The organism is Flavobacterium undicola (assembly GCF_009909155.2).
In the GTDB taxonomy this organism is placed as follows: Bacteria; Bacteroidota; Bacteroidia; order Flavobacteriales; family Flavobacteriaceae; genus Flavobacterium; species Flavobacterium undicola.
In genome coordinates this window covers 1-57671 of the sequence record NZ_JAAAPM020000018.1, presented here as the reverse complement: position 1 = coordinate 57671, position 57671 = coordinate 1, and the positions used below count along the sequence as shown (strand labels likewise).

Below are 57671 nucleotides of genomic sequence, written 5' to 3'. Positions count from 1 at the left end.
TGAAAAAGTAGTTCGTGATGATATCTTTACTTCAATCCACGTAGACGATTACTCATTAGAGGTAAGAGATACTAAATTAGGTAACGAAGAATTAACGAATGATATTCCTAACGTTTCTGAAGAGGCTACTAAAGACTTAGATGAAAACGGTATGATTAGAATTGGTGCCGAGGTTAAACCTGGTGATATTTTAATTGGAAAAATTACACCAAAAGGAGAATCTGATCCAACTCCGGAAGAGAAATTGCTTCGTGCAATCTTCGGGGATAAAGCTGGTGATGTGAAAGATGCTTCATTAAAAGCTTCTCCATCTTTACACGGTGTTGTTTTAGATAAAAAATTATTTGCAAGAGCTGTAAAAGACAAACGCAAACGTACTCAGGACAAAGATGCTTTAGGAGCACTAGAAATGGAGTTTGAAGTTAAATTTACAGAGTTAAAAGACAAGTTAATTGAAAAACTTTTCTTGATTGTAAACGGAAAAACATCACAAGGTGTAATGAATGATTTGGGTGAAGAAGTTTTACCAAAAGGTAAAAAATACACTCAAAAAATGCTTTACGCTGTTGAAGATTTTGCTCATTTAAGCAAAGGTCAATGGGTAGCTGATGATGCAACTAATAAAATGGTGAATGATTTGATTCATAACTATAAAATTAAGTTGAACGATTTACAAGGAGCGTTAAGAAGAGAGAAATTCACAATTACTGTTGGAGATGAATTGCCATCAGGAATTTTGAAATTAGCTAAAGTTTATATCGCTAAGAAACGTAAGTTGAAAGTAGGGGATAAGATGGCTGGACGTCACGGTAACAAAGGTATTGTTGCAAGAATCGTTCGTCATGAAGATATGCCTTTCCTTGAAGACGGAACACCAGTTGATATCGTGTTGAACCCACTTGGGGTACCTTCTCGTATGAACATTGGTCAAATTTATGAAACTGTTCTTGGATGGGCTGGACAAAAATTAGGTAGAAAATATGCTACTCCAATTTTTGATGGTGCTTCACTTGACCAAATTAATGAATTGACTGACGAAGCTGGAATTCCACGTTTTGGACATACACATCTTTATGATGGTGGTACAGGAGAGCGTTTCCATCAAGCAGCAACTGTGGGTGTAATTTACATGTTGAAATTAGGACACATGGTTGATGATAAGATGCACGCACGTTCTATCGGACCATACTCGTTGATTACTCAACAACCATTGGGAGGTAAAGCTCAATTTGGAGGTCAACGTTTTGGAGAGATGGAGGTTTGGGCACTTGAGGCTTATGGAGCTTCTAGTACACTTCGTGAAATCTTAACAGTTAAATCTGATGACGTAATTGGTAGAGCTAAAACTTACGAAGCTATCGTAAAAGGTGAAACTATGCCAGAACCAGGATTACCGGAATCATTCAATGTATTAATGCATGAATTGAAAGGTCTTGGATTAGACATTAGATTAGAAGAATAATAAGTATTAGGAAGTTTTCAGTCCCGATTTTTATCGGGGCTGATTACTCATTTTAAGTTTTTAGGATTTATACCCGTAAACCGTTCCGATTTTTTAAAAAATTAAATTTTAATTTTTTAACTAGCACTTCAAATAGTCGTTTGAAGTTTAGAGAAGTAACCCGAGGTAATAGGTGATGCAAAAAGCAGCATCTAAAATCAATTTTTAATTGCAAATAAATCAATAGTAAAAACTATGATGAATAATAGAAATAATAATAAAGAGAAAAGCCAGGTAAAAAGGTTTGACAAAATTTCGATAGGACTAGCTTCTCCTGAATCTATTTTGAAAGAATCAAGAGGTGAAGTTTTAAAGCCAGAAACTATCAACTATAGAACACACAAACCAGAACGTGATGGTCTTTTCTGCGAAAGAATCTTCGGACCAGTAAAAGATTTTGAATGTGCTTGTGGTAAATACAAAAGAATCCGTTACAAAGGAATCATTTGTGACCGTTGCGGTGTTGAAGTTACTGAGAAAAAAGTACGTAGAGATAGAGTTGGTCATATCAACCTTGTTGTGCCTATTGCTCATATTTGGTATTTCCGTTCTCTTCCTAACAAAATTGGTTATATCCTTGGTCTTCCATCTAAGAAATTAGATATGATCATTTACTACGAAAGATACGTAGTAATCCAAGCTGGTATTGCTAAAAATGCAGAAGGAGAATCATTACAAAGATTAGATTTCTTAACTGAAGAAGAATATTTAAATATTTTAGATACACTTCCTCAGGATAACCAATATTTAGACGATTTTGATCCTAATAAATTTGTTGCCAAAATGGGAGCAGAATGTATTATGGATTTATTAGCTCGTATTGATTTAGATCAGTTGTCTTACCAATTAAGACACTCAGCTAATAACGAAACGTCTAAACAACGTAAAACAGAAGCATTAAAAAGATTACAGGTTGTTGAATCTTTCCGTGAGTCTAACTTGAACCGTGAAAACCGTCCAGAATGGATGATTATGAAAGTAGTTCCAGTTATTCCACCAGAATTACGTCCGCTTGTGCCACTTGATGGAGGTCGTTTTGCAACTTCAGATTTGAATGACTTATACCGTCGTGTTATCATCCGTAATAACCGTTTGAAAAGATTAATGGAGATTAAAGCTCCTGAAGTGATCTTGAGAAACGAAAAACGTATGTTGCAAGAATCGGTAGATTCATTATTTGATAACACTCGTAAAGCTTCTGCTGTTAAAACAGAATCAAACAGACCATTAAAATCATTATCTGATTCCTTAAAAGGTAAGCAAGGACGTTTCCGTCAAAACTTACTTGGAAAACGTGTGGATTATTCTGCTCGTTCGGTAATTGTTGTTGGACCTGAATTGAAATTATTCGAATGTGGATTGCCAAAAGATATGGCAGCTGAATTATACAAACCTTTCGTTATCCGTAAATTGATAGAAAGAGGAATTGTGAAAACAGTTAAATCTGCTAAGAAAATTATAGATAAAAAAGAACCTGTAGTTTGGGATATTCTTGAAAACGTAATTAAAGGACACCCAGTATTACTGAACCGTGCTCCTACGTTACACAGATTGGGTATTCAAGCTTTCCAACCAAAATTAATTGAAGGAAAAGCAATCCAATTACACCCATTAGTATGTACGGCTTTCAACGCGGATTTTGACGGGGATCAGATGGCAGTTCACTTGCCATTAGGACCAGAAGCAATCCTTGAAGCACAATTATTAATGTTAGCTTCTCACAATATCTTGAACCCTGCAAATGGTGCTCCTATTACGGTACCTTCTCAGGACATGGTTTTGGGTTTATATTATATGACCAAAGAGCGTTTGTCTACTCCAGAAAAGAAAATTTTAGGAGAAGGGCTTACTTTTTACTCTGCTGAGGAAACAAATATTGCATTAAACGAAGGAAGATTAGAATTGAATGCTCGTGTGAAAATTAGAGCAAAAGATTTTAATGAAGCTGGAGAATTGGTTTACCAAATTATCCAAACAACTGCAGGTCGTGTATTATTTAACGAAGTAGTACCGGAAGCTGCAGGATATATCAATGATGTATTGACTAAGAAAAACCTTAGAGACATTATCGGTCACGTATTAAATTCAACAAGTGTACCTGAAACGGCTGCCTTCTTGGATAACATGAAAGATATGGGGTATAAATTCGCATTCCGCGGAGGATTATCATTCTCATTAGGTGATATTAGAATTCCTGAGCAAAAAACACAATTGATCGCTGACGCAAGAGAGCAAGTAGAAGGAATTTCTGCTAACTATAACATGGGTCTTATTACAAATAACGAACGTTACAACCAAGTTATTGACGTATGGACTTCTGCGAATGCACAATTGACAGAATTAGCAATGAAAAACATTAGAGAAGACCAACAAGGTTTCAACTCAGTGTATATGATGCTTGACTCTGGAGCTCGTGGATCTAAAGAACAGATTCGTCAGTTAACTGGTATGCGTGGTTTGATGGCTAAGCCTAAAAAATCGACTGCTGGTGGTGGTGAGATTATTGAAAACCCGATTCTTTCTAACTTTAAGGAAGGTCTTTCGATTCTTGAGTACTTTATCTCTACTCACGGTGCTCGTAAAGGTCTTGCGGATACGGCTCTTAAAACGGCGGATGCTGGATACTTGACTCGTAGATTACATGACGTTTCTCAAGACGTTATTGTTAACATCGAAGATTGTGGAACATTAAGAGGTGTTGAAGTTTCAGCATTGAAAAAGAATGAAGAAATCGTTGAATCATTAGGAGAAAGAATTTTAGGACGTGTTGCATTACAAGACGTAATTAATCCTTTGACTAATGAAGTATTAGTAGCATCAGGTCAACAAATTACCGAAGCGATCATGAAAACAATCGAGGCTTCTCCACTTGAAAAAGTTGAAGTACGTTCTCCATTGACTTGTGAAGCCTTGAAAGGTATTTGTGCTAAATGTTACGGACGTAACCTAGCAACTGGAAAAATGACTCAAAGAGGTGAGGCGGTAGGAGTAATTGCTGCTCAATCTATTGGAGAGCCAGGTACACAGTTAACACTTCGTACATTCCACGTTGGAGGGGTTGCAGGAGGTATTTCTGAAGAATCTAGTATTATTGCTAAATTCCCAGGAAAACTTGAAATTGAAGATTTAAAAACTGTAAAAGGTGACGATAATGAAGGAAACGAAGTTGATATCGTTGTTTCACGTTCTACAGAATTAAAATTAGTTGACGAAAAAACAGGTATTGTTTTAAATACACATAATATTCCTTACGGTTCTAGTATTTTTGTAAAAGACGGTCAGTCTATTGGAAAAGGAGAAGTAATTTGTAAATGGGATCCATATAATGGAGTTATCGTTTCTGAGTTTACTGGTAAAATCGCTTACGAAGATTTAGAGCAAGGACAATCGTTCATGGTTGAAATCGATGAGCAAACTGGTTTCCAGGAAAAAGTAATTTCTGAATCTAGAAACAAAAAATTAATTCCTACTTTATTAGTTTATGGTAAAGATGGTGAATTGATTCGTTCTTACAACTTACCAGTTGGAGCTCACTTGATGGTTGAAGATGGAGAGAAAATTAAAGCAGGTAAAGTATTGGTTAAAATTCCACGTCGTTCTTCTAAATCAGGAGATATTACGGGAGGTTTACCAAGAATTACTGAGCTTTTAGAAGCTCGTAATCCTTCTAACCCAGCTGTAGTTTCTGAAATTGATGGTGTAGTTTCTTTTGGAAAAATCAAAAGAGGTAACCGTGAGATTGTAATTGAATCTAAATTTGGAGAGGTTAAGAAATACTTAGTGAAATTATCTAGTCAAATTCTTGTTCAAGAGAATGACTTCGTAAGAGCAGGTATTCCTTTGTCTGACGGAGCAATTACTCCAGACGATATCTTGAGAATTCAAGGTCCAGCTGCTGTTCAACAGTATTTGGTTAACGAAATTCAAGAGGTATACCGTTTACAAGGGGTAAAAATCAACGACAAACACTTTGAGGTAGTTATTCGTCAAATGATGCGTAAAGTAAGAGTTCAGGATCCAGGAGATACTTTATTCTTAGAAGATCAATTAATTCACACTAAAGACTTTATCGTTGAAAATGATAAATTATACGGTATGAAAGTGGTTGAGGATGCAGGAGATTCTTCTAACTTAAAAGAAGGTCAAATTGTTACTCCACGTCAATTGAGAGATGAGAATTCATTGTTGAAACGTTCTGATAAAAACCTAGTTGTTGCTCGTGATGTAGTTACTGCAACTGCAACTCCGGTATTACAAGGTATTACAAGAGCTTCGCTTCAAACGAAATCGTTTATTTCTGCTGCTTCTTTCCAAGAAACAACTAAAGTATTAAACGAAGCTGCTGTAGCAGGTAAGGTAGATTACTTAGAAGGATTGAAAGAAAATGTAATTGTAGGACACAGAATCCCTGCTGGTACAGGTATGAGAGAATACGATAATGCTATTGTAGGTTCTAAAGAAGATTACAATGATATGATGGCAAACAAAGAAGAATATATTTATTAATAAATAATATGTTTTTAAATTAAAAAAAATAGAAAGATTACCTCGTGTAGTCTTTCTATTTTTAATTTTAAACAGTTTGGTTTTAAAACTTTTGATATGAAAGAACAACAAGAACAAATCAATATTGAATTAGATGAAAAAACTGCCGAAGGGATTTATTCTAATTTAGCTATAATCAATCATTCTTCTTCGGAGTTTGTTTTGGATTTTGTAAGCATCATGCCAGGTGTTCCTAAGGCTAAGGTGAAGTCAAGAATTGTTTTGACTCCACAACACGCTAAGAGATTGTTAAAGGCTATTGGTGAAAATATTCATCGTTTTGAAGTAGCTCATGGCGAAATCAAAGATACAGAACAAGCACCTATTCCGCTTAATTTTGGTCCTGCTGGACAAGCATAAAATTACAAAGGCTTTCATTATTGAGAGCTTTTTTTTATTTTTTTAGAGATGTGATTTGCTTTTTTTAGTAGCTAAACGAGTTTTAGGGTAGTTTATCGGAAATGTTTTTTACTGTTTTTATATTACAATAGCTTTGGTTCATAATAAGATTATAACCGAAGAAATAAAGCCATGAACAACTTAAAAACAAATATCACGAATTCTAAATTGACACAGTCAATATTTGTGTTAGTGCTATTTTTTATGTTTTCTTTTTCAGCTTTTAGCCAGTCTCAATCAGCTTCCAATGTTGATTTTAATGAAAAAGTAGAGCCAACTAACGTGAAATTAGAAACTTCAAGAGCTACTTCTAATATGGAATTTGCACTTTGGTTTATGGGGACAAAACAAGATCCTAATTCTACATTATCTGTAGAAGGTACAAATGCTAAGAAATTAATTATTACTTCAGGAATGGCACCTAATCGTTTGTTGATTAAAGCTTTTTTGAAAAAAGTGGTGAATTACGAAAGTTCATTATCATAAATATATAAAACATAAAAAAAACGGTCTCATTAACAATGAGACCGTTTTTTTATGGAATTAAGTGTCGTTTTTTTTAATCTAATTCAGAGGTGAAAAACAATTTAACACTTGGGTATTTATTCTGTGTCATTTGGATTGTAAAGTCCGAATCAGCCAGGAAAACCAATTGATCGTATTTGTCTTTAGCAAGGAATTTTTGTTTGATTCGTTTGAATTCTTTGAATTCCTCATTTTTAGCATCGTCCGGTTTTACCCAACACGCTTTGTGAACCGGGAAATTTTCATAGGTACATTTTGCACCATATTCGTGCTCTAAACGGTATTGAATTACTTCGTATTGAAGTGCTCCAACAGTACCAATCACTTTTCGGTTGTTCATTTCTAAAGTAAACAACTGCGCAACACCTTCATCCATTAATTGGTCAACCCCTTTGTCCAGCTGTTTTGCCTTCATAGGGTCAGCATTATTAATGTATCTAAAATGTTCCGGAGAGAAGCTTGGAATTCCTTTGAAATTCATGATTTCACCTTCTGTTAAAGTATCACCAATTTTGAAATTTCCAGTATCGTGAAGCCCCACAATATCTCCAGGATAAGAGATGTCTACAATTTCTTTTTTCTCAGCAAAAAAGGCATTCGGACTAGAGAATTTTAAATTTTTCTTTTGACGAACGTGATAATACGGTTTGTTTCTTTCGAAAGTTCCAGAAACAATTTTTATAAAGGCCAAACGGTCACGGTGTTTTGGATCCATATTAGCGTGGATTTTAAATACAAATCCGGATAGTTTTTCTTCTTTTGGATCAACTAATCTGGTTTCTGATTCCTTAGCTCTTGGCGAAGGAGCAATAGAAACAAAACAGTCTAATAACTCTCTAACACCAAAGTTGTTCAAAGCAGAACCAAAAAATACAGGTTGTAGTTTTCCGTCTAAATAATCCTGTTGATTGAATTTTGGATAAACTTCATCAATCAACTCTAGTTCTTCACGTAAACGATCGGCTGGTTTTTGACCAATTATCTTTTCTAATTCAGGACTTTGTACGTCTGAAAAAGCGATAGTTTCTTCAATATTTTTACGGCTGTCTCCACTAAACAAGTTGATGTTTTGTTCCCAAAGGTTATAAATCCCTTGAAAGTCATAACCCATTCCGATAGGGAAACTCAATGGAGTAACGGTAAGACCTAATTTTTGTTCTACTTCGTCCATCAAATCAAAGGCATCATGTCCTTCACGATCTAATTTGTTGATGAAAACAATAATTGGAATTTTTCGCATTCTACAAACCGCAACTAATTTTTCAGTTTGTTCCTCAACTCCTTTTGCTACGTCAATTACCACAATAACACTGTCAACAGCGGTTAAGGTTCTAAAAGTATCCTCGGCAAAATCCTTGTGTCCGGGTGTGTCCAGGATGTTGATTTTTATGTCTTTATAGTTGAATGCTAAAACAGAAGTAGATACAGAGATTCCCCTTTGACGTTCAATTTCCATGAAGTCACTGGTAGCTCCTTTTTTTATTTTGTTGTTTTTTACAGCTCCTGCTTCTTGGATTGCTCCCCCAAAAAGAAGGAGTTTTTCAGTAAGAGTTGTTTTTCCGGCATCGGGATGCGAGATAATTCCAAAGGTTCTTCTACGTTGTATTTCTTTTAAAAAGCTCATGTGTAAATATAAATAGTTTGCAAAAGTACTATTTATATATGCGATTTGAAATAAATGCGGAATTCTTTTATTCTCAATTTATAAAGCTTGTATTTAGGAGCAGAATGATTAGTTGTTTTAAGAAAGTTTCGTCCTGCTCTTCGCTGTATCTCTAGCTCTGAACTCCAGAGCTAGAGGATGTCGCTACGATCAGGGCTACGAAGGTAGTTTTGATTTATTAGGATGTTTTTTTTTGCATTAAATAAAAAGATAGAAAAATTGTACTATATTTCCTTGGAATTTATTTTAGAACTGTCCCAACCTTTTTAATAGAATATGTGTCTATATATTTAAAGTAGAATAGGTATTCTTTAACTGTTTCTAAATTATTATCTATTATGAGTTTTTTATTAATGAATTTCAAAAAACAAGATTATGAAAATTTCTTTCTGCCCATTTTTAAATAAACTAGTTATTTTGTTATTGGTAGTTTTTTATCAAAGTGCAAATGCACAAAAAGTTAATGGTTTTGTTTATAATGAACATAAAAAAAGACTTGCTGATGTAGAAGTACTTAATTTAACTAACAATTTTGTTACAATCTCTAATTCAGATGGAGGTTTTTCTGTAAAAGGGAAAAAGAATGATATATTACAATTTAAATATCCTGGAATCAATCCCCAAAAGATTACAATAAGCAGTCTGAATAATTTTAAATTTTATTTTGAAGATTCTCAAAAAAAACAAAAAGAGGAGCTGAAGATTAAAGAAAGAAAAGCAAAGAAACTTGAAAAACGCAAGAAGGAAGTAGCAAAAATAAATGTATTTATTAAGGATCATGAATTGCATGGAAATCCGTTAAAAGGTGCTGTTGTTGGATTAGTGTATGATGCAAATGATGGAATGCCACTTCCTTTTGTAAATATTATTGTTAAAGGAACTACAAAAAAAACAATGACCAATGTGGACGGATACTATAGCATTGATGCTAAAATTGGTGATATTCTAATAATAACTTTTTTGGGAATGCAAACGAAAGAAGTAAGAGTAGATCATAAAATACTTAATGTAAATTTATTTAGTGATACTCATGAACTTTCAGAAGTTGTTGTTGTGGGCTATAGTTCTGTAAAAAAAACAAGTTTAGTGGGATCGGTTACTGCAATAGAATCTAAAGCTGCTGGAGTTGCTGTTTTAGAAAAGGAAAGTAAAAGTGATATAACTAAAAGGAATTCAGGTGTAAAAGCAGGGCAATTAACAGCTGGAGAAGTTAACGATTTTAGTCATTATGAGTATTGGAAAGGCTTAACTGATACAGAATTAAATCAATGGAAAAATCACTGGAAAATTAATCCGAAATTTAGGTATTCTATAATTTTAAAAAACCAAAAAGGTTTTGCTGTTATCAACAGGCTCGTGCATTTAAAAAACGAATATGGAATCATATGGACAGCAAGAACTGATAATTCTGGAAGAGCTGAATTATGGTATAATACTAATGAGCTAACTTTAGATAAAGTTGTCGGAAAACTTCAAATTATAGATGGTAAAGAAAAAGTTTTAGTAGATAACGCAAAGGAATTTCATGAAGGAATTAATGTTTATACCTATCCGGAAAATTGCATTACTCTAAATAAAATCAATATAGCTTTTATGATTGATGCAACCGGTTCAATGGGAGATGAAATTAGCTATTTACAAGCTGAATTGTATGATGTAATAGAACATACAAAAAAGCAATTTCCGCATGATGAATTAAAAATGGGAAGTGTTTTTTATAGAGATACAAATGATGAGTATTTACTGAAAAACTTTGATTTCACAGCTTCAATACCAAGTGTTATTTCATTCATTAAAAAACAAAATGCTAATGGAGGAGGTGATTATCCGGAAGCTGTAATTGAAGGTTTGGAGGGTTCTGTTGAAAATATGAATTGGGATGATGATGCCCGCGCAAAATTATTATTTGTTTTGTTAGATGCTCCACCGCATTATTCGGAAGAGAATGTAGTGAAACTGCAAAATTTAGCAAAAAAAGCCGCCCAAAAAGGTATTAGGATTATACCTGTAGCTGCAAGTGGCATTGATAAAAGCACAGAGTATTTAATGCGTTCATTGGCATTAGAAACTAATGGAACCTATCTTTTTATAACCAATCATAGCGGAATTGGGAATGACCACATAGAACCTTCGACAGAAAATTATAAGGTAGAAATGCTTAATGAGCTTATTTTAAGGGTCATTCTTCAGTATTCATCTGTTAATAATTGTCAATCTGAGGAGTTAGATTATGCAAAGAATTCTAAAATTGAAGAACAGCTAGGTGAAATAAAATCAATAAATTTTAAGTATTTTCCAAATCCTGTATCTGATATAGTTACAGTAACAATAGACAAAGAGGCAACTGAATTGTATTTGTTTGATACTACAGGAAAATTAATTATTTATAAAACTCAAAAAGCAAATGAATATAAAATAGATGTATCTCAATTGCCAAATGCCATATATTATTTGAAGGTTATAGTGGAAGGGAAAGAATTAATAGGGAAGATTATAAAATTAAATAGCGTGTAAAGTAATTCTAATGGTGTGAACTTATAAATCAGTGTTTGTGAATTAAAAAACAAAATGTAGTCTTAAAAATAGATGGTTTGTAATTGGATTTTTCGATTTTCTTTTTCTGCTAGTATTGTGAATCGGTTATGTCAGTTCATATTTTTTTAATCTTTGTATTTTCAAATGAGTCTTCTAGATAATTTTTTGTTAATAGTCAGGAGGAAACTTGTATAATGTAATTGAATTGTTATTTTTGTTCGTTTTTACTATAACAAATTATATATAATGTGCTTTAAAGTTGTTATTTTGCCAATCTATAATTTTTATAACAAATTACCTTTTAGATAATATCTGAAAATTTAAAATTCCAAAAGTAAATGCCTTTAAAATCCTTAAGAATGAAATTCATAAATATTAAAAACGTACTTCTGTTTTTTGTCATGTTGTTTTTAAACACTGTAACTAATGCTCAAGAAATAATAAAAGATAGTACTGTTGTTGTAGAGAAAAAAACAACTACAAATCAAAGGCAAAAAGTAGATGGTGTTATTGCTACTGTGGGAGATTATATTATTTTGGATTCTGATATTGATAAGGCTTATTTAGAGATTTCGAGCCAGGGAGGTTCGGTGAAAGATATTTCCAGATGTCAAATGCTAGGGAAGTTATTGGAAGATAAATTGTATGCGCATCAGGCGGTTCAGGATAGTGTTAAGGTTACGGATGCTGAAGTAAAATCGATGATGGATGAGCGTTTGAATTATATGATTCAGCAAATTGGTTCGATGGAAAAAGTAGTTAAGTATTACAAGAAAGATTCTGAAGAAGAATTTAGAACTTATTTCTTTGATATTTTGAAAGAGAATAAGTTGACATCTGAAATGCAAAAAAAGATAGTTGATGGTGTTGAGATTACTCCGGAAGAAGTTCGTAATTTTTTCAAAAAACTACCTAAAGATGAATTACCTGTTTTTGGTGCAGAAATGGAAGTGGCGCAAATTCTTGTTGAGCCTAAGATAACTGCAGTTGAAAAACAAAAAGTAATTGATCGATTGAATGGTTTTAAAAAGGATATTCAGGAAGGTTCTAGTTTTGCTACAAAAGCAGTTTTGTATTCGCAGGATCCAGGGTCTCGATCTAGTGGTGGTTTTTATAAAATGACAAGAAAAACACCATTTGTAAAAGAGTTTAAAGATGTTGCTTTTGGTCTTAGTGAAGGTGAGATATCAGCTCCGTTTGAAACAGAATATGGGTATCATATTATTTACTTGGAAAAAATTAAAGGTCAGGAATTAGAATTGCGCCATATTTTGTTGAGTCCTACAGTAACTAAAGAAGCCTTGGATGAAGCTAAAGAAAAAGCAACGTTGATTAGAAAACGTATCATGGATAAAGAAATTTCTTTTGCTGATGCAGCCAGAACAATGTCAGACCAAAAAGAAACAAGGGCTAATGGTGGAGTTTTAATCAATCCAAATACTCAGGATACTCGTTTTGAATTGACAAAAATGGATACTAATTTATATTCTCAGATTTCAAATTTAAAAGATAATGAGATTTCGGCACCTATTTTAGACGAAACTCCATCAGGGAAAAAACAATACAAATTGATTACTGTTACTAATCGAATTAATGAGCATACAGCTGATTATGCTAAAGATTATGTTAAGATTAAAGAATTGGCATTAAAAGAAAAGCAAATCAAAGCAATTGCGAAGTGGTTTGATGAAAAAATTAAAGAGACTTATATTAAAATTATTGGAGAATACAGAGATTGTAATTTTACAAATAACTGGTTGAAAAAATAATTTGGTCAAAATAACTAAAAAGAGTTAGCTTTATGAATTCATAGAGTTAGCTCTTTTTTTAATTTAAAATAGTTTTAAAATGTCTGATGTAGCGGCAATACATAATTTAGTTCAGAAACGAGCTGAGTTAAAAAAAGAAATAGCAAAAATCATTGTAGGTCAGGAAGTAGTAATAGATCAAATATTGTTGTGCGTTTTTTCAGGAGGGCACGCGCTTTTAGTTGGTGTCCCTGGTTTAGCCAAAACATTGATGGTAAATACTATTTCGGAAGCATTAGGGCTTCATTTTAAAAGAATTCAGTTTACGCCTGATTTAATGCCTTCGGATATTTTAGGAAGTGAAATTCTGGATGAAAATCGTCAATTTAAATTTGTAAAAGGACCTGTTTTTTCGAATATTATTTTGGCAGATGAAATTAATAGAACGCCGCCTAAAACCCAGGCAGCTTTACTGGAAGCTATGCAGGAGCGTTCGGTGACAATTGCAGGAATAAATCATAAATTAGATTTGCCTTATTTTGTTTTGGCAACTCAAAATCCAATTGAGCAAGAAGGAACTTATCCTTTGCCAGAAGCGCAGTTGGATCGTTTTATGTTTGCTGTTAAGCTCGAATATCCTTCTTTTGAAGAAGAAGTTCAGGTGGTGAAAAGAACAACTTCAGATGTGGTTCATCAAATTAATCCCTTATTTACAGCGCAAGAAATTATAGATTTTCAGCATTTAATTCGAAGAATTCCTGTTGCCGATAATGTGGTGGAGTATGCGGTAACTTTAGTGAGTAAAACGCGTCCCGATAGTAATTTTGCAACTGATTATGTTAAGAATTATTTAGATTGGGGAGCAGGGCCCAGAGCTTCGCAAAATTTGATTTTAGCCGCTAAGGCACATGCTGCTTTTAATGGAAAATTTTCTCCGGATATTGAGGATGTGGTAGCTGTGGCTAATTCGGTATTAAGACATCGAATTATAAAAAATTACAAAGCTGATGCCGAAGGGATTACCGAAGAGATGATAATTGCTAAATTACTTTAGTTTCTTGGGTGTTGCCATAGAAAAATACCCCTTTCAATGTAACAACATTTTTTAAGTTTGTTAGAAATTAGTTTGTGTATTTATTGATTGTTTATAAAATAAGGAAAAAATTGCTTTTATCTCTTAATTTGTGGGCTTTAAGGGTGGTTTTTTCAATAATAAATCTTTTGTGAATGGAGGGAGATTAAATTTTTTTTAAATCTCAGCTTAAATAACTAAATTTGCATCACAAATAAAAAAAATCTAAAATTTTGGCATTTGATTTTGAATAGTTCAAGGGAATTTGCCATTAACTTTGAAAATACTCTATTATGAATACTTATAAGGATTATATCCAAGAGATTGAAGAGCGAAAAGGTCAGGGTCTTCACCCAAAACCTATTGATGGTGCTGAATTATTAAGCGAAATCATTACGCAAATTAAAGATTTAAATAACGAGTATAGAGCAGATTCTCTTAACTTCTTTATTTACAATGTTGTTCCTGGAACTACTCCTGCTGCTACTGTAAAAGCTAATTTTTTAAAAGAAATTGTTCTAGGTCAATCAGTAGTTGCTGAAATTACGCCTGCTTTTGCTTTAGAGTTATTATCACACATGAAGGGTGGAACTTCTATAAAAGTATTACTTGATTTGGCTTTAGGAAATGATGTTGCTATTGCAAAAGATGCTGCGGAAGTTTTAAAAACACAAGTTTTTCTTTATGAGGCTGATACAGATCGTTTAGAAGCAGCTTTCAAAAGTGGTAACGGAATAGCAAAAGAAATTCTAGAGAGCTATGCTAAGGCTGAGTTCTTTACTAAATTACCTGAAATAGCAGAAGAAATTAAGGTAGTTACTTTTATTGCTGGTGAAGGAGACATTTCAACTGATTTACTTTCTCCAGGAAACCAAGCGCACTCTCGTTCAGATCGTGAATTGCATGGGAAATGTTTAATTTCTCCTGAAGCACAGGCTGAAATCAAAGCATTAGCAGAAGCGAATCCTGATAAGAGCGTGATGTTAATTGCTGAAAAAGGGACTATGGGTGTTGGTTCTTCAAGAATGTCAGGTGTAAACAACGTGGCGCTTTGGAGTGGTAAACAAGCAAGTCCATATGTTCCATTTATTAATATTGCTCCAATTGTTGCAGGAACAAACGGTATTTCTCCAATTTTCCTAACAACTGTTGATGTTACTGGTGGTATTGGTCTTGATCTTAAAAACTGGGTAAAAAAATTAGATGAAAATGGTAACCCTGTTCGTAATGAAAGCGGTGACCCTATTCTAGAGGAAGTTTACTCTGTTGCTACTGGTACTGTTCTTACTATCAATACCAAAACAAAGAAACTTTACAACGGTGATAAAGAATTAATTGATATTTCTAAGGCATTCACTCCTCAAAAAATTGAATTTATAAAAGCTGGTGGATCTTACGCTATTGTATTTGGAAAAAAATTGCAAACATTTGCTTCAAAGACTCTTGGTATTGATATTGTTCCTGTATATGCTCCGTCAAAAGAGGTTTCTGTTGAAGGACAAGGGCTTACAGCTGTAGAGAAAATATTTAATAAAAATGCGGTTGGAACAACACCAGGTAAAGTTTTACATGCTGGTTCAGATGTTCGTGTTACCGTAAATATTGTTGGTTCGCAAGATACAACTGGTTTGATGACTTCTCAGGAATTAGAGTCTATGGCTGCTACTGTGATTTCACCAATTGTTGACGGTGCTTACCAATCAGGTTGTCATACAGCTTCAGTTTGGGATAATAAATCTAAGGCAAATATTCCTAGATTGATGAAATTCATGAACGACTTCGGATTGATCACAGCTCGTGACCCGAAAGGCGTTTATCACTCAATGACTGATGTAATTCACAAAGTGCTTAATGATATTACTGTAAACGAGTGGGCTATCATCATCGGTGGTGACTCTCATACAAGAATGTCAAAAGGTGTTGCTTTTGGTGCTGACTCAGGAACTGTTGCTCTAGCATTAGCTACTGGTGAGGCTTCAATGCCGATTCCGGAATCTGTGAAGGTAACTTTCAAAGGAGACATGAAAGGGTATATGGATTTCCGTGATGTGGTTCACGCTACACAAGCTCAGATGCTTAAAACATTTGGTGGAGAGAATGTATTCCAAGGAAGAATTATTGAGGTTCACTTAGGAACTCTTAATGCGGATCAAGCATTTACGTTTACAGACTGGACTGCAGAGATGAAAGCAAAAGCTTCTATCTGTATTTCTGAAGATTATACTTTGATTGAGTCTCTTGAGATGGCGAAAGGTAGAATTCAGATCATGATCGACAAAGGAATGGATAATAAAAATCAAGTTCTTAAAGGATTGATTGCTATTGCTGATAAGAGAATTTCTGAGATTATATCAGGTGAGAAACCAGCTTTAAGACCAGATGCAAATGCTAAGTATTACGCTGAAGTTGTTGTAGATTTGGATCAGATTGCTGAGCCAATGATTGCAGATCCGGACGTAAATAATGCTGATGTTTCTAAAAGATATACTCACGATACTATTAGACCTCTATCTTTCTATGGTGGAGTTAAACAAGTAGATCTAGGGTTTATCGGATCTTGTATGGTTCACAAAGGCGATATGAAAATCCTGGCTCATATGCTTAAAAATATTGATGAGCAAGAAGGTAAAGTAGAGTTCAAAGCGCCACTAGTTGTAGCTCCTCCTACTTATAATATTGTTGATGAATTAAAAGCAGAAGGTGACTGGGAAATTTTACAAAAATATTCTGGTTTCGAATTCGACGATAACGTTCCTAAGGCTGCGGCACGAACTTCATACGAAAAAATGCTATACTTAGAGCGTCCAGGTTGTAACCTTTGTATGGGTAACCAGGAAAAAGCGGCCAAAGGAGATACGGTTATGGCAACATCTACTCGTCTTTTCCGAGGAAGAGTCGTAGAAGATACTGAAGGTAAAAAAGGAGAGTCTTTACTTTCTTCTACACCGGTTGTGGTATTATCTACAATTCTTGGTAGAACTCCAACAATAGAAGAATATAAAGCTGCAGTAGAAGGGATTAACCTAACTAAGTTTGCGCCTTCTCATAAGTTATTGGTTAAATAATTCACATAATTAGTTAATTATAGTTTAAAAGCCTGAGTCTAATGACTCAGGCTTTTTTTATACTCTATTTTTTTTGTATCTTGTATGTTTAAAATGGAATAGTAATAATTATATATAAATCTTATGGCATTTGATATTGAAATGATTAAAAAAGTGTATGATAACATGGTAAGCCGTGTTGATGCTGCACGTGAGATTGTTGGTCGTCCACTTTCTTTGACTGAGAAGATTTTGTACAGCCACCTTTGGGATGGTGCTGCTAAGCAAGCTTATGGAAGAGGGGTGGATTATGTCGATTTTGCTCCAGATAGAGTAGCTTGTCAAGATGCAACAGCTCAAATGGCTTTATTGCAATTTATGCATGCTGGAAAGAAAACAGTTGCTGTTCCAACAACAGTGCATTGTGATCACTTAATTCAAGCTAAAGTAGGAGCTTCTACTGATTTAGCTGTCGCCAATACTCAATCTAAAGAAGTTTTTGATTTTCTTTCTTCAGTTTCCAATAAATATGGAATTGGTTTCTGGAAACCGGGATCAGGAATTATTCACCAAATCGTTCTTGAAAATTATGCGTTCCCTGGAGGAATGATGATTGGTACCGATTCGCACACTGTAAATGCAGGTGGATTAGGTATGTTAGCAATTGGTGTTGGTGGTGCTGATGCGGTTGATGTAATGTCGGGAATGTCTTGGGAATTGAAATTTCCTAAATTAATTGGAGTAAAATTAACTGGAAAATTATCCGGTTGGACCGCTCCAAAAGACGTAATCTTAAAAGTAGCTGATATTCTTACTGTAAAAGGAGGGACTGGAGCTATTGTTGAATATTTTGGTGAAGGTGCTACTAATATGTCTTGTACTGGTAAAGGTACAATTTGTAATATGGGTGCTGAAATCGGAGCTACAACTTCTACTTTTGGATATGATGATTCTATGAGAAGATATTTGGCTGCTACAGGTCGTCAAGATGTAGTAGATGCTGCTGATAAAGTAGCGGCTTACTTAACAGGAGATCCTGAAGTATATGCTAATCCTGAGAAATATTTTGATCAATTAATTGAAATTAATCTTTCTGAATTAGAACCCCATATTAATGGACCTTTTACTCCGGATAGAGGAACTCCGGTTTCTCAAATGAAAGCGGAAGCTGCGGCTAATGGATGGCCAATAAAAGTAGAGTGGGGATTAATCGGTTCCTGTACTAACTCTTCTTACGAAGATATGGCTCGTGCGGCTTCTATCGTAAACCAGGCTGTTGAGCTTGGGATTTCTCCAAAAGCTGAATTTGGTATTAATCCAGGTTCGGAGCAAATTCGTTATACTATCGAAAGAGACGGTATTATTGCTACTTTCGAAAAAATGGGAACTAAAGTATTTACAAATGCTTGTGGGCCCTGTATCGGACAATGGGATAGAGCAGGAGCAGATAAAGGAGAGAAAAACACAATTGTGCACTCATTCAACCGTAACTTCTCAAAAAGAGCTGATGGTAACCCAAATACACATGCTTTTGTAACTTCTCCGGAAATGGTTGCTGCTTTAGCAATTTCAGGAAGATTAGATTTTAATCCAATTACGGATACTTTGTTAAATGATAATGGGGAAGAAGTAAAATTAAATGCTCCTTACGGAGATGAATTGCCATCCAGAGGATTTGATGTTGAAGATGCAGGTTTTCAAGCGCCGGCTGCTGATGGTTCTTCTGTTAAGATTGCGGTAAGCGAATCTTCTGATCGTTTGCAATTATTAGCTCCATTTGATGCTTGGGATGGTAAAAATATCTCAGGTGCTAAATTGTTGATCAAAGCATTTGGTAAATGTACTACTGACCATATTTCTATGGCTGGACCATGGTTGCGTTACCGTGGACACTTAGATAATATTTCTAATAATATGTTGATTGGAGCAGTTAATGCGTTTACCCAAAATACAAATTCAGTTAAAAATCAATTAACGGGAGAGTATGATGCAGTTCCTGCTGTAGCTCGTGCTTATAAAGCGGCAGGGATTCCTTCAATTGTTGTTGGGGATCAAAACTATGGAGAAGGTTCTTCTCGTGAACATGCTGCAATGGAGCCACGTTTCTTAGGTGTGAAAGCGGTATTGGTAAAATCATTTGCCCGTATCCATGAAACTAACCTTAAAAAACAAGGTATGTTGGCTTTGACTTTTGCGAATGAAGCGGATTATGATAAGATCCAAGAAGATGATACAATTAACTTTACTGATTTAGTTGATTTTGCTCCTGGGAAACCATTAACATTAGAATTTGTTCATGCTGATGGTTCTAAGGATGTTGTCTTGGCTAATCATACCTATAATGCAAGTCAAATTGGTTGGTTTGTTGCGGGATCAGCATTAAATTTGATTGCTGCCGAAGCATAATTTATTTTTTATTATAATAAAATGCGTTCTGTGTAAACAGAGCGCATTTTTTTTGAATATATGCTAAAAAACAACTTAAAGTGCTGTTAAGTTTGGGTTTATTGGTATTAAAATGTTAAATTCGCTTTTATCAATTTTTTGCTGTTAGAAATATTGTTTTTTAATATTGTTTTCTAAGATGTTGAAAATGAATAAGCTGTATTTTTGACTTAAAATGGTTTTATGAGGTTTAAATTTTGGATTGTATTATTGGTTCTGTTTAGCAAGTTTAATGGTTTTTCTCAGGAAAAATTCATTCAACACTCGGTTGCTAAGGGTGAAACAATATCCAAGATTGCAGAACAATACAATGTTAAACCAGCGGCTATTTATGAAATCAATCCAGACGCCAAGAAAGGAATAAAATTCAAAGAAATTTTATTGGTACCAATTGGTTCACTTACAGATAAAAAATCGGAAGTTGCTGTTTCTAAAACCAATGTCGCTCAAAAAGAACATTTGGTTTTGGCTAAAGAAACCTTGTATGGAATTGCTAAGCAATATGGAGTTAAAGTTGCTGATTTGTATAGTTTAAATCCTTTATTAGAGAAAAAAGGTTTGCGAGTTGGAAATTCTATTAATGTTCCAGTTGTTGAATCGAATGATTTAGTTGCAGAGAATACTCCTCAAAAGGAAGTTTCGAAAACAGAAATTAAGAGCGAGGAGGTTAAAAAAGAAGTTTTAAAAACAGAAATTAAGATTGAGCAGCCTAAAAAAGAAGTTGTTCAGTTAAATTCTGAAAAGAAAGATACTTTAGCTGTTGTTGATAAAGGTTTTAAAGGAAATATTCTTAAGGAAGTATTAGCAAAAGAGACACTTTATGGTATTGCTAAAGAATATGGCATTTTAGTAGCCGATATTGAAAAAGCCAATCCAATATTAGAAAAGCAATCGTTGAGAATTGGTCAGAAAATTGTAATTCCAACGACTAATAAGCAATTGTTTGAAGAAAATAATGACGTTGCTATTAAGAAAGACGAAGTGAAGGTTGAGACTAAAATTGAAACAGCTGCAGTTGTAGAAAGTGAAGCTAAGGTTGAAAATTCAAAAGAGCCTGAAGTAGAAGTTAGTCATGAAGTTTTAGCTAAAGAAACTAAATACGGAATTGCAAAACAATATGGGCTTACAGTAAAAGAATTGGAAGCTCAAAACCCTAAGATTGCAAATAAGCTTTTAGTAGGGGAGAAATTAACGATTCGTACTTCAAAATCGAATGTTAAAACAACAACAAAATATGATTTTAGTGATGATTCCTTAGTTGATGATGGAGGAGGAGTTAATTATAATATGAAATCTTTCCAAGGGACTGATTTAATAGATCAGTTGATTTCTACGGCTTCTGAAAATATTGGAGTACGCTATAGAACAGGAGGTACCACTAAGGAAGGTTTTGATTGTTCGGGATTGATGTATTCCGCTTTTGGAGCATATGATATTCAATTGCCTAGAACATCTTTTGAGCAGTCACAGTTGGGGATGAAAATTGATGCTGAAAATGCTCAAAAAGGAGATTTAATCTTTTTTAAGACCAATGGAAGAAGCCAGATAAATCACGTAGGAATGGTTGTTGAAGTTTGTGATGGAGATATTAAATTTATTCACGCTTCAGTGGGTGGAGGTGTTATTATTTCGTCAATAAAAGAGAAATATTATAGTAAGAGAGTAACTCAAATCAATCGGGTTTTATAGATTTGAATTGAAATTATAAACAAAAAAAGCGCTATTGTAGCGCTTTTTTTGTGTTTGAAAATTACTTAAATAGTTTTTATTTTAACACATGAAATGTTTTGTATTTTTAGTTTGCTAATCTTTTTTAATAAGCCTGTTTGTAGATTTCTTTTAAAAACAATTACACTTCCGCTATTCATATTGGCTACAATTAAAAATTTTCCACTAGGGTTAATAGCAAAATTTCGTGGATGATTTCCTAAGCTGGATTGTGTGCCAACATTTTTTAGGGAACCGTCTTTTTCTATGCTGTAAATGGAAATATTGTTTTCTAATCCTCTATTCGAAACATATAAAAATTTGCCATCTGGACTAATGAGAATTTCGGCGCTGCCAAAATCAGTTGCCTCTTTTTTTGATTGGATTTTGATTCTTTCAATAAGGTTTAATTGTCCTTTTTCAAAGGTGTAGGCACTTATGGCTCCGGCAATTTCTTCAATACAATAGCCCCATTTTTTATTGGGATGAAAAGCAAAATGTCTAGGGCCGCTTCCTGGAGTGCTTTTTACAAAACTAACGTTACTAGTGTCTAAAGGCTCTTTTTTGTTGCCGTAAAAAGGGAAGATTCTGATTTTATCTGCGCCTAAATCAGGAGAAACTATATAGTTGTTGTCTGGAGAAAGATACACAGAATGTACATGAGAACTTTTTTGTCTTTGAGGATTAATACTTCCTTCGGTAAAAGGAATGTGTTGTACAATTGGATTTATTTTTCCGTCTTCAGCAATAGGAAATACTGAGATGCTGCTTCCTGTGTAATTAGCGTCGATAAGCCATTTTCCGGTGTGATCTATTGAGAGATAGGCCGGGTTTTCTCCATTTGTTTTTTGACTGTTTAAAAATATCAGGCTTTTGTTTTTGGGATCAAATTTAAAACTGCTAACGCTACCTGCATTTGGGGTTTTACTTTCGGTACAGGCATATAAAAACTGTCCGTCATTTGATAAACTAAGATAAGAAGGATTTGAAATGTTTCTGACGCTGGTTATTTTGGTTAATTTTCCTTTAATAGTATCTAATTGGTAAACATAAATTCCTTCGGCACTTTTGTCAGGTGTGTAAGAGCCAAAAAAGACATAGCTGTTTTGGGAATGAGAAAGCTGAAAGCTTATTAAGACTAGTAGTAATAGTATCGTTTTTTTCAAGATTTTCGGTTTAGATTAAGTGAAGTTCAAATGTATTTCTTTTTCAGATGAAATTTTTAATTCCGATTTGTTAAAATATAAAAAAAAACAAAAGCCAGTAATCTTACTGGCTTTTGTTGCTTAGGTATAAAGAGATTAAATGATAATTCGAATAACTTCTCCGTTTTTGTTAATCATTTCAAGGCGAACACTTTGTTGTTCATCTTTGCCGTTTAAAAGTTTAGAAACACTTTCGATGTCTTTAGTTTTTACATTGTCAATGCTTAAGATGATGTTTCCTTTTAATTCTTCGGCATATTGACTTAAATTTTCGTTGTTGATTGATTTGATTTTTACACCATAATCAACTCGGAATTTCTTTTTGTCGGCCGCCGAAATGCTTTCTAGTTCGATTCCTTTAAATTCGGTATTAAACAATTCGTTTTTGCTTAATGTCACAGGAATGGTTTTACTGTCGCCTTCTCTAATAATGGTTACGGCTACCTTATCATTAGGTCTTTTAGTATTGATATATCCTGAAAGATCGGCAAAAGTTGCAATGCTTTGATTGTCGATTTTAATGATAATATCTCCTTTTTTCAAGCCGGATTTATCAGCTCCGGTATTTTTTCGAACATTCTTAATGTAGAAACCTTCAGTTTGTTTGATACCTAATTCTTTTGAAGCTGTAGCATTTAATTCGCCTCCTTCAACGCCTAAAATTCCGCGTTGTACGTTGCCAAATTCCATAATGTCTTCGATTATTTTTCGGGCAATATTAGATGGAACGGCAAAAGAATAGCCTACATAAGAACCCGTCATAGAAGTAATCATGGTGTTGATTCCTATTAAATCACCACGCGTGTTTACTAGCGCACCACCACTGTTTCCAGGGTTTACTGCAGCATCAGTTTGTATGAAAGATTGGATTCCATCAGTGCCCAGGTTTCGGGCTTTTGCCGAAACAATTCCCGCAGTTACCGTAGAAGTTAGATTGTATGGATTTCCAACAGCAAGTACCCATTCTCCCACTTTTACATCGTCAGAATTTCCAAAAGTGGTATAAGGTAATTTTTCATCAGCATCAATTTTTAATAGCGCAATGTCCATTTTAGAATCGGTACCAATTAGTTTTGCTTTGTAGGATTTTTTATTGTTTAAGGTGATTTCAATTTCCGAAGCATCTTTAACTACGTGATTGTTTGTTACAATATAACCATCTTCTGAAATGATTACTCCTGAACCGGTACCTACTTGCTCTTGAGATTGTCCTCCTCTGTAGCCGTAGAAAAATTCGAGCATTGGGTCGCTTACTTTTTGGTAAGAAACATTTTTTACGTGAACTACAGTATGGATTGTTTTATCTGCCGCTTCAGTAAAATCTAATACATCTGAAGATAAGCCTACTCTCTTAGTGTAAGCATCGGGTGATAGAGTTGTTAAGGTTTTTTTGTTATTCGAAAAATAACCACCGTTGTCAAATAATAATTTATAAGCTCCTAGAGTTGTGGCTCCGCTTAAAAGAGATACTAAAAATAGATTTGAGAATCGTTTCATAATAGCAATCGTTTTTTTGTTATTTGTTGAGTAAATTTAAAACGAAATGTGAATGTTAAAAAACACTTTAACGCTGTTTAACAATGATTAACATTTCATTAATAGTTCGTACTTTTGTAAAACATAATTAGAAATAATGCAAATACAATTTTATAAATACCAAGGTACAGGAAACGATTTTGTTATGATTGATAATCGTTCTGGTTTTTTTCCAAAAGAAGACACAGCATTGATAGAACGTCTTTGTGACAGACGATTTGGAATTGGGGCTGATGGCCTTATTTTGCTCGAAAATGATGCTGAAACCGATTTTAAAATGGTTTATTACAATTCAGATGGGAATCAGAGTACCATGTGTGGAAATGGAGGAAGATGTTTGGTTGCTTTTGCGAAACAATTGGATGTAATTGGAGATACAACTTCATTTAATGCGATTGATGGTTTGCACCATGCTTCAGTAGATAAAGACGGAATTGTTTCTTTGCAAATGATTGACGTTGATGGTGTAAAAACAACTGCTGATTATAGTTTTTTAAATACAGGTTCGCCACATCATGTACAATTAGTGGATGATTTAGAACATTATAATGTAAAAGAAAATGGTGCTGCGATTCGTTATGGTGAATTGTATGGTAAAGCAGGAAGCAATATTAATTTTGTAAAAAAAATAGACGAGTCAACTTTTGCACTTCGTACGTATGAACGCGGAGTGGAAGATGAAACCCTAGCTTGTGGTACTGGAGCAACGGCTGCTGCTATTGCTATGAATGCCATTGGAGAAACTGATTTGACAGCTATTAATATGAATGTAGAAGGAGGGGAATTATCGGTTTCTTTCGAAAAAGAAGGCAATAAATATATTAATGTATTCCTGAATGGTCCTGCAAAATTTGTTTTTGAGGGTACTATCGAAATTTAATCACAAAAAGGAACTCACTTCAAAATGATCAATCTAAAAGGAGACACGATCTATATCCGGGCATTAGAACCCAATGATTTGGAATTTATTTATGCCGTAGAAAACGATCAAAGCATTTGGGAAGTGAGTAATACACAAACTCCTTATAGCCGATTTTTAATACGCCAATACCTTGAAAATGCCCATCAGGATATTTATGAGGCCAAGCAATTGCGATTAGCCATTTGTCAGGATCAGGATTTCCCAGCACTGGGACTTATTGATTTATTCGATTTTGATCCAAAGAATAATAGAGCAGGAGTAGGGATTATGATATTAAGCGATGCCAATAGAAATCAAAATATTGGTTCAGAAGCTTTAGAATTATTGATTCGCTATTCATTCTATCATCTTAATTTACATCAATTGTATGCAAATATTGGTGTGCAAAATGAAGCAAGTAAAGCACTTTTTACTAAATTTGGCTTTCAATGTATAGGTGTCAAAAAGGATTGGAATCTTATCAATGGAGTGTATCAAGACGAAGCCATCTATCAACTAATTAATCAACAATTTTAAATTTTTAGCTTTGACCCCAAAAAAAATTATTTCAATCGCTTCTATTGCGATTATTTCAGGATTGATTATTTATGGCTTTGTTTTAATTGGCCAAATATTCTCTAATAATACCAAGTTTACTGAGAACGAAGTTTATGTTCATATTCCAACAGATGCAACTTACGAACAAGTGCTTGATTCGTTGAAGACTTATGTGACTAATTTGGATCGTTTTGAAATGGTTGCCAGTAAAATGAGTTATCCTGATAATGTAAAATCAGGGCGTTTCCTGTTGACTAAAGGAATGAATAGTTACGAGTTGGTTAAAGCAATGAGAAACAATATTCCTGTAAAATTAGCTTTCAATAATCAAGAGCGAATAGAGAATTTGGCGGGTCGTGTGGGTTCTCAAATTGAGGCTGATAGTTTGTCTTTACTTAATTCTTTTAAAGATTCAATCTTTTTAAAAGAAAATGGTTTTACTGAAGAGAACGTTTTGTCTATGTTTATAGCCAATACTTATGAAGTGTATTGGAATACTTCGGCTGAGAAGTTTAGAGATAAAATGATTAAGGAATACCGCAATTTTTGGAATAAAGAGCGTGTTGCCAGTGCCCAAAAACAAGGATTGACTCCTATAGAAGCTACTATATTAGCCTCTATTGTACATAAAGAATCGGTTAAAAAAGACGAAAGACCTAGAATTGCAGGTGTTTATTTAAATAGATTGCGAGCAGCAATGCCACTTCAGGCCGATCCAACAGTGATTTTTGCTAAAAAGAAAAAGGATAATGATTTTAATCAGGTTATAAAACGAGTTTTTTATAACGATTTGTTTTTAAATTCACCATACAACACTTATAAAGTGGTTGGCCTTCCTCCTGGACCTATTGCTATGCCTGATATTACGGCATTAGAAGCAGTTTTGAACCCGGAAAAAAATGATTTTATCTATTTCTGCGCTAGTGTGGATCGTTTTGGATACCATGAATTTGCAGCTACTTTGGCAGAACATAATGTAAATGCTAAAAAATATGCTGATTGGGTGAATGCACAGGGAATTAAAAGATAGTTTTGAGTTATAAAAACATTCTTTTCTTTTTAGTAGTGCTTGCAATGTCAAATTGCGTGGCTCAAAGTAGGTTTGATAATTTTTTTAAGCCGTCAGATACTTTAAATTCGAAAAGAAAGAATGCTGTTTTTATTTCTGAGGCAGCAGTCTCTACTGCGGCTTTAGTGGGCTTAAATCAATTATGGTATGCTGATTATCCAAAATCGAGCTTTCATTTTATTAATGACAATCAGGAATGGTTGCAAATGGATAAGGTGGGACATTTTTATTCCTCCTATCATTTAGGCCGATTAGGTGGCGAAATGTTACAATGGAGTGGTGTTAGTCCTAAAAAACAATTGATTTATGGTGCAGGCTTAGGATTCGCATTTTTAACCGCTGTGGAGGTTATGGATGGATTTTCTTCTCAATGGGGAGCATCAGCAGGGGATGTGGTTGCTAATGCTACAGGGACGGCTTTGTATGTTTCTCAGGAATTACTTTGGAAAGAACAACGCATTACTCCTAAATTTTCTTTTCATACCACTCGATTTGCTAAGTACCGTCCTGAAGTTTTAGGAAGCAGTTTTAGTGAACAAATATTGAAAGATTACAATGGTCAAACCTATTGGTTGTCGGCTAATTTAAAATCCTTTTTTAAAGACTCAAAAATTCCTAAAATTTTGAATGTCGCCATTGGCTATGGAGCGGATGGAATGATAGCTGGAAAAGGTGAAAATTCGCTCATTATTCCAGGCATAAATCAGACGAAATCGCGACAATTTTATCTTAGTTTAGACCTTGATTTGACAAAAATCGAGACCAAATCACATTTTTTAAAGACATTTTTTTCTGTTTTTTCTGTTTTGAAAATTCCGGCACCTACCCTCGAATACTCGTCTAACGAGGGATTTAGGTCTCACGTTTTGTATTTTTAGAAAACTTTAATAGCTTGATTTACAGCTTTATGAAAAAAGTTGTATCTTTGCGTGTAGAAATTTCTGAATGGGACAGCGTTTAGAAGAAAAACAATTTATGATAAAAAAATGGTATTTTTACACCAGCTTAACTGTAATTATTGTCTTTTTAAGTTACAGTTTTAAACCGCTTAAATTGGATACAAATGAGTGGTTTTTTACAAAAAATGATGATGGAATTCAGTACTTATTTCCATCGCTTGAACAAGAAGAATATACCAGTTTGAATATTCCCTTTACTGGAAATTTCTTCATCGGTTTTAAAGAAGCAATTGGCTTTAGAGAGTCCGAAAACAAGTACAAAAAAGTTAATTCATTAGGATATTTGGGTAAATACCAATTCGGAAATGAAACTTTAAGGTCTATAGGAATTCATGATACCCAAAAATTCTTAAGAAGTCCTAAACTACAAGAAAAAGCCTTTGTAGCTTTATTATCTAAAAACAAATCTATTTTACAGGATGTTATTGAAAAATACGACGGAAAGGTTGTAAACGGTATTTTGATAACAGAATCAGGTATTTTAGCAGCTGCTCACCTTGGAGGAGCTGGTTCAGTAAAAAAATACTTTAGAAGCAACGGAAGAAGATATATTAAAGATGCTTACGGTACTTCGATACGAAGTTATTTAAAAGCTTTTGGAGGATATGATACTTCATTTATTGAGCCTAATGTCAATGCAGTAGTTACTCTTTAATTTTCAATATTAAAAAAGAAAGGCATCCTTTGAAGGGTGCCTTTCTTTTTTATTTTATGATTTCACCATTAGGATGAACTTTTAATTTCATTGTTTTTTTTCCTTTTTGGATTTTTACATTGTATTGATTTTTAATAACATCCCCCTCTCTTTGAGTATATAAAAATTTGTCATTTACAAGAGACCAGTCAGGATAGGTTTTATAGATTGAATAAATAACTGCTCTAGGTAATTTTACATTTGTATAATTTTCAACAACACGCATTAATTTTCCTTTTTCATTATAGGTTGCTGCTAAAGAATTATTCTCTGTGCTAAATACAACTAGATAAATTTCATCTCCTTGTGTGTTTTTTCCAATATCATAAGCTATAAATGCATCTTGCAATTTTCTGACATTCATATCAGGATTTTTGTCGGGGATATAGATTGAAAAATCGGCTCCAACTCTTTTAATTACAACAGATGGTAATTCTTTAATGTCTATCGCGCCTTCTTCTTTCTCTTGTGAGAAACATGGAAGCATCAAACCTAGAAATAACAAAATAGTGGTAAATGTTTTCATAGATCTAATTTTAAATTAATTTTCGTTTTGTCTGATAATAAGTAATAGGTTTTTAAGATTTGATATTGTGTATTTTAATACGGCTTTACGAATGTTTTAAAATTTTATTTTAAGATATTAATCGAATTATATATTACGCAGGAATAATCAATTTTCAATTAAAAATGCTATTCTTCTTAATTAAAAAGACTGCATTTTATATGATGCCACTCAGTTTTTGGGGTGTTTGTAATGAACAAAAAATTACAGCTATTAAAGATACTATTTTTTTAACTTTAAAACTGATTTTATGAGTGTATATTTGTTAAATTAAAATGTTTTTATGAGTTAATTTTGGATTTAAATAATGAAAATGCTTTAAAATAGAAAAAGGAATACCTAATGAAATAAGTATTCCCTTTTTTTGATTTTTTGAATTAACGAATTATTTAATCAATTAAAACTTCAAATATTTTCAAGGCTATTTTACTAATGTTAGTACCTGGTCCAAAAACCGCAGCCGCACCGGTATCAAAAAGGTATTGATAATCCTGTGTTGGGATTACACCACCTACCACCACCATAATGTCTTGACGTCCCAGTTTTTTAAGTTCTTCAATCACTTGAGGAACTAAGGTTTTATGTCCGGCAGCAAGAGAAGAAATACCCAGAATATGAACGTCATTTTCCATAGCTTGTTTGGCAGTTTCAATTGGAGTTTGAAAAAGAGGCCCAATGTCAACATCAAAACCAATGTCGGCAAATGCTGTGGCGACTACTTTAGCGCCTCTGTCGTGTCCGTCTTGTCCCATTTTTGCAATCATAATTCTTGGGCGACGACCTTCTTTTTTGGCAAAGATATCTGCCAATTGTTTCGCTTCTTCAAAGCTTTTATTGTCTTTTATTTCTTTACTATACACACCACTAAAAGATTTAATTTGCGCCTTATGTCTTCCAAATACGATTTCTAATGCCTGGCTAATTTCGCCTAATGTTGCTCTTTCTCTGGCAGCATCGATGGCTAATTCCAGTAAATTTCCTGCTCCAGTTTGAGCACAAACGGTTATTTTTTCTAAAGCCTCTTTTACTTTTAAAGTATTTCGGCTTGTTTTTACTTGATGAAGGCGTTCGAGTTGTTGTTTTCGAACTTTTTCAATGTCAATGTTTAAGATATTTAAAGGAGCTTCTTTTTTTAATTGGAATTTATTAACGCCTACAATAATATCTTGTTCACTGTCTATGCGGGCTTGCTTTCTTGCAGCGGCTTCTTCTATTCGCAATTTTGGAATTCCGGTTGCCAGTGCTTTGGTCATGCCGCCAAGAGCTTCAATTTCTTCAATTAGTTTCCAGGCTTTTTCTGCAATTTCATTGGTTAAACTTTCCACATAATAACTGCCTGCCCAAGGGTCAACAGTTTTACTCACTTTAGTTTCTTCCAATAAAAACAATTGGGTGTTTCGGGCAATTCTTGCCGAAAAATCGCTAGGTAAAGCCATAGCTTCATCTAAGGCATTGGTGTGAAGTGATTGAGTTCCTCCAAAAACTGCCGCCGAAGCTTCAATACAGGTACGGGCTACATTGTTAAATGGGTCTTGGGCCGTTAAACTCCAACCGCTGGTTTGACAATGCGTGCGCAAGGTAAGTGATTTGCTGTTTTTAGGATTAAAAGTTTTTATGAGTTTGGTCCAAATCATTCTTGCGGCTCTCATTTTGGCAATTTCCATAAAATGATTCATGCCAATTCCCCAGAAGAAAGACAATCTCGGGGCAAATTCATCGATTTTCATTCCTGTCGAAAGTCCGGTTCTAACATATTCTAAACCATCGGCAAGAGTGTAAGCCAATTCAATATCGGCGGTGGCTCCCGCTTCCTGCATGTGGTATCCCGATATGGATATCGAATGGAATTTGGGCATTTTTTTGCTGGTATATTCAAAAATAGCAGCAGTTATTTTCATCGAAGCTTCCGGTGGATAAATATAAGTGTTACGCACCATGAATTCTTTTAGAATGTCATTTTGGATGGTTCCCGAAAGTTGTTCCGGTTTGAAACCTTGTTCTTCGGCTGCCACAATATAAAATGCCATAATGGGTAAAACCGCTCCATTCATAGTCATGGAAACCGACATCTTATCCAAAGGGATTTGGTCAAATAATATCTTGAAATCTTCTACGGTATCAATGGCAACTCCTGCTTTTCCTACATCGCCAGCTACACGTTCATGTTCCGAATCATAGCCGCGATGGGTTGCTAAATCAAAAGCAATGGAAAGTCCTTCCTGTCCTGCGTGGATATTTTTTCTGTAAAAAGCATTGCTTTCTTCAGCAGTAGAGAAACCAGAATATTGACGGATAGTCCAGGGTTTTTGAACGTACATCGTTGTGTGTGGACCGCGTAAATAAGGAGGAAATCCGGCAGCAAAGTCCAGATGATCGAAATCTTCAACGTCTTTTTCGGAATAATTTTGTTTGAGTTCGATTTCTTCTGCCGTAACAAAATTATTTTGTGTGAAATTGGTTTTTTCTTTTGCAAAAGTAGCCTCAAAGCTGTAATCAGCTTCAGATTTTTGATTGTCGAGTTGAATATATCTGAGGTCTTTTCGAATCATTTTGGATGCTTTTTGCAAATTTATTGTATTGAATGCTGAATTATTCTGAAGCCAGTCGCTCTTGTTCTAATTTTTCTGCCAGTCGTTTTTCAATAATTGGTGTAATCAGGGTTTTTCTAGGCTTTATTTTTACAAAAGGATACAATTCGATTTGCTCTTTCATTTTGTCTTTTGGGTTCAAATATTTGTTTGTCCCAATAAGAATCTCTTTGCCGGAATCAAAAAGTTGCTGTTCTTTATCGGCACTTTCTTGAATTTTTCTTTTGATAATTCCGTCGTTCAATTGCTTTAAAAAACCGCCATTGGCTTCAATTTCTTTAAACAAAGTCAAGGCTTTTTCGGCCAGTTGCTGCGTTAGGGTTTCGATATAATAACTTCCGTCGGCAGGATTGTTTACTTTATCAAAATAGCTCTCATCTTTAAGAATCAGTAATTGATTGCGGGCTATTCGGTCGCCAAATTCATTGTTTTTATGATAAATGGCATCGTAAGGCAAATTGGCAATGGCATCCGCTCCGCCTAAAATTGCCGACATGCATTCGGTTGTGGTGCGCAACATATTGATATTGTAATCATAAAGCGTTTTGTTGCGTTTTGTAGGTGTTACCAAGAGATGGCAATCGCTGTCGTGGTAATATTCTTTAGCAATCAATTGAAATAACAAGCGAAGCGCACGCAATTTGGCAATTTCAAAAAAGTAATTGCTTCCCACGGCAATTTCAAAAACAATGGCTTGATGAATCGTTGGAATCCGATTCAAATATTCATTGGCGTGAGCCAAACTATAAGCGATTTGCTGAACGATATTTGCTCCTGCATTTTGATACAAAGCTGAATTAATGCTAATCAAAGAACTGTCTCTAGTCACTTTCGAAAGCAATTGAAGCGTTTCAAAATTGTCTTTTTCTTTGGTGGTAAACCAATTTCCTTCTTTGGCTAATTGTCCAATAGGATCTAGATTGTAAAATACAGCCGCTTTTTTTTGTTCTACAATGGTATTTATTTTCGAAATAAAATCAACTGATAAAAACTTTAGCTCAAAGTAAATCGCCGTGTTTTCCAGCGGCAGTTTTTCCAACAGTTTTTGGATGTCAACAGATTCATTTTCGATGGTAAATCGTAAACTTTCGGCTCCTCTTTTTAAAGAATCCAAGGCTCTTTCTACTGATTTTTCTACATCAAAGACAAAAATGTTTTGGCAGATTTTAAACTGTGATGCATTTGTGGCAGCAGTAGTGGTTTTACTAAAATCATCCCGATGGTAAAAGGGTTTAACTTTAATGTCTTCTGGCGAATTCCATACCAAGGTTTCGTTATAATCGGCTCCATCAAGCTCAAACTGGATTTTTTGTTTCCATTGCTTTGATGAAACAGGGTCGAAATCTTCGAATAGATTAGTAGCCATTTTTAGTTTGAGTTTAATAATTCAGGATTTATTGTTTCTTTTCGATAGTGTCGCCTTCAAATTCTATCAGGTAAATGTCCTCACTGTCTTTTTTCATATAGTATTTTTCGCGGGCATATTTTTCTACCTGTTGCGGATTTTTAAGCTGCTTAATTTGGGCTTCGTCTTTTTTGATTTCTTCCTGATAATAGGTTTTGTTGTCTTCCAGCTCTTCAATTTGATTGTCTAAAACGCGATGATCAAAATAAGAGTAGTTGTCTAAAAATATCATCCAAGCGGCAAAAAAGGATAAGGACCAAATGTATTTGTTACTTAAAAATTTAAACCAGGCTTTGTCTTTATATGGATTCTTCATTAGTTTTTTTATGTCAGGTTAAACTAAAATCAGCTTTTGATAAAAGTAAAACGGCATTAGTGTTTTAGTGTGTTATTATAAAATTACAATAAAATTATAGAATTTTTTGATTTATTACCGTGCGAAGCATGTCTATGGCTACGGTGTTGTATTTGTTGTTTGGGATAATAATATCGGCAAATGCTTTTGTAGGCTCAATAAACTGTTCGTGCATGGGTTTTAAGGTTTGTTGATAACGGTTTAAAACTTCATCCATATCACGACCACGCTCGGCAATGTCTCTTTTTAATCGGCGGATGAGTCTTTCATCGGCGTCGGCATGAACATAGATTTTGATGTCAAATAAATCCCTTAATTGGGCATGAGCCAAAATTAAAATTCCTTCCACAATCATTACTTTTCTGGGATGCGTGCTGATGCTGTCTTCGGTTCGGTTGTGAGTTACGAAAGAATATACGGGCTGCTGAATGGTTTTGCCTTCCTTGAGTTCTTGTAAATGAGTAACTAATAAATCAAAATCGATGGCTCTGGGATGATCAAAATTGATTAGAGCACGTTCGTCATAACTTAGATTGGTCGTCTTTTTATAATAAGAATCCTGAGAAATAACACCTACTTCGGCATCAGGCAATTGCTTCATGATTTGGTGCACGACCGTTGTTTTTCCACTTCCTGTTCCGCCTGCAATTCCTATAATGAGCATAAAATGGTTTGTTGTTGTTTGTAAAACAAAAATAGGAATTTAATTGGGAGGAGTTTAGGTTTTGTGCAAAAGTGTTTTGCTTTTTATTGCTCCGCAAAGTCTTTGACTTTGAAGAGGTGTTAAGCTGTCTGTGACAGCTGTAGAATTAAATTATTAAAATATCGGTTATAAACCGATAGTCACTACCGCAAAGTTGCAAACTTTGCGGAGCTGACAAAATAAATGTCAAACGGTAAGTTGACGCCAAACCGCTATTATATTATAGGTTGTTTTTATTTCGTTTAATTGTCAAGTTTGTTTAATAGTTCTTTGTTTAATAATGGTAATAAAGATTCGCAAAGAAATGGATCAAATGGTCTGTACTCAAAAGCGACCTTAAAATACCTTTTCAATGCTGTCTTTGAATTTTCGATTTGATTGAGGGTTGAATAAACAATGGCAGCTTTGAAATGAGTGGTTAAGAATAAATTTGTATGATTTTCTTCATACAGATTGACGAAATCTTCGGGAGAACCATATTCAAATAAGAAGTAAAGTTGATAGTCCAATTTGGCAACTTTGTTTTTTTCTTTTAGCAAATCCTTTCTCACTTCTGTTATTTGAACTTCTATATCTTCAAGACTTATTGGATTTGTCTTTATAGTGAATTTGTCCAATTGAAAATCTGCAACAAATAATTTTTTTTCCTGAGCAGCTTCACTATATTTATTTAGTAGGTGTTCGTTTCCTTTTTTAAATTTCAAATTCAGAATCAGTTTTTCTAATTCTTGGAAACGATTTGTCTTGCCTGAGGCAATAAGTATTAATGCAAGTAGGTCGCTAATGCCATTATAATAACCGTATAGCTTACCCTCGGCAATGTAATTGCTGGATAAGAAATAAACAGTTTCCCAATCAAGATTAAAAACAGCCTTTCTTAAACTGAAGTCAGTAACGAATTTTGGCTTGGCAGTCTTTAGGTTTTTGGTTTGTTCTTTTAAAAATGAGAGATCAGATTCAAAATATTCTTTTAGTGAGGTGAATTCTTCTTCACCAGGAATCCAACTTGCAAATTTCCAGTAACGCCATTTGCTCACTTTTTCACTTGGTGGGATAATTAAAAATTGTTGTTCTTCATTTAGACCTCCAATTAAGATGCTGGATGTAAGTGCTTCACCAACTTCTTTCAGGTCCTCATTTTTAGACCATATTTCTACAAGGTCTTCATCTAACGTCTTGAGGTAGTCGATTTTGTCAATTGATAAGAAGGAACAACTTATGGAAGACGTTTGCGGAAAACCATTGCTAATTTTTAAGAATTCAAGGTAGTCGCCTGGAAGTTTTATTTCTAACCTTTTCTCTGTGTCGCATATTTCTTTGTCTTGCGCTACCAATGTACCAAGCCATTTAGTTTTTACTTGTTCGTCACTAAAGTCAAAGTCGTTGAGCAGCAATGTTTTTTTTGATATTTCTTTTAATGTCTTTAACATTTCTGTCTGTCTAAAAATTACCTATAACTTATAAATATGCGTAATATAGTTGCGACAATCTACCTGATTTGGCGGTGTTGTCGCTTTTTTTTGCGATTTCTATTTTTCAAATATATCAATAAATATTTACAAATGTAAGCTTGTGTTTTTTAAATTTAATTGAGTTTGAAAAGCTTAATGAGATTGCTTCGCTACGCTCGCAATGACAAACTGTGGGGTTTTGGTTCGCGTTAAGGATGGAAGCGGTATCCTTTTGTGGAGCGTAGCGGAACTAAAGATATAGCGTACAGCCTGACCCCGCCGTAACGGAGTGGAGGCGGGGGAACGTCCAAAAAAATGAAAAGGTTTTATTTATTCTTCTTTGCTTTAATCATCATTTCGAGTTGGTCCCAAAGTTCTTCGGGAATGGCTTCTAGAATATTAAATTGTCCCGCGCCTTTGAGCCATTCTCCACCGTCAATCACCACAACTTCGCCGTTGATGTAAGCAGAGAAATCGGAAACCAGATAAGCGGCTAAATTGGCTAATTCCTGATGGTCCCCCACGCGTTTGAGCGGGACTTTTTTAGCCATATCGAATTTTTCGGAAAGATTTCCGGGAAGCAATCTGTCCCAGGCGCCTTTGGTAGGAAATGGTCCTGGCGCAATGGCATTGGTGCGGATGCCGTATTTAGCCCATTCTACGGCAAGACTTCGGGTCATGGCGAGAACACCCGCCTTAGCAGTGGCACTGGGCACCACATAAGCCGAACCCGTCCAGGCATAGGTGGTCACAATATTTAAAACCGTAGCCGAAGTTTGCTTACTGTCAATCCAATGTTTTCCAAAAGCCAAGGTACAGTTTTTAGTCCCTTTTAAAACAATATCTATAATGGTGTCAAAGGCATTAGCCGATAAGCGTTCAGTAGGAGAGATGAAATTTCCCGCTGCGTTGTTGAGTAAAATATCGACTTTGTCAAAAGTTTTTATGACTTGGTGCAACATATTTTCGACTTCTTCATAATTGCGTACATCACATTGCACAGGCAAACAAATCCCCGCTGTCTCGGATTCTAATTCAATAGCTGTTTTTGTGAGTTTGTCTAAGTCGCGGGAAGTTATGGCTACTTTAGCGCCTAGTTCCAGGAAATATTTGGTCATGGATTTCCCTAATCCGCTACCGCCACCGGTAACAACAATTACTTTTCCTTTTAGGGCATCGTCTCGTAACATTTTTTGGCTAAAGTTCATTTTGATTCGGTTTTATTGTAAATATACGAAACAAGTAGTTGAAAATTCATTTTTAAGATTGAGCTTCTAAGAAACTTAGAATCTTAGCTACTTAGTAACTTGAAAAACTAAATTACATAAAGTCTTCTGGCGGCTTCTTCTAAGGTAGCGTTGTCTTTGGCAAAACAAAACCGGATTAAATGCAAATCTTTTCCGTTCTCGTAAAAATTAGAAATAGGAATCGCAGCCACACCGTGTTCGGTGATGAGGCGTTTGCAAAAATCCACATCGTTTTCGTTTGAAATGGCTTTGTAGGATACGACTTGGAAATAAGTGCCTTCACAAGGCATTAATTTAAACCTGCTTTTTGAGAGTAATTGCCTGAAATAATCTCTTTTTTCCTGATAGAAACTACCAATTTCGTCAACAGAAACGATGTCTAAATATTCACTTATTGCAGCTTGAGCAAGACTATTGACGCTAAAAACCAGAAATTGATGTACTTTTTTAATTTCTATCATCAAATGTTCGGGAGCAACTAAATAGCCGATTTTCCAACCTGTAATGTGAAATGTTTTTCCAAAAGATGAAACCACTACAGCCCGGTTGCGAAGTGATTTTCGAGTATGAACCGAAATGTGTTTTTGTTCGAAAGTGATGTATTCATAGACTTCGTCAGAAAGCAAAATGATTTTCGGGAATTTTTCAAGTAGCGTTTCTAAGGCTTTGAAATCCGTTTCATTCAAAATTTTTCCTGTTGGATTGTGTGGATTATTGATGATAATCATCTTGGTTTTCTCAGAACAAGCTGCTTCGATAGTTTCCCAATTGGGGGTGTAATCATCATTTAAAGGGACTCGAACGGGCTTTGCATTGCATAATAAAATGGGAGCTTCGTAACAATCGTAACTTGGATCTAAAATTAGGACTTCGTCCTGATTTTCTACCAAGGCTTGAATGCTCGTAAAAATCCCTTGAGTAGCTCCGGTAGTGACTAAAATTTCGGTTTCTGCTTGAATATTTCTTTGGTACGAATCACTAACAAGCGAAGCAATTTTTGATAACAGCGGCGGATAACCAGCCATCGGAGTGTATTGGTGAATGTCTTCGTTGGCCAATTTTGCAACAATTGCAGTCAGTTTTTCATCAACAGGGAAATTTGGAAAACCTTGAGATAAATTGATGGCATTGTGTTTAGTAGCCATTTTTGACATGACTGTAAAAATGCTGGTGCTAATGTTGGGAAGTTTAGACATACTTTACTTTTTTGAAAGGCTAAAAGTAAGGAAATGGCCTGAGTTAGGGAAAAGAATAAAGAGTGAATTTTTTTTTGATTCAACTTATGTGATTTATTTGTAAAAACAATAGTTAAAAGTTTTATTCAAAAATAAGAGAAACTTATATGGTAAAGAACAAAACTACATTTTATGAATAATAAAAATAGTAGGACGCTTATGTAAATCGATAGTTTCTTTTTTCCAAGCCGAAATTTTCTTAGTCTTGATATATTCCGTTGGTAAAGTAATATCAGTAGCAATACACAAATGTGTTTCAGGGTGTAATGTTTGGATTAAATCTTCCAGTAATTTATTGTTGCGATACGGTGTTTCAATAAAAATTTGAGATTGATTTTTCTCGAATGAGATTCTTTCTAAACTTTTAAAACTCGCTTTTTTCTCGTCTTTTTCTATTGGTAAATAACCATGAAAAGTAAAACTTTGTCCATTCATTCCTGAAGCCATCATCGCTAATAAAATAGAAGAAGGGCCTACTAATGGAATCACCTGAATGCCTCTTTCATGTGCTAATTTCACTATAACAGCACCTGGGTCAGCAACTCCGGGACAACCTGCTTCGCTCATTAAGCCTACATTTTTTCCTTCTAATAAAGGTTTGATGAAGTCTAAGTGTTCTTTGGTTTCCGTATGTTTGTTTAATGCAAAAAGCACTAAATCAGCTTGTTTTTTTTCAGGATGAACCTCTTTGATCGATTTTCGAGCGGTTTTTTCGTTTTCGACAATATAATGGTCAATAAAATCAATAGTCCTTTTTATGGTTTGCGGTAAAACATCCATCGGGTCACATTCTCCCATTGTGGTAGGGATTAAATAGAGTTTTCCTAAAAGAGGGTTTGATTTCATTAGTGTGATTTTTTTTAAATAAAATGGATTAACGGTGTTTTGCTTTTAGTTTTGCGGCAATACTATCACAAGCTTTGTCAAGCATTTGGTAAACCATTTCAAATCCATTTGATATTCCATAATAAGGATCGGGAACATCTACATTTTCGTTTGGATACAATTCGTTCAGGATAATCTGAACTTTTGCTTTCTGTGTTTCGTTTTTGGCTAAATGAATTACGTTGTTGTAATTGGATTTATCCATCACATAGATATAATCAAAAGTATCAAAATCGGTAGTTTCAAACTGTCTTCCTTGTTGTTTTGAAATATCAAGTTCGTGTTTTTTTGCAATAGCAATAGAACGAGCATCTGGCGAATGTCCAACATGCCAAGAACCAGTTCCGGCAGAATCTACGGTGAATTTGTCTTGAGGCAATTTAGAAGCAAGGATTCCTTCGGCTAAAGGAGACCGACAAATATTGCCTAAACATACCATTAAAATCTTGACAGACATAAGGCTTTTATAGCGTTAGTTTCTTGTGGATGTCTTCGACAAACTTTTTAAATTGTTTATCGGTTGCTACTAAATTATCTACAGTTTTACAAGCGTGTAGTACTGTTGCGTGGTCACGATCACCTATTTGAGAACCAATATTTGCCAAAGATGATTTGGTAAATTTCTTAGCAAAAAACATTGCTAATTGTCTGGCTTGTACTACGTGTCTTTTTCTGGTTTTTGATTGTAATGTTTCTACATCCAATTGGAAGTAATCAGAAACAATTTTTTGAATGTAATCAATAGAAATTTCGCGTTTTACATTTTTAACAAATTTCTCAACAACACTCTTCGCTAGTTCAATAGTAACTTCTTTTTTGTTGAAAGAAGATTGTGCGATCAATGAGATAATAGCTCCTTCCAATTCACGAACATTCGATTTAATGTTGCGAGCTACATATTCGATAATTTCGTCTGGTATTTCGACACCATCGCGATACAAGATGTTTTTTAGAATCGAAATTCGAGTCTCGTAATCCGGTTGGTGTAACTCAGCTGATAATCCCCATTTGAAACGAGATAGTAAGCGTTGCTCAATATCTTGCATGTCCACAGGTGCTTTGTCAGAAGTCAGGATAACCTGCTTTCCGTTTTGGTGCAAATAATTGAAAATATGGAAAAATACATCTTGTGTTCCTGATTTTCCAGATAGGAATTGAACATCGTCAATGATTAATACATCAATTAATTGGTAGAAATGAATAAAGTCATTTCGGTTATTTTTCTTTACAGAGTCAATATATTGTTGCGTGAAAATTTCAGCAGAAATATATAAAACTGTTTTTTCAGGATATTTATCTTTAATTTCAACTCCAATAGCATGCGCTAAATGTGTTTTACCTAATCCAACACCTCCAAAAATCAATAATGGATTAAAGGAAGTTCCGCCAGGTTTATTGGCAACAGCCATACCTGCAGAACGGGCTAATCTATTAGAATCTCCTTCAAGGAAATTGTCAAAACTGTAATTAGCGTTTAGTTGCGATTCGATTTTTAAATTTCTAATTCCAGGAATCACAAAAGGATTTTTTAATTCCGGATCCAGATTTTTTAAAGGAGCGTCCACATTTTGTGGTTTCATCGGAGAGCGGTTAGCACTTGGCAATTGTTCCGTAAACGGTTGTTTGTTGCCATAAGTGTTTTCCATTTTGATTTTATAAAGTAACTTTGCGTTTTTACCAAGTTCTTTAGTTAGGGCAACCTTCAATAATTTAACATAGTGTTCTTCTAACCATTCGTAGAAAAATTTACTAGGTACTTGAATATATAATGCGTTATCGGTAAGCTCAACTGACTTGATTGGTTCAAACCAAGTTTTGTATGCTTGGTCTTGAATATTGTCTTTTATAAAAGACAAACAGTTATCCCATACTGATTGAGCAGTTTTGTTCATAAATTCTGTTAAATTATTATATTTTTTATTCTATTTTTTGAAGTAAATAATATCGAAAAAGATGTTATTTCTTGGGGTAACAAATATGTGAACAATTTTCGTTAAAAAAAAATAAATAGAGGTTGATTTTGAAGAAATATTGTTGTAAGTAAGAAGAAAAAGATTTCAAATTAATATATAAAATAATAAAATTTAAAATGAAAATATACGAGTTTAATGTAAGAGTAAGGTATTCAGAAACAGATCAAATGGGAGTGGTTTATCACGGTAATTATGCACAGTATTTTGAGATGGGACGTGTGGAATGGCTTAGAAACATTGGGATTTCTTATAAATGGATGGAAGAAAACGGAGTGATGCTTCCGGTGGTTTCTTTGAATATAAATTATAAAAAACCAGCTCGTTATGATGATTTGTTAACCGTAAAAACGATTTTTAAAAGTCAGACTTCAGCCAAGATTGAATTTGATTATGAGATATACAATGAACAAAATGAGTTATTAACAATTGGGAACTCAATTTTGGTATTTGTGAACATGAAAACGGGTCGTCCGATGGCTGCTCCAGACTATGTGAAAACGCAGCTTTTACGAATATAAAAATCTAAGGATTTTATATTCATTATTCTTTAATTTTTATATCGATTTCAAATAAAGAATTAAAAATGTCGAATACTTGTTCGGCATTTTTTTTTCGGGTTTTAATTTCAATTTCGCAGCTCATTTCCATTTTTTGATTCACAATGTCTAAATTTTTTTCTTTGATGATTCGCATTACCTTATTCATGTTTTTATAATCAAAAGAAATAAGATAATGAATATCGATGGTTTTTTCTATAATGGAGCAATTTTCAAGCGCGATTTGGGCGGCTGTTTTGTAAGCAGTAATTAATCCGCCAACGCCTAGTTTAGTACCTCCAAAAATGCGAACTATAACTACAAGTATATTCGTTACTGAAAACGACTGGATTTGTCCGTAAATGGGCATTCCAGCACTATTACTTGGTTCGCCATCGTCATTGGCTCTGTAATTAATCTTTTTGGAGCCAATTTGGTAGGCGTAACAATAATGACAGGCAGTAGGATATTTTTTTCTTAAAACCTCAAGTATGGGTTTGACTTCTTCTTCAGATGTTATTGGAAAAGCATAACCAAAGAATTTACTTCCTTTTTCTTTAAAAAGTATTTCTTCTGACGGAAAAGCAATAGTATTGTAGGTGTCTTTCATTATTCAAAGGCAAAGGCAATGGCAAAAATCAATAACAATTTCAAAAAATCAATGGCAATTTCAAAAATCAAAATAAGATTGTTATTGCCATTGTCATTGAAATTGTATTTTTAAAATATGTTTTTGTCGAATAAATCCACAACATCTTCTTTTCCTACTTGAAGATTCCAAACGTGAATGCCTAAAGCTTGAGCAGCATCAGTATTTTCTTTTTTGTCGTCAATAAACAAAGTGCGTTTGGCTTGCAGTTCGTGTTTGTTTAACAGCGTAAGATAGATTTCAGCATCAGGTTTGCGCATTCCCATTTCGAATGAAAAATAGACTTTCTCAAAGCATTGATAAAAATCTCTGTAAAAAGTAGCGCCAACATTTCGTTCGAAGGTTTTTATATGGATCGAATCGGTGTTGCTTAATAGGAACAAACGGTATTTTTTAGAAAGCATTTGTAAAAACTCCAATCGATACAAAGGAAAGTCTGCTAAAATTGCATTCCAGGCCTCAAGAATTTCTTCAATACTAGCATTAGGCATGTGTTTTTGAAATCCTGATAAGAATTCGTCTTTTGATATATTTCCTTTTTCAAATTGAATATTCAAGTGGTCTAAATCTTCATTCCACTCTTTTAAACCTAAATTTTTAAGTCCGTCAATAGTGGCTTTTTTATCTAAATTGATGAAGATGTCTCCAAAATCAAAAATAATAGTATTAATCATGGTTCGTAAGAATTATGAGTTCATCTTCTAAAATGAACTGTTTTTGGTTTGTTTTTGGTTGTATGGTTGGTGCTTTTGTTCCGTTTTTAAAGAGATTTTTTCCTTTAAAAATACGTGCTTCATCCCAAAGGTTTTCGTCAATAAAAGTTTGTAATGTTTGACGTCCCCCTTCAATTATTACCGATTGAATTTGATGCTCAAATACTGTTTTTAGAATTTGAGGAGCTATATTTTGTTCAAAATCAATTCTTTCAAAGATAATGTTTTCTTGGTTTGAATTGGTATTCGTTTGGCAAAAAACAATCGTTTTGATTTGATTGTCTAGCAAGAAATTTTCTTTTGGAATCCTACTGTTTTTGTCTAAAACCAATCTTACGGGATGCGTTCCTGTCCAATCACGAACATCAAGTTTAGGATTGTCGTCTATGGCAGTTTGTGTACCCACAAGAATTGCTTGTTCTTCGCTTCGCCATTTATGGACTAATTGTCTCGAATATTGATTGGTAATCCAAACAGGTTTTTGCTCCTTTCTTTTGTTTGGGGCGATAAATCCATCCTGACTTTCGGCCCATTTCAGGATAACATAAGGTCGTTTTTGTTGGTGAAAAGTAAAAAAACGCTTGTTGAGTGCGTTGCATTCGTCTTCCAGAACGCCCACAGTAACGTTAATTCCTGCTTCAATTAGTTTTTTGATGCCGTTACCAGCTACTTTTTCGTTAGGATCTACTGTTCCAATAACGACGTTTGGAATTTTGTTTTGAATAATTAAATCGCAACAAGGTGGTGTTTTTCCAAAATGACTGCAAGGTTCCAAACTCACATAAATGGTTGCTTTTTGCAATAAAGATTGGTCTTTAACGGAATTTACGGCATTCACTTCGGCATGGGGTTCTCCCGCTTTTTTATGCCAGCCTTCGCCAATAATTTGGTCTTCATAAACAATAACGCTACCCACCATCGGGTTGGGATAAGTTGTTCCTAAGCCGTTTTGGGCTAGTTCAATGCAGCGCGCCAGGTATTTTTCATGTATCTTCACAGGGCAAAAGTAGTTATTTTTGAGTTTATGATTTAGTTTTGAAACCACTAAAAATAACAATAAACTATTGCTATTTTTGCAGCATAATCAATATTTCAAGAAAATGGAAAATTGGGTTCTTAGAAAAATAGAAAAGAAGGACAATCAGTCGATTGCGCAACTAATACGTACTGTTTTCGATGAATTAGATATTCCGAAAGTGGGAACTGCTTATGCCGATCCCTATTTGGATTTGATGTTTGAGGAATATACCAAACCGAAATCAGCTTATTTTGTGGTCGAAAATAATGGTAAAATCATTGGCGGAGCAGGATTAGCACGACTTGAAAACGAAGCCGAAACCATCTGTGAATTACAAAAGTTTTTTTTCCTACCCGAAGCTCGCGGTTTGGGAATTGGAAGCAGAATGATGGAAATTTGTATGCAGGCGGCTAAAGATTTTGGTTTTGAAAAATGTTATCTCGAAACTATGCCTTTTATGCACGATGCTCAAAAACTGTATAAGAAATTTGGCTTTGAGTATATTTCCGCACCCATGGGAAGTACAGGTCACGATTCTTGTCCAGTTTGGATGTTGAAAGATTTACATTAAAAAGTTGCTAAAAAACAAATTCTAAACGAATAATATCAATGAAAATTAAGGCATACAGAACCCAATTTATTCAAGCGCTATCGACGATTTATGATGAAGGCGAAGCTGAAAGTTTTTTTTATTTGATATTAGAAGACAAAAAGCAATTGAAACGAATAGACTTGGCTTTGCAGCCAGATTTGGTTTTTTCGGAAGAAGAAATTGTGGTTTGGAATGCCATTTTAGAACAATTAAAATTAGAAATTCCAGTTCAGTATTTGCTTGGGAAAACTCATTTTTACGGATTAGAATTTGAGGTTAATGAAAACGTATTGATTCCCAGACCGGAAACCGAGGAACTTGTCGAATGGATTATTCAAAGTCAGAAGTTAGAAGTTAGAAGAGGGAAGTTAGAAGTTGGAAGTGAGAAGTTGGAAAGTAAAAAAATGAAGATTTTGGATATTGGTACAGGAAGTGGTTGCATTGCGATTTCATTGGCAAAAAATATTCCTAATGCACAGGTCTTTGCTATTGATGTTTCTGAAAAAGCTTTGGCTACAGCCCAAAAAAATGCAGAAAGAAATGAAGTAAATGTCACTTTTATTCACAAAAATATTTTGGAAACCGAAGATTTAGAACAAGAATTTGATATTATTGTTTCAAATCCGCCCTATGTTCGAAATCTGGAAAAACAGGAAATTAAGAAAAATGTTTTGGATAACGAACCGCATTTGGCTCTTTTTGTCAAAGATGATAATGCCTTGATTTTTTATCGAAAAATAGCCGAATTAGCAAAACAAAATCTAACTCAAAACGGACAATTATTCTTCGAAATCAATCAATATCTAGGGAAAGAAATGATAGTATTACTCGAAAAAATGAATTTCAAGAATGTTGAATTGAGAAAAGATATTTACGGGAATGATAGGATGACGAGGAGTAGTGTTCAGTGAACAGTTTTTTAGTATTCAGTTATTTACTAATACGAAAAACCTACTGACCACTCAAAAAACTGTTCACTGACCACTTATTCATAACGCAAAGCCTCAATAGGATCTAGTTTCGCGGCTTTAATAGCGGGATATAGTCCAGAAACGATAGCCACAATAAAACTGGTTAGGAAAGCAGCAAAAATAGCTTCCCACGGAATAACAAAAGCAAAGCTTAAGGCAGTGGCAATTCCGTAGCCGATTAAGATTCCGAAAATAATTCCGGCTAATCCCCCCAATTGTCCAATAAGTAAGGTCTCTATAAAAAACTGAACTGCAACTGTAGAGCGTTTAGCTCCCAATGCTTTTCGGACACCAATTTCACGAGTGCGTTCGGTAACTGAAACAATCATAATATTCATCAAAGCAATCGAAGAACCAAGAATTGTAATAATACCAATTACCCAGGATGCCCAACCTAGATATTGCGTAATGCTAAGGATTTTATTAATCAAATCATCACTTCGAACCACGCCAAAATTATTGTCTTTTATAGGGCTTAGTTTCCGAATACTTCGCATCGTACTAATGGCGTTATCGGTAGCTTGGTCTAGAAACTCTTTATTGTTTACCATTATGCTTAGGCTGTAATTGATGTTTGGAGCCGTAAAAAGTGAGCGAGCCACTTGAATAGGGATTAAAACTCTTAAATCCTGACTGTTGCCAAAAGTAGAACCTTTTTCTTTTAAAACACCAATCACTTTAAATCGTGCGCCACGGATAGAAATGGTTTTGTTGATAGGATTGGCATCTTTTAATAATCCTTTCTCGAAATCGGATCCTACAACACAAACATAATTGTTGTTGCTGATGTCGAAATTGTTGAAATTGCGTCCCTGACTAGTTTCTAAACCTGAATTAGTCATGAAATATTCGTCGACACCGAGAACTGAAATTTCAGGATCGGTTTTTTCGGAATCAAATTTTACTTCGGCTGTTGAGGTGGCTTTAAAAGAAAGTGAGGTTTGTGAAAGCGGAAAGCTGTATTTGTTCTTAAAAGCTACAGCTTCAGGGTAAGAAATAATAGGGTTGATGATTTCCCGTTCTTCACCACCGTGTTTTTTAATGGTGTTTTCGTACCGATTGATGTTAAAGGTATTGGCGCCCATCGAAGCAAAATCAGAAGAAATAGTATTTTCTAATGCCGAAACCACCGTCAGAATTCCCACCAGAGCCGTAATACCAATAGCGATAATTAATATGGTAAGTGTTGTTCTTAGGATTTGGGTTTTAATTGAACCAAAAGCTATTTTTATATTTTCCTTTAATAGATTGCGCATTGTAGTAGTTTGATACGAAAATACAATTTTTGAGAGAAGTTTGTTTTCAAGGCAAGTTATTTATTTTAAAAATAAGATATTTGCAGTCGAAATTTAAGATTTAAGAAATTAGATTTTAGATTTTTTGAATTAAATATGATTTTGGGTATTCAAATCTAAAATCTGCAATCTAAAATCTGCAATTAAACAAAAATGGCATCAAAACCAAGTATTCCTAAAGGAACAAGAGATTTTTCACCTGCTGAGGTGGCTAAACGTCAATATATTATCCAGACTATAAAAAGTAATTTTGAGAAATTTGGTTTCCAACCGATAGAAACACCTTCGTTTGAAAATTCAGAAACCTTGATGGGGAAATATGGAGAAGAAGGCGATCGATTGATTTTTAAAATATTGAATTCTGGAGATTATTTGGCGAAAGCCAATGCTGCTCATTTAGAAAGTAAAGACAGCGTGAAGCTGACTTCAAGTATTTCTGAAAAAGCCCTGCGTTATGATTTGACAGTTCCATTTGCCAGATATGTGGTGCAACACCAAAACGAAATTGAATTTCCTTTTAAAAGATACCAAATCCAACCCGTTTGGCGTGCCGACAGACCGCAAAAAGGACGTTTTAGAGAGTTTTTTCAATGTGATGCCGATGTGGTAGGTTCGAAATCGTTGTGGCAAGAAGTAGAATTGGTACAATTATATGATACTGTTTTTACCACTTTAGGTTTAAACGGGGTGACGGTTAAAATCAATAACCGAAAAATATTATCAGGAATTGCTGAAGTGATTGGTGCTTCGGATAAATTGATTGATTTTACAGTGGCTTTAGATAAGTTAGATAAAATTGGCGAAGACGGTGTGAAAAAGGAAATGATTGAAAAAGGAATTTCTGAAGCCGCAATTGTAAAAGTGCAGCCTTTATTTAATTTCACTGGAAGCATTTCGGAGAAAATCGAAAAATTATCACAGCTTTTAACTGCTTCGGAAGAAGGAATGAAAGGGGTGGAGGAGTTGCGTTTTATTTGTGACAACGTGACTAAATTAGGCTTGACAACTGCCATTTTAGATTTGGATGTAACCTTGGCACGTGGTTTAAATTATTATACAGGAGCTATTTTTGAAGTGGCTGCGCCAAAAGGAGTTGCTATGGGTTCTATAGGTGGTGGTGGAAGATACGATGATTTAACCGGGATTTTCGGTTTGAAAAACATGAGCGGTGTTGGAATCTCTTTTGGTTTGGATCGTATTTATTTGGTAATTGAAGAGTTTGGATTGTTTCCGGAAACCGTTACCGCAAGTTCAAAAGCCTTGTTTATTAATTATGGAGATGCCGAAGCGTTTTATGCTTTGCAAGCCATTAAAAAATTGCGAGCTTCAGGTGTAAAAGTAGAATTGTATCCTGATAAAGCTAAGGTGGTAAAACAATTTCAGCATGCTGACAAACGCAATATTCCTTTTGCTGTAATTGTGGGAGGAGAAGAGATGAGTTCGAATAGGTATTCGCTTAAGAATTTAGTTTCGGGAGAACAACTAACATTGGATTTTGAAGGGTTAAAGGATGCTTTGATATAATTCAAAAGTGTATAAAAACAAAAAAAGCTTTGTCTGTTGACAAAGCTTTTTTTAGTATGAGTAATCGCGAATTAATAATTGTTTTGGAATCAACTGTAATTTTCGATCTTATTTCGAATCGAAAATCAGAGATTGATTAGAACCTGTAACAAACATATACAATCTATTTGAAATATGTCTTAAAAATTTATTAAAATTTTAATTTTAACTTGAAAAAAAATTAATTCAAGAAAAAACAAGGTATAAAAATAACTATTAGGGAAAAGGGTGACAATTTGACATTTAGTCAGCTTTGGCAGTACTTTTGCTATCCAAAGGAAAGTGTAAAAATGAAGTTTAAGAATATTTTTAAAAATAAAGGGAATATGAGTACTGAGAATACAGAAATCGATAAGGAAATGGATGAGGTAACAATGGAAAATACAGCAAGCCAAGAGCCTGCAGTTACTGAGGAGTTAATAGAGTTAAGTGTTGAAGAGCAGTTAGCTAATGACTTAGCGAATGAAAAAGACAAACATTTACGATTATTTGCTGAATTTGAAAACTACAAAAGAAGAACTTCAAAAGAGCGTATTGAATTATTCAAAACAGCTAATCAAGAAGTTTTATTAGCAATGTTACCTGTTTTAGACGATTTTGACAGAGCTATAATTGAAATCGCTAAATCAGAAGATGAAACTTTGACAAAAGGAGTAGAGTTGATTCATGAGAAATTAAAAAGCACCTTGTCTTCTAAGGGATTAGAGGTGGTTGATGTGAAAATTGGAGATGCTTTTAATGCTGATTTTGCAGAAGCAATTACACAAATTCCTGCACCATCACCTAAATTAAAAGGTAAAATAGTAGATGTTCTTGAGAAAGGATACAAACTAGGAGAGAAAATTATTCGTTTCCCAAAAGTAGTTATTGGGCAGTAAATTTGGGTAGAAATGCATTGCATTGCGTTTTAAAAAAATAAATACAAATGAAAAAAGATTTTTACGACATATTAGGTGTTTCTAAAAATGCGGATGCTGCGGCGATCAAGAAAGCCTACAGAAAAAAAGCTATTGAGTTTCACCCTGACAAAAATCCTGGAGACAAATCGGCAGAAGAAAAGTTCAAAGAAGCGGCAGAAGCTTATGAAATTTTAGGAGATGCTGACAAAAAAGCAAAGTATGACCAATTTGGTCACCAAGCTTTTGATGGTTCTGGCGGATATGGCGGTGGTCATCACATGAACATGGATGATATCTTCAGTCAGTTTGGTGATATCTTTGGTGGTGGTTTCGGTGGATTTGGCGGAGGCGGAAGCCGAGGCGGTGTTCGTCGTGCTAAAGGAAGCAATTTACGTATCAAAGTAAAATTGACTTTGGAAGAAATTGCCAATGGTGTTGAGAAAAAAGTAAAGGTAAAACGTAAAGTTCAGGCTCCTGGAGTTTCTTATAAAACTTGTTCTACTTGTAATGGTCAAGGGCAGGTAATGCGAGTGACTAATACTATTTTAGGTAGAATGCAATCAGCGACAACTTGTCCTGCTTGTGGTGGATCTGGTCAAATTTTAGATAAAAAACCAGCTAACGCTGATGCCCAGGGAATGATTGTAGAAGACGAAACGGTTTCTATTAAAATTCCAGCTGGTGTTGTTGATGGGATGCAATTAAAAGTTTCTAACAAAGGAAATGATGCGCCAGGAAATAGTATTCCCGGTGATTTAATTGTTGCTATCGAAGAGTTAGAACACGAATTCCTGAAGCGTGAAGGCGAAAATTTACATTATGATTTATATGTAAGTTTCCCGGAAGCCATTCTTGGAGTTTCTAAAGATATCGAAGCCATTAATGGTAAAGTAAGAATCAAATTAGAAGAAGGAATTCAATCAGGAAAAATTCTTCGATTAAAAGGAAAAGGAATCCCAAGTATCAATGGATATGGAACTGGAGATTTGTTAGTTCATGTTAATGTTTGGACACCTAAAACATTGAATAAAGAGCAAAAACAATTCTTCGAGAAAAACATAGAAGATGATAACTTTATTCCAAACCCTGAAAAAACAGACAAATCGTTTTTTGAAAAAGTAAAAGACATGTTTTCTTAAGCTTTTCAAAGGAATCAAAATACAGTAAAAAAGCCCATCCGCATGAAAATGAAGATGGGTTTTTTTATGATACAATTGTAATCTATTTAGATAGTAATTATTTACTTTTACAACCGCAAGACCAAAAAGGTCAACCCGAAGAAGAAAATTCAAAAAATCAGCATGAATACCTTATTAGAAGTCAATAAAGTAGTGAAGCAATATGGAGATTACGTAGCGCTTAACGAAGTCTCTTTGTCTGTGCCACAAGGCAGTATTTATGGACTTTTAGGTCCTAATGGTGCCGGAAAAACTTCCCTTATTCGAATCATTAATCAAATTACCATGCCAGATAGTGGACAAATTATTTTGGATGGCGAAAAGTTGCAACCCAAACACGTACAATATATAGGTTATCTTCCTGAGGAAAGAGGTTTGTACCAAAGTATGAAAGTGGGCGAGCAATGTTTGTATTTGGCACAAATGAAAGGTTTGTCTAAGGTTGAAGCCAAAAAACAACTAGAGTATTGGTTTGATCGATTGGGAATTCAAGGTTGGTGGAACAAGAAAATCCAGGAACTTTCTAAAGGAATGGCACAGAAAATCCAGTTTGTAGTTTGTGTATTGCACAAACCTAAATTGTTGATTTTTGACGAACCTTTTTCAGGTTTTGACCCTGTAAATGCCAATGTAATTAAAGACGAAATTCTGGCATTGCGTGATGAAGGCGCCACCATCATATTTTCGACTCACAGAATGGAAAGTGTAGAGGAATTGTGCGATCATATTGCTTTGATTCATAAATCGAATAAATTAATCGAAGGGAAATTAGAAGATGTTAAAAGACTGCATAAAACCAATAGTTTTGAAGTGGGTGTTTTAACCGATAATGTTGAAGGTTTGATGTATGATATTACTCAAAAATTCACTGTTAGTCCGGCTAATTTTAAATCCTTAAATAAAGAATTAAAACTCGAAATTCAAATTGGAAATTCCCTTCCAAATGAATTATTGAATCTCTTAACTCAGCGTGGACAAGTCACTCATTTTGTAGAAAAAATTCCGAGTGTACACGATATTTTTATCCAAACGGTAACTAAATAAAAAACAATAAAGAAATTCCAAATTCCAATCCGTTGGAATTTGAGATTTTAAAATTTGAAATTTGCGAAGTATGAGCATTATATCATTAATTATAAAAAGAGAATTTTTTGCGAAGGTGCGCAACAAATCCTTTATTGTAATGACTTTTTTAAGTCCGTTATTATTTGTGGGAATAGCAGTATTTGTGAGTTATTTGAGTTCGATGAAAGCCGATGTAAAACAAGTGGCGATTCATGACGAAACGGGTTTGTTTGCCAAAGAATTTATTGCTCAAAATACTGAGGAAAACCAATACAAATATCTGGATTTATCACAAATTGACAGCCAATACTTGAAAGACAGTATTGCCAGTAATGGTTATGAAGGCGTATTGGTTATTCCAAAAACTGCAGCTGTAACCGATTTAGAAAACAAAATTGAGTTTATTTCTGATGGAAGTCCAAGTATTTCGTTTATCGAAAATGCACAGGATATTATTGCCAGAAAAATTACTAAAATCAATCTTGAAAATGCTCATTTAGATACTTTGGCTATTAAAAAAGCCCAGGCTAGTGTGAATATCAACATTGCAAAAACTTCGGGAGAAGAAGGTTTAAAAGGACTCAACGAAGCTAAAATTGCTATTGGGGGTGCTTTTGGTTACCTAATTATGATGTTCATCATTATTTATGGAAATATGGTCATGCGCTCTGTGATTGAGGAAAAAACAAATCGCATTGTAGAAATTATTATTTCTTCGGTAAAGCCTTTCCAATTGATGATTGGAAAAATTATTGGGACTTCGTTAGCCGGAATTTTACAGTTTACCATTTGGGTAATTATTGGACTTTCATTGCTGTTTGCAGCTTCGGTATTTTTTGGAGTAAACATTGGTCCGGCAGCTAATGTATCTCCTGCTTTAATAGAACATTCACAAACTGAATTTGCAGGAACAGCTCAATTGTTCATCAAAGAATTATGGAATTTACCTATTGCCAGTATTTTGATTGGTTTTGTGGTTTATTTCATTGGAGGTTATTTTTTATACAGTTCTTTCTACGCCGCTATTGGTGCCGCTGTTGATAATCAAACCGATTCGCAACAATTTCTTTTGCCAGTAATTATGCCTTTGATGTTAAGTGTGTATGTTGGTTTCTTTAGTGTAGTTAACAATCCAAATAGTACGATGGCAGTTGCTTTTTCGATGATTCCACTTACTTCACCCATTGTTATGTTAATGCGAATTCCTTTTGGAGTTCCATGGTGGCAACTGGCTATTTCAGTTACATTATTGTTTGGAACATTTTTATTGGTGGTTTGGTTTGCCGCTAAAATATACCGCATAGGGATTTTGATGTATGGGAAAAAACCAAGTTGGAAGGAATTATACCGTTGGTTAAAATATTAATTTTTTTGAAGTTGCTAAGGCTCTAAGATACTGAGATACTAAGATTTTTTAGTTCCTTAGAAGAAAAGACTCAGTACCTTAGCAACTTTGAATCTCAGAACCTTAAAAAAATGAGTAAAATACTAATTATCGAAGACGAAGCCGCTATTAGAAGAGTGCTTACTAAAATTCTTTCGGAAGAAAATGATACTTATCAGGTTGAAGAAGCTGAAGATGGTGTTTCGGCTTACGAAAAAATAAAAAATAATGATTACGACTTGGTTCTATGCGACATCAAAATGCCAAAAATGGATGGTGTCGAATTATTAGAAGAAGTCAAAAAGATAAAGCCTGAAATTCCAATGGTGATGATTTCTGGTCATGGCGATATGGAAACGGCAATTAATGCGATGCGTTTAGGTGCTTTTGATTATATTTCAAAACCACCTGATTTGAATCGTTTGTTGAATACAGTTCGAAATGCTTTAGACAGAAAACAACTGGTGGTTGAGAACAAAATTCTAAAGAAAAAAGTCAGCAAAAACTACGAAATGATTGGCGAAAGCGAAGCTATTAATCATATCAAATTGATGATTGATAAGGTCGCTCAAACTGAAGCCCGTGTGCTGGTTACCGGTCCTAACGGAACTGGAAAGGAATTAGTAGCGCATCAATTGCATGAAAAAAGTGAGCGTGCCAGTTTTCCTTTAATCGAAGTGAACTGTGCTGCGATTCCGTCAGAATTGATAGAAAGCGAATTATTTGGTCACGTGAAAGGTGCTTTTACTTCGGCGGTGAAAGACCGTGCAGGGAAGTTTGAAGCGGCCGATAAAGGAACTATTTTTCTGGATGAAATTGGCGATATGAGTCTTTCGGCTCAGGCCAAAGTATTACGAGCTTTACAGGAAAATATCATTACCAGAGTGGGTGCTGATAAAGACATTAAAGTGGATGTACGTGTTGTTGCTGCGACGAATAAAGATTTGAAAAAAGAAATCGAAGAAGGACGTTTCCGCGAGGATCTGTACCATCGATTGGCAGTAATTTTAATTAAAGTACCTTCGCTGAATGATAGACGCGAAGATATTCCGTTGTTAATAGGACATTTTGCTGATAAAATTGCTTCGGAACAAGGAAATGCAGTGAAGAAATTCTCTGATGATGCGATCAAATTGTTACAAGAATACGATTGGACGGGAAATATCCGCGAATTACGCAATGTGGTAGAGCGTTTGATTATCCTTGGCGGAAGCCAGATATCTGAAAACGACGTGAAGCTGTTTGCTTCCAAATAAAATAGTAATGGGTTAGGAGTTATAGGTTAGAAGTTTAACCGCATAACGCATAACTCATAACGTACAACTAAAAATATGAAACTAAAAAAAATAAACGAAAAGTTACAGCAAGGATTAATTGAAAACGGATTAACCGAGGCAAATGATATCCAAAAAGAAACTTTTTCGACTATAAAAAGTGGTGTCGATTGTATTATTATCGCTCCGGATGGGGAAGGAAAAACCACTACAATTGTGTTAAACGTAATTCAGCGATTGATTGGTTCTAATGAAGAATCGCCAAGAGCTTTGATTATTGTGGAGGACAAAGCTAAGGTTTTAGAAATGGAAGCCCTTTTCGAAAAGTACGGAAAGTACAGCGAACTGGAAGTTTATGGTGTTCATGACAAAGGCGATATGGATTATGATAAAAATTATGTTTCAACTGGAATCGACGTTTTAATTGGTACACCAAACAAATTGAGTGATATGTTTTCTACGGCGGGTTACAATGTAAACCGACTGAAAATGTTCATATTGGACGATGCAAATCCAATTTTGAAATTGCGCCATGAAATTAAAATCATGCGTATTTCGAATAGTATTGCTAAAACACAGCGTATTATTTTTGGAGATCAATTTTCAGAAAGAATAGAAATTCTGGCAGACAAAATGATGGAAGAGCCTGAAATCTTTGATTTTGAAGATGTGGAGTATGAAGAAGAATTCGCTGAGGAAGAACTTGAAGAAGGCTTAGAAGACGAAGAAAACGACGGAGAGGAAGAATAAAAAAAATATAAAATTAAGAGTACCATGGGATTAATGAAAGTGTTTTCGGGAAGTGAAGTATTAGCTTTGGCTTTGAAAGAAAAAATAGAAGCGGCTGGTGTTGATACGGTAATAAAAGACAATATTCAATCGGCTAGATTAGCGGGTTTTGGAAGTTCAGGTTCGGCAGTGGAATTGTTTATTCAGGAAACTGATTTTTCTAAAGCGAATCCTGTGATTGAAGAATTTCGATTGAATATTTAATAGTCGTATATTTGTTATTCTAATGATTCTGTAAGATGGATATAGCTGCAAAAAAAATAGAATTGATGGATTGGTTGCTTCATATTAATGATGAAACTAAACTCAAAAAAATAATAGCTCTAAAAACGGTTTTAGACAAAGAAGCTGTTGCTCATACTATTAGCGGTTATCCGGTAGATAAAGAAGAATATATCAATATGGTTAAAGAAGCTGATGACCGAATTGCATCGGGAAACTATACCACAATTGAAGATTTAGAAAAGGAAATAGAAAATTGGTAATATGCAAAAGCCAATTAGGATACTTTGGGATAATCAAGCCAAAGCCGATTTAAAACTAATCTTTGATTTCCTTCAATTAAAATCACCACAAGGAGCTAAGAATGTCATAAAAGATATTGTATCCCAGAGTAAAAATATTCACTTTGTAGAGCAATATCAAATAGATGAATTTTTAGGAGAACCTTATAGAAGAATGATTGTTCGGGATTATAAGATTATTTATAAAATTCATTCGGAAACTGAAATTAGAATTCTTCAAATTTTTGATTGTAGGCAGAATCAAAGAAAATTAAAAGAATAAATGAAAAAATCGTTTCAAATAATCTTGATTGTTTTTCTATTGTTTATTGGAGATAGATTTTTGTTTATGTCCAATAGATTAAATGGTGTTTGGGAATATGAAACAGGTAGTTATATAGGAGATCCAATTTCAAAAAAACAAAACATGAATGTTAGAAATAATTTTGAAATTCAGATTTATAAAAATGATAAATTGGTTTCTTATTATTTGTTAGGATGTTATTTTGGTGAGCTATATTTATTGGAAAAAGAAACTTTAAAATATACTAGATATACTGCTTGTTAAAGTTAAAAACTTTGCGGAGCATAAAAAAAGAATAAAGATGAAATACAAAATGTTGGTTCTTGACATGGATGATACCTTGTTGAATGATGACCATATCATTTCGGATGAAAATAGAGCGATGCTTGTTAAAGCCAAGGAAAAAGGTGTACATGTTATTTTGGCTTCCGGGCGACCAACGCCTGCGATGATTGAATATGCCAGGGATTTGGGATTAATGGATTCGTATATGATTTCGTTTAACGGAGCCGTTATTACCGATTTGAAAAACGACGAAGTAATCTTCGAGCAAAGTTTGACTCAAGAGCAAATTCATACCTTGTATGATTACAGCAAGGAAAAGAAAACGCATATTATTACGTATTTAGACGGAAAAGTGATAAGCGAAACCCATTCAGAATATATTGATGTAGAGGTAAATATCACAGGATTAGAACACGAAGTGGTGCCTAATTTTAAAGAGCGCGTTCAATCGGCGGCGATAAAATGTATTTTGCTGGAAGAACCGAGTTATTTGAAAGAAGTGGAAGCCGATTTGAGAACTGCCATGCCGCATTTGAGTGTATGTATGTCAAAACCTTTTTTCTTAGAAGCGGCTCAAACCGGAATTGATAAGGGAGCCAGTGTGAAATTTTTGGCAGATAAATTAAATATCTTGCAATCGGAAGTGATTGCGGTGGGGAATGCAGGAAACGATTTATCGATGATTGAATATGCAGGTCTTGGTGTTTGGGTGGATAATGTGGATGCTCATTTGAGAGACAAAGGCGATGTGGTGGTTGCTTCTAATAATGATCACGGAGTTGCTGAGGTAATCCAAAGATTTATTTTGGCTTAAGATTTTTCAAATTATAATTTAAACCATTAAGAAATTAAGGTAATTTAAGAGTAGTTCTTAAAGACTTGATTTTTTAATGGTTTTTTTGTTAATGCTCCGCAAAGTCTTTGACTTTGAGGTAGTGATTTACGGTTTTTAACCGATTTTAATTTTAGCTTTTTTATATCAGTCACAGACTGATGAATGCATCCTCAAAGTCAGAGACTTTGCGGAGCGGGGTTTTATTAATCTAAATTTGAATTGTTTAATATTCTTTTTGCTTCTTTTATATTAATTCTGGCTTTAGTTCCATGTTTTTCTAATAGATGTAATAAGTTTCCACCATTAAGCAAAGTTATAGGTTTTCCTTTTGCAAATTCATATGAATCTGGACCATAATCTGAAGTTGTAACTAATATACCTTTATTAGCTCCCTCATTCATTACTGTACCATACAAATCGCGAACAGCTGCTACGCCGACTGTATTTGTATATCTTTTGGCTTGAATAACAATTTTTCCTCCTCGAATTGGATCAGGGTCAAATGCAATTGCATCTACACCACCATCTCTACTTGCCTGTGTGACTTTTACTTGACTACCATTGTTGTTGAATTCTTTTTCAAATAACTCTCTGATTAAGTGCTCAAACTCTTCCCAGTTCATTAAGGCTAGATTTGTGGTTTCATCAAAATTTATATCTTTTGAATTAACAAATCTTTTGTCTGAATCCATTGTAGTTATAATAGGTTGTATAGCACTTAAACTGCTTAATTTACTACTACCTATTCCTTTTAGATTGCGGAAACATTCTTTCGGGTCAACATTTTCTAAATTAATAAGTTTCAGTTCATCTTTATTTATCTGAATAGATAGAATACAACTTTCAATTTCTATTCCAGTAGCTTTGTTTATAGACCTAACCCATCCATTAAAAGAAACTGCTTCTAAGCATTGAATGTAATCTGAATTGAATAGTTCATTAATTGACCTTAACGTTATTTTGTAAATAATTTGGTCAAATATATGGTCAAGTTGTTTTTCTGTGATATGCTTTTCTTTAATTTCATTTAAAGATCCTACAAATGAAATGCTGTTTAAAGTAGGTATATCTTTTGGTGAAGGAAGATAATAATCTACAACTATAATTTTATTTGCATCGTTATACTCACAGTATATTTCCTTTTTGAAAAAAAATGGATAGTCAGATTTTTCTAAAATTAATTTATTGAGTTATACACTTAATATCTGTTTTATGTTTTTTTGATAAATCGGTTTTGCATTCACCATTCTTTCTATGGATTTATGAAAAATACTTGTTTTAAATTGAGAACGGTTTATCCTAAAA

Annotated in this window: 49 protein-coding genes and 1 pseudogene (1 of these 50 running past the window's edge); 30 read left to right on the top strand and 20 right to left on the bottom strand. The window is 34.3% G+C overall.

What is annotated here, in order from left to right:
* The 4 genes from rpoB to GTZ96_RS11590 all read left to right on the top strand — a co-directional run.
* Positions 1 to 1462, top strand: partial view of a DNA-directed RNA polymerase subunit beta gene (rpoB, locus tag GTZ96_RS11605; RefSeq protein WP_161644124.1) — the 3' end only. 2351 nt of this gene lie to the left of the window's left edge; 1462 of the gene's 3813 nt are visible here — the last part of the coding sequence; its start codon lies beyond the left edge, outside the window; it ends in the stop codon at positions 1460 to 1462.
* Between the two features lie 234 nt (positions 1463 to 1696).
* A complete protein-coding gene (rpoC, locus tag GTZ96_RS11600; protein WP_161644097.1) occupies positions 1697 to 6007 on the top strand; it encodes a DNA-directed RNA polymerase subunit beta' in 4311 nt (1436 codons plus the stop codon).
* Positions 6008 to 6103: 96 nt separating this feature from the next.
* A complete protein-coding gene (locus GTZ96_RS11595; RefSeq protein ID WP_128194289.1) occupies positions 6104 to 6406 on the top strand; it encodes a DUF3467 domain-containing protein in 303 nt (100 codons plus the stop codon).
* A gap of 171 nt (positions 6407 to 6577) precedes the next feature.
* Positions 6578 to 6931, top strand: a complete 354-nt coding sequence (locus GTZ96_RS11590) for a hypothetical protein (protein ID WP_161644096.1) — start codon at positions 6578 to 6580, stop codon at positions 6929 to 6931.
* Positions 6932 to 7004: 73 nt separating this feature from the next.
* Here GTZ96_RS11590 and GTZ96_RS11585 read toward each other — a convergent pair whose 3' ends face one another.
* Positions 7005 to 8594: a peptide chain release factor 3 gene (locus GTZ96_RS11585; protein ID WP_161644095.1), complete on the bottom strand. Its 1590-nt coding sequence runs from the start codon at positions 8592 to 8594 to the stop codon at positions 7005 to 7007.
* Positions 8595 to 9008: 414 nt separating this feature from the next.
* Here GTZ96_RS11585 and GTZ96_RS11580 point away from each other — a divergent pair, with 414 nt between their 5' ends.
* The 6 genes from GTZ96_RS11580 (at position 9009) to GTZ96_RS11555 (ending at position 21166) form a co-directional block, all read left to right on the top strand.
* Positions 9009 to 11147 carry a carboxypeptidase-like regulatory domain-containing protein gene (locus GTZ96_RS11580; RefSeq protein WP_161644094.1) on the top strand — a complete coding sequence of 713 codons (2139 nt, stop codon included), beginning with the start codon at positions 9009 to 9011 and terminating at the stop codon, positions 11145 to 11147.
* 359 nt (positions 11148 to 11506) lie between these two features.
* Entirely contained in the window at positions 11507 to 12937 is a 1431-nt protein-coding gene (locus tag GTZ96_RS11575; protein ID WP_161644093.1) for a peptidylprolyl isomerase, read from the top strand.
* 79 nt (positions 12938 to 13016) lie between these two features.
* Complete coding sequence (locus GTZ96_RS11570) at positions 13017 to 13970, top strand: AAA family ATPase (protein WP_161644092.1); 954 nt, start codon at positions 13017 to 13019, stop codon at positions 13968 to 13970.
* Between the two features lie 311 nt (positions 13971 to 14281).
* Complete coding sequence (locus GTZ96_RS11565) at positions 14282 to 17053, top strand: bifunctional aconitate hydratase 2/2-methylisocitrate dehydratase (RefSeq protein WP_161644091.1); 2772 nt, start codon at positions 14282 to 14284, stop codon at positions 17051 to 17053.
* Between the two features lie 123 nt (positions 17054 to 17176).
* Positions 17177 to 19438 (top strand): aconitate hydratase, encoded by a 2262-nt coding sequence (locus tag GTZ96_RS11560; RefSeq protein ID WP_161644090.1) that lies wholly within the window; start codon positions 17177 to 17179, stop codon positions 19436 to 19438.
* 222 nt (positions 19439 to 19660) lie between these two features.
* Positions 19661 to 21166, top strand: a complete 1506-nt coding sequence (locus GTZ96_RS11555; RefSeq protein ID WP_161644089.1) for a C40 family peptidase — start codon at positions 19661 to 19663, stop codon at positions 21164 to 21166.
* A 65-nt stretch (positions 21167 to 21231) separates the two neighbouring features.
* Here GTZ96_RS11555 and GTZ96_RS11550 read toward each other — a convergent pair whose 3' ends face one another.
* Complete coding sequence (locus tag GTZ96_RS11550) at positions 21232 to 22350, bottom strand: lactonase family protein (RefSeq protein WP_207720182.1); 1119 nt, start codon at positions 22348 to 22350, stop codon at positions 21232 to 21234.
* A 135-nt stretch (positions 22351 to 22485) separates the two neighbouring features.
* Positions 22486 to 23886: a Do family serine endopeptidase gene (locus GTZ96_RS11545; RefSeq protein ID WP_161644088.1), complete on the bottom strand. Its 1401-nt coding sequence runs from the start codon at positions 23884 to 23886 to the stop codon at positions 22486 to 22488.
* Positions 23887 to 24022: 136 nt separating this feature from the next.
* On the opposite strand from GTZ96_RS11545, the gene dapF reads away from it, so the two are divergent.
* From dapF to GTZ96_RS11520, 5 genes are all read left to right on the top strand, one after another.
* Complete coding sequence (gene dapF, locus GTZ96_RS11540; protein WP_161644087.1) at positions 24023 to 24805, top strand: diaminopimelate epimerase; 783 nt, start codon at positions 24023 to 24025, stop codon at positions 24803 to 24805.
* A 24-nt stretch (positions 24806 to 24829) separates the two neighbouring features.
* Complete coding sequence (locus GTZ96_RS11535) at positions 24830 to 25363, top strand: GNAT family N-acetyltransferase (RefSeq protein WP_161644086.1); 534 nt, start codon at positions 24830 to 24832, stop codon at positions 25361 to 25363.
* Between the two features lie 10 nt (positions 25364 to 25373).
* Positions 25374 to 26414 carry an endolytic transglycosylase MltG gene (gene mltG / locus GTZ96_RS11530; RefSeq protein WP_161644085.1) on the top strand — a complete coding sequence of 347 codons (1041 nt, stop codon included), beginning with the start codon at positions 25374 to 25376 and terminating at the stop codon, positions 26412 to 26414.
* A 2-nt stretch (positions 26415 to 26416) separates the two neighbouring features.
* Positions 26417 to 27331 carry a DUF2279 domain-containing protein gene (locus GTZ96_RS11525; protein ID WP_394368015.1) on the top strand — a complete coding sequence of 305 codons (915 nt, stop codon included), beginning with the start codon at positions 26417 to 26419 and terminating at the stop codon, positions 27329 to 27331.
* A gap of 97 nt (positions 27332 to 27428) precedes the next feature.
* Positions 27429 to 28067 (top strand): peptidoglycan-binding protein LysM, encoded by a 639-nt coding sequence (locus GTZ96_RS11520; RefSeq protein ID WP_161644121.1) that lies wholly within the window; start codon positions 27429 to 27431, stop codon positions 28065 to 28067.
* 49 nt (positions 28068 to 28116) lie between these two features.
* On the opposite strand, the gene GTZ96_RS11515 is transcribed toward GTZ96_RS11520, so the two are convergent.
* The 11 genes from GTZ96_RS11515 to dnaA all read right to left on the bottom strand — a co-directional run bounded on the left by GTZ96_RS11515 (position 28117) and on the right by dnaA (position 40432).
* Entirely contained in the window at positions 28117 to 28632 is a 516-nt protein-coding gene (locus GTZ96_RS11515; protein WP_161644084.1) for a hypothetical protein, read from the bottom strand.
* A gap of 428 nt (positions 28633 to 29060) precedes the next feature.
* Complete coding sequence (scpA, locus tag GTZ96_RS11510) at positions 29061 to 31220, bottom strand: methylmalonyl-CoA mutase (RefSeq protein WP_161644083.1); 2160 nt, start codon at positions 31218 to 31220, stop codon at positions 29061 to 29063.
* Positions 31221 to 31260: 40 nt separating this feature from the next.
* A complete protein-coding gene (locus tag GTZ96_RS11505) occupies positions 31261 to 32625 on the bottom strand; it encodes a methylmalonyl-CoA mutase subunit beta (protein WP_161644082.1) in 1365 nt (454 codons plus the stop codon).
* A 28-nt stretch (positions 32626 to 32653) separates the two neighbouring features.
* Positions 32654 to 32980: an FtsB family cell division protein gene (locus tag GTZ96_RS11500; RefSeq protein ID WP_128194271.1), complete on the bottom strand. Its 327-nt coding sequence runs from the start codon at positions 32978 to 32980 to the stop codon at positions 32654 to 32656.
* 94 nt (positions 32981 to 33074) lie between these two features.
* Positions 33075 to 33683, bottom strand: a complete 609-nt coding sequence (gene udk, locus GTZ96_RS11495) for a uridine kinase (protein WP_071185169.1) — start codon at positions 33681 to 33683, stop codon at positions 33075 to 33077.
* Between the two features lie 281 nt (positions 33684 to 33964).
* Positions 33965 to 35152, bottom strand: coding sequence for an SMI1/KNR4 family protein (locus tag GTZ96_RS11490; RefSeq protein WP_161644081.1), 1188 nt, complete (start codon positions 35150 to 35152; stop codon positions 33965 to 33967).
* A 347-nt stretch (positions 35153 to 35499) separates the two neighbouring features.
* Positions 35500 to 36381, bottom strand: a complete 882-nt coding sequence (locus GTZ96_RS11485; RefSeq protein ID WP_161644080.1) for an SDR family oxidoreductase — start codon at positions 36379 to 36381, stop codon at positions 35500 to 35502.
* A 107-nt stretch (positions 36382 to 36488) separates the two neighbouring features.
* Entirely contained in the window at positions 36489 to 37616 is a 1128-nt protein-coding gene (locus tag GTZ96_RS11480) for a methionine aminotransferase (RefSeq protein WP_161644079.1), read from the bottom strand.
* Positions 37617 to 37778: 162 nt separating this feature from the next.
* Positions 37779 to 38501, bottom strand: a complete 723-nt coding sequence (locus tag GTZ96_RS11475; protein WP_161644078.1) for an SAM-dependent methyltransferase — start codon at positions 38499 to 38501, stop codon at positions 37779 to 37781.
* A gap of 28 nt (positions 38502 to 38529) precedes the next feature.
* Positions 38530 to 38997, bottom strand: a complete 468-nt coding sequence (locus GTZ96_RS11470) for a low molecular weight protein-tyrosine-phosphatase (protein WP_161644077.1) — start codon at positions 38995 to 38997, stop codon at positions 38530 to 38532.
* 7 nt (positions 38998 to 39004) lie between these two features.
* Entirely contained in the window at positions 39005 to 40432 is a 1428-nt protein-coding gene (dnaA, locus tag GTZ96_RS11465) for a chromosomal replication initiator protein DnaA (protein WP_161644076.1), read from the bottom strand.
* 197 nt (positions 40433 to 40629) lie between these two features.
* On the opposite strand from dnaA, the gene GTZ96_RS11460 reads away from it, so the two are divergent.
* Positions 40630 to 41031, top strand: a complete 402-nt coding sequence (locus GTZ96_RS11460; protein WP_161644075.1) for an acyl-CoA thioesterase — start codon at positions 40630 to 40632, stop codon at positions 41029 to 41031.
* Positions 41032 to 41053: 22 nt separating this feature from the next.
* On the opposite strand, the gene GTZ96_RS11455 is transcribed toward GTZ96_RS11460, so the two are convergent.
* From GTZ96_RS11455 to ribD, 3 genes are all read right to left on the bottom strand, one after another.
* On the bottom strand, positions 41054 to 41659 hold the full coding sequence (locus GTZ96_RS11455) for an IMPACT family protein (RefSeq protein ID WP_161644074.1): 606 nt from the start codon (positions 41657 to 41659) through the stop codon (positions 41054 to 41056).
* A gap of 110 nt (positions 41660 to 41769) precedes the next feature.
* Positions 41770 to 42372: an HAD family hydrolase gene (locus GTZ96_RS11450; protein ID WP_161644073.1), complete on the bottom strand. Its 603-nt coding sequence runs from the start codon at positions 42370 to 42372 to the stop codon at positions 41770 to 41772.
* Positions 42365 to 43408: a bifunctional diaminohydroxyphosphoribosylaminopyrimidine deaminase/5-amino-6-(5-phosphoribosylamino)uracil reductase RibD gene (ribD, locus tag GTZ96_RS11445; protein ID WP_161644072.1), complete on the bottom strand. Its 1044-nt coding sequence runs from the start codon at positions 43406 to 43408 to the stop codon at positions 42365 to 42367. The genes GTZ96_RS11450 and ribD overlap by 8 nt, the downstream gene beginning before the upstream one ends.
* Positions 43409 to 43511: 103 nt before the next feature.
* On the opposite strand from ribD, the gene GTZ96_RS11440 reads away from it, so the two are divergent.
* Both GTZ96_RS11440 and prmC read left to right on the top strand, forming a co-directional pair.
* A complete protein-coding gene (locus GTZ96_RS11440; protein WP_161644071.1) occupies positions 43512 to 44000 on the top strand; it encodes a GNAT family N-acetyltransferase in 489 nt (162 codons plus the stop codon).
* 38 nt (positions 44001 to 44038) lie between these two features.
* Positions 44039 to 44932 (top strand): peptide chain release factor N(5)-glutamine methyltransferase, encoded by an 894-nt coding sequence (gene prmC, locus GTZ96_RS11435; RefSeq protein WP_161644070.1) that lies wholly within the window; start codon positions 44039 to 44041, stop codon positions 44930 to 44932.
* 74 nt (positions 44933 to 45006) lie between these two features.
* Here the strand turns inward: prmC and GTZ96_RS11430 are convergent, their stop codons facing one another.
* Entirely contained in the window at positions 45007 to 46248 is a 1242-nt protein-coding gene (locus tag GTZ96_RS11430; RefSeq protein ID WP_161644069.1) for an ABC transporter permease, read from the bottom strand.
* 192 nt (positions 46249 to 46440) lie between these two features.
* On the opposite strand from GTZ96_RS11430, the gene hisS reads away from it, so the two are divergent.
* The 12 genes from hisS to GTZ96_RS11370 all read left to right on the top strand — a co-directional run bounded on the left by hisS (position 46441) and on the right by GTZ96_RS11370 (position 56345).
* Positions 46441 to 47811 (top strand): histidine--tRNA ligase, encoded by a 1371-nt coding sequence (hisS, locus tag GTZ96_RS11425; protein ID WP_161644068.1) that lies wholly within the window; start codon positions 46441 to 46443, stop codon positions 47809 to 47811.
* Between the two features lie 329 nt (positions 47812 to 48140).
* Entirely contained in the window at positions 48141 to 48728 is a 588-nt protein-coding gene (locus tag GTZ96_RS11420) for a nucleotide exchange factor GrpE (RefSeq protein ID WP_161644067.1), read from the top strand.
* 47 nt (positions 48729 to 48775) lie between these two features.
* Positions 48776 to 49888 carry a molecular chaperone DnaJ gene (gene dnaJ / locus GTZ96_RS11415; RefSeq protein ID WP_161644066.1) on the top strand — a complete coding sequence of 371 codons (1113 nt, stop codon included), beginning with the start codon at positions 48776 to 48778 and terminating at the stop codon, positions 49886 to 49888.
* 162 nt (positions 49889 to 50050) lie between these two features.
* Positions 50051 to 50971, top strand: coding sequence for an ABC transporter ATP-binding protein (locus GTZ96_RS11410; protein WP_161644065.1), 921 nt, complete (start codon positions 50051 to 50053; stop codon positions 50969 to 50971).
* Between the two features lie 70 nt (positions 50972 to 51041).
* Positions 51042 to 52358 carry an ABC transporter permease gene (locus tag GTZ96_RS11405; protein WP_161644064.1) on the top strand — a complete coding sequence of 439 codons (1317 nt, stop codon included), beginning with the start codon at positions 51042 to 51044 and terminating at the stop codon, positions 52356 to 52358.
* A 110-nt stretch (positions 52359 to 52468) separates the two neighbouring features.
* Positions 52469 to 53632 (top strand): sigma-54-dependent transcriptional regulator, encoded by a 1164-nt coding sequence (locus GTZ96_RS11400; RefSeq protein WP_161644063.1) that lies wholly within the window; start codon positions 52469 to 52471, stop codon positions 53630 to 53632.
* Positions 53633 to 53707: 75 nt separating this feature from the next.
* Positions 53708 to 54400 carry a DEAD/DEAH box helicase gene (locus GTZ96_RS11395; protein ID WP_161644062.1) on the top strand — a complete coding sequence of 231 codons (693 nt, stop codon included), beginning with the start codon at positions 53708 to 53710 and terminating at the stop codon, positions 54398 to 54400.
* A 24-nt stretch (positions 54401 to 54424) separates the two neighbouring features.
* The gene (locus GTZ96_RS11390; RefSeq protein WP_140485064.1) at positions 54425 to 54643 is read left to right on the top strand and encodes a putative signal transducing protein; all 219 of its coding nucleotides are present in this window, start codon (positions 54425 to 54427) and stop codon (positions 54641 to 54643) included.
* Between the two features lie 35 nt (positions 54644 to 54678).
* Positions 54679 to 54924 carry a hypothetical protein gene (locus tag GTZ96_RS11385; protein WP_161644061.1) on the top strand — a complete coding sequence of 82 codons (246 nt, stop codon included), beginning with the start codon at positions 54679 to 54681 and terminating at the stop codon, positions 54922 to 54924.
* 1 nt (position 54925) lies between these two features.
* Positions 54926 to 55225, top strand: coding sequence for a type II toxin-antitoxin system RelE/ParE family toxin (locus tag GTZ96_RS11380; RefSeq protein ID WP_161644060.1), 300 nt, complete (start codon positions 54926 to 54928; stop codon positions 55223 to 55225).
* On the top strand, positions 55226 to 55510 hold the full coding sequence (locus tag GTZ96_RS11375; protein ID WP_161644059.1) for a hypothetical protein: 285 nt from the start codon (positions 55226 to 55228) through the stop codon (positions 55508 to 55510). It abuts the gene before it with no gap.
* 37 nt (positions 55511 to 55547) lie between these two features.
* Positions 55548 to 56345 (top strand): Cof-type HAD-IIB family hydrolase, encoded by a 798-nt coding sequence (locus GTZ96_RS11370; protein WP_161644058.1) that lies wholly within the window; start codon positions 55548 to 55550, stop codon positions 56343 to 56345.
* A 224-nt stretch (positions 56346 to 56569) separates the two neighbouring features.
* On the opposite strand, the gene GTZ96_RS18245 is transcribed toward GTZ96_RS11370, so the two are convergent.
* Entirely contained in the window at positions 56570 to 57058 is a 489-nt protein-coding gene (locus tag GTZ96_RS18245) for a restriction endonuclease (RefSeq protein WP_207720180.1), read from the bottom strand.
* A 498-nt stretch (positions 57059 to 57556) separates the two neighbouring features.
* Positions 57557 to 57671, bottom strand: a pseudogene (locus GTZ96_RS11360) (IS1595 family transposase); the annotation flags it as partial.

Bases quoted from the DNA above. Each gene is read 5' to 3' on its own strand.
- rpoC (WP_161644097.1), top strand. From the start codon at position 1,697: ATGATGAATAATAGAAATAATAATAAAGAGAAAAGCCAGGTAAAAAGG.
- GTZ96_RS11595 (WP_128194289.1), top strand. From the start codon at position 6,104: ATGAAAGAACAACAAGAACAAATCAATATTGAATTAGATGAAAAAACT.
- GTZ96_RS11590 (WP_161644096.1), top strand. From the start codon at position 6,578: ATGAACAACTTAAAAACAAATATCACGAATTCTAAATTGACACAGTCA.
- GTZ96_RS11585 (WP_161644095.1), bottom strand. From the start codon at position 8,594: ATGAGCTTTTTAAAAGAAATACAACGTAGAAGAACCTTTGGAATTATC.
- GTZ96_RS11580 (WP_161644094.1), top strand. From the start codon at position 9,009: ATGAAAATTTCTTTCTGCCCATTTTTAAATAAACTAGTTATTTTGTTA.
- GTZ96_RS11575 (WP_161644093.1), top strand. From the start codon at position 11,507: ATGCCTTTAAAATCCTTAAGAATGAAATTCATAAATATTAAAAACGTA.
- GTZ96_RS11570 (WP_161644092.1), top strand. From the start codon at position 13,017: ATGTCTGATGTAGCGGCAATACATAATTTAGTTCAGAAACGAGCTGAG.
- GTZ96_RS11565 (WP_161644091.1), top strand. From the start codon at position 14,282: ATGAATACTTATAAGGATTATATCCAAGAGATTGAAGAGCGAAAAGGT.
- GTZ96_RS11560 (WP_161644090.1), top strand. From the start codon at position 17,177: ATGGCATTTGATATTGAAATGATTAAAAAAGTGTATGATAACATGGTA.
- GTZ96_RS11555 (WP_161644089.1), top strand. From the start codon at position 19,661: ATGAGGTTTAAATTTTGGATTGTATTATTGGTTCTGTTTAGCAAGTTT.
- GTZ96_RS11545 (WP_161644088.1), bottom strand. From the start codon at position 23,886: ATGAAACGATTCTCAAATCTATTTTTAGTATCTCTTTTAAGCGGAGCC.
- dapF (WP_161644087.1), top strand. From the start codon at position 24,023: ATGCAAATACAATTTTATAAATACCAAGGTACAGGAAACGATTTTGTT.
- GTZ96_RS11535 (WP_161644086.1), top strand. From the start codon at position 24,830: ATGATCAATCTAAAAGGAGACACGATCTATATCCGGGCATTAGAACCC.
- GTZ96_RS11520 (WP_161644121.1), top strand. From the start codon at position 27,429: ATGATAAAAAAATGGTATTTTTACACCAGCTTAACTGTAATTATTGTC.
- GTZ96_RS11515 (WP_161644084.1), bottom strand. From the start codon at position 28,632: ATGAAAACATTTACCACTATTTTGTTATTTCTAGGTTTGATGCTTCCA.
- scpA (WP_161644083.1), bottom strand. From the start codon at position 31,220: ATGATTCGAAAAGACCTCAGATATATTCAACTCGACAATCAAAAATCT.
- GTZ96_RS11505 (WP_161644082.1), bottom strand. From the start codon at position 32,625: ATGGCTACTAATCTATTCGAAGATTTCGACCCTGTTTCATCAAAGCAA.
- GTZ96_RS11500 (WP_128194271.1), bottom strand. From the start codon at position 32,980: ATGAAGAATCCATATAAAGACAAAGCCTGGTTTAAATTTTTAAGTAAC.
- udk (WP_071185169.1), bottom strand. From the start codon at position 33,683: ATGCTCATTATAGGAATTGCAGGCGGAACAGGAAGTGGAAAAACAACG.
- GTZ96_RS11490 (WP_161644081.1), bottom strand. From the start codon at position 35,152: ATGTTAAAGACATTAAAAGAAATATCAAAAAAAACATTGCTGCTCAAC.
- GTZ96_RS11485 (WP_161644080.1), bottom strand. From the start codon at position 36,381: ATGAACTTTAGCCAAAAAATGTTACGAGACGATGCCCTAAAAGGAAAA.
- GTZ96_RS11480 (WP_161644079.1), bottom strand. From the start codon at position 37,616: ATGTCTAAACTTCCCAACATTAGCACCAGCATTTTTACAGTCATGTCA.
- GTZ96_RS11475 (WP_161644078.1), bottom strand. From the start codon at position 38,501: ATGAAATCAAACCCTCTTTTAGGAAAACTCTATTTAATCCCTACCACA.
- GTZ96_RS11470 (WP_161644077.1), bottom strand. From the start codon at position 38,997: ATGTCTGTCAAGATTTTAATGGTATGTTTAGGCAATATTTGTCGGTCT.
- dnaA (WP_161644076.1), bottom strand. From the start codon at position 40,432: ATGAACAAAACTGCTCAATCAGTATGGGATAACTGTTTGTCTTTTATA.
- GTZ96_RS11460 (WP_161644075.1), top strand. From the start codon at position 40,630: ATGAAAATATACGAGTTTAATGTAAGAGTAAGGTATTCAGAAACAGAT.
- GTZ96_RS11455 (WP_161644074.1), bottom strand. From the start codon at position 41,659: ATGAAAGACACCTACAATACTATTGCTTTTCCGTCAGAAGAAATACTT.
- GTZ96_RS11450 (WP_161644073.1), bottom strand. From the start codon at position 42,372: ATGATTAATACTATTATTTTTGATTTTGGAGACATCTTCATCAATTTA.
- GTZ96_RS11440 (WP_161644071.1), top strand. From the start codon at position 43,512: ATGGAAAATTGGGTTCTTAGAAAAATAGAAAAGAAGGACAATCAGTCG.
- prmC (WP_161644070.1), top strand. From the start codon at position 44,039: ATGAAAATTAAGGCATACAGAACCCAATTTATTCAAGCGCTATCGACG.
- GTZ96_RS11430 (WP_161644069.1), bottom strand. From the start codon at position 46,248: ATGCGCAATCTATTAAAGGAAAATATAAAAATAGCTTTTGGTTCAATT.
- hisS (WP_161644068.1), top strand. From the start codon at position 46,441: ATGGCATCAAAACCAAGTATTCCTAAAGGAACAAGAGATTTTTCACCT.
- GTZ96_RS11420 (WP_161644067.1), top strand. From the start codon at position 48,141: ATGAAGTTTAAGAATATTTTTAAAAATAAAGGGAATATGAGTACTGAG.
- dnaJ (WP_161644066.1), top strand. From the start codon at position 48,776: ATGAAAAAAGATTTTTACGACATATTAGGTGTTTCTAAAAATGCGGAT.
- GTZ96_RS11410 (WP_161644065.1), top strand. From the start codon at position 50,051: ATGAATACCTTATTAGAAGTCAATAAAGTAGTGAAGCAATATGGAGAT.
- GTZ96_RS11405 (WP_161644064.1), top strand. From the start codon at position 51,042: ATGAGCATTATATCATTAATTATAAAAAGAGAATTTTTTGCGAAGGTG.
- GTZ96_RS11400 (WP_161644063.1), top strand. From the start codon at position 52,469: ATGAGTAAAATACTAATTATCGAAGACGAAGCCGCTATTAGAAGAGTG.
- GTZ96_RS11395 (WP_161644062.1), top strand. From the start codon at position 53,708: ATGAAACTAAAAAAAATAAACGAAAAGTTACAGCAAGGATTAATTGAA.
- GTZ96_RS11390 (WP_140485064.1), top strand. From the start codon at position 54,425: ATGGGATTAATGAAAGTGTTTTCGGGAAGTGAAGTATTAGCTTTGGCT.
- GTZ96_RS11385 (WP_161644061.1), top strand. From the start codon at position 54,679: ATGGATATAGCTGCAAAAAAAATAGAATTGATGGATTGGTTGCTTCAT.
- GTZ96_RS11380 (WP_161644060.1), top strand. From the start codon at position 54,926: ATGCAAAAGCCAATTAGGATACTTTGGGATAATCAAGCCAAAGCCGAT.
- GTZ96_RS11375 (WP_161644059.1), top strand. From the start codon at position 55,226: ATGAAAAAATCGTTTCAAATAATCTTGATTGTTTTTCTATTGTTTATT.
- GTZ96_RS11370 (WP_161644058.1), top strand. From the start codon at position 55,548: ATGAAATACAAAATGTTGGTTCTTGACATGGATGATACCTTGTTGAAT.
- GTZ96_RS18245 (WP_207720180.1), bottom strand. From the start codon at position 57,058: ATGGATTCAGACAAAAGATTTGTTAATTCAAAAGATATAAATTTTGAT.